This is a genomic window from Massilia norwichensis (assembly GCF_024753245.1).
Taxonomy (GTDB): Bacteria; Pseudomonadota; Gammaproteobacteria; order Burkholderiales; family Burkholderiaceae_D; genus Telluria; species Telluria norwichensis.
Genome location: NZ_JANUGX010000019.1, coordinates 1 through 56745, shown reverse-complemented (window position 1 = coordinate 56745; position 56745 = coordinate 1). Strand labels below are relative to the sequence as shown.

56 protein-coding genes, 1 tRNA gene and 1 pseudogene (1 of these 58 only partly in view) are annotated in these 56745 nt (G+C 61.8%); 29 read left to right on the top strand and 29 right to left on the bottom strand.

The features are described 5' to 3' along the window. The 5 genes from NX782_RS16010 to NX782_RS15990 all read left to right on the top strand — a co-directional run. Positions 1-1654, top strand: the 3' portion of a protein-coding gene (locus tag NX782_RS16010; RefSeq protein ID WP_258846476.1) for a GmrSD restriction endonuclease domain-containing protein. The gene continues 110 nt to the left of window position 1, outside the view; 1654 of the gene's 1764 nt are visible here — the last part of the coding sequence; its start codon lies off the left edge, out of view; the stop codon is at positions 1652-1654. Further along, a complete protein-coding gene (locus NX782_RS16005; protein WP_258846475.1) occupies positions 1651-2370 on the top strand; it encodes an HNH endonuclease in 720 nt (239 codons plus the stop codon). Before NX782_RS16010 ends, NX782_RS16005 begins: the two co-directional genes overlap by 4 nt. Positions 2371-2374: 4 nt before the next feature. Continuing rightward, positions 2375-3184 (top strand): TIGR02391 family protein, encoded by an 810-nt coding sequence (locus NX782_RS16000; protein WP_258846474.1) that lies wholly within the window; start codon positions 2375-2377, stop codon positions 3182-3184. 281 nt (positions 3185-3465) lie between these two features. Beyond that, a complete protein-coding gene (locus NX782_RS15995) occupies positions 3466-3933 on the top strand; it encodes a hypothetical protein (RefSeq protein ID WP_258846473.1) in 468 nt (155 codons plus the stop codon). A 291-nt stretch (positions 3934-4224) separates the two neighbouring features. Continuing rightward, entirely contained in the window at positions 4225-5088 is an 864-nt protein-coding gene (locus tag NX782_RS15990; protein WP_258846472.1) for a DUF5677 domain-containing protein, read from the top strand. Between the two features lie 192 nt (positions 5089-5280). Here NX782_RS15990 and NX782_RS15985 read toward each other — a convergent pair whose 3' ends face one another. From NX782_RS15985 to NX782_RS15970, 4 genes are all read right to left on the bottom strand, one after another. Beyond that, positions 5281-6618, bottom strand: coding sequence for a tyrosine-type recombinase/integrase (locus NX782_RS15985; RefSeq protein ID WP_258846471.1), 1338 nt, complete (start codon positions 6616-6618; stop codon positions 5281-5283). A gap of 74 nt (positions 6619-6692) precedes the next feature. After that, a complete protein-coding gene (locus NX782_RS15980) occupies positions 6693-7241 on the bottom strand; it encodes a hypothetical protein (RefSeq protein ID WP_258846470.1) in 549 nt (182 codons plus the stop codon). After that, a complete protein-coding gene (locus NX782_RS15975; RefSeq protein WP_258846469.1) occupies positions 7234-8907 on the bottom strand; it encodes a site-specific integrase in 1674 nt (557 codons plus the stop codon). Before NX782_RS15975 ends, NX782_RS15980 begins: the two co-directional genes overlap by 8 nt. Before the next feature lie 381 nt (positions 8908-9288). Next, positions 9289-11766, bottom strand: coding sequence for a hypothetical protein (locus tag NX782_RS15970; protein ID WP_258846468.1), 2478 nt, complete (start codon positions 11764-11766; stop codon positions 9289-9291). Between the two features lie 76 nt (positions 11767-11842). Between NX782_RS15970 and NX782_RS15965 the strand changes: the two are divergent. Both NX782_RS15965 and rtcA read left to right on the top strand, forming a co-directional pair. Continuing rightward, positions 11843-12562, top strand: a pseudogene (locus tag NX782_RS15965) (RtcB family protein); the annotation flags it as partial. Between the two features lie 2 nt (positions 12563-12564). After that, complete coding sequence (gene rtcA, locus NX782_RS15960) at positions 12565-13584, top strand: RNA 3'-terminal phosphate cyclase (RefSeq protein ID WP_258846467.1); 1020 nt, start codon at positions 12565-12567, stop codon at positions 13582-13584. A 50-nt stretch (positions 13585-13634) separates the two neighbouring features. Here the strand turns inward: rtcA and NX782_RS15955 are convergent. From NX782_RS15955 to petA, 6 genes are all read right to left on the bottom strand, one after another. After that, positions 13635-13710 (bottom strand) — tRNA-Thr (locus NX782_RS15955). A gap of 21 nt (positions 13711-13731) precedes the next feature. After that, a complete protein-coding gene (locus tag NX782_RS15950) occupies positions 13732-14226 on the bottom strand; it encodes a ClpXP protease specificity-enhancing factor (protein ID WP_258846466.1) in 495 nt (164 codons plus the stop codon). A 114-nt stretch (positions 14227-14340) separates the two neighbouring features. Continuing rightward, a complete protein-coding gene (locus NX782_RS15945; RefSeq protein WP_052234221.1) occupies positions 14341-14952 on the bottom strand; it encodes a glutathione S-transferase N-terminal domain-containing protein in 612 nt (203 codons plus the stop codon). 91 nt (positions 14953-15043) lie between these two features. After that, entirely contained in the window at positions 15044-15805 is a 762-nt protein-coding gene (locus tag NX782_RS15940) for a cytochrome c1 (protein ID WP_258846465.1), read from the bottom strand. Between the two features lie 21 nt (positions 15806-15826). Beyond that, on the bottom strand, positions 15827-17236 hold the full coding sequence (locus NX782_RS15935) for a cytochrome b (protein ID WP_258846464.1): 1410 nt from the start codon (positions 17234-17236) through the stop codon (positions 15827-15829). 1 nt (position 17237) lies between these two features. Beyond that, the gene (gene petA, locus NX782_RS15930) at positions 17238-17852 is read right to left on the bottom strand and encodes a ubiquinol-cytochrome c reductase iron-sulfur subunit (RefSeq protein WP_258846463.1); all 615 of its coding nucleotides are present in this window, start codon (positions 17850-17852) and stop codon (positions 17238-17240) included. A 251-nt stretch (positions 17853-18103) separates the two neighbouring features. On the opposite strand from petA, the gene mscL reads away from it, so the two are divergent. From mscL to NX782_RS15910, 4 genes are read left to right on the top strand one after another with little or no spacing between them, the layout of a single operon-like run. Next, positions 18104-18535, top strand: coding sequence for a large conductance mechanosensitive channel protein MscL (mscL, locus tag NX782_RS15925; RefSeq protein ID WP_258846462.1), 432 nt, complete (start codon positions 18104-18106; stop codon positions 18533-18535). Positions 18536-18543: 8 nt separating this feature from the next. Beyond that, entirely contained in the window at positions 18544-19704 is a 1161-nt protein-coding gene (locus NX782_RS15920; RefSeq protein WP_258846461.1) for a Do family serine endopeptidase, read from the top strand. 28 nt (positions 19705-19732) lie between these two features. After that, complete coding sequence (locus NX782_RS15915) at positions 19733-20428, top strand: DUF2461 domain-containing protein (protein ID WP_258846460.1); 696 nt, start codon at positions 19733-19735, stop codon at positions 20426-20428. Positions 20429-20445: 17 nt separating this feature from the next. Further along, entirely contained in the window at positions 20446-20829 is a 384-nt protein-coding gene (locus NX782_RS15910) for a cupin domain-containing protein (protein WP_258846459.1), read from the top strand. 82 nt (positions 20830-20911) lie between these two features. Here NX782_RS15910 and NX782_RS15905 read toward each other — a convergent pair whose 3' ends face one another. From NX782_RS15905 to NX782_RS15885, 5 genes are all read right to left on the bottom strand, one after another. Continuing rightward, on the bottom strand, positions 20912-21943 hold the full coding sequence (locus NX782_RS15905; protein ID WP_258846458.1) for an NAD(P)H-dependent glycerol-3-phosphate dehydrogenase: 1032 nt from the start codon (positions 21941-21943) through the stop codon (positions 20912-20914). A gap of 13 nt (positions 21944-21956) precedes the next feature. Then, the gene (locus NX782_RS15900; RefSeq protein WP_258846457.1) at positions 21957-22412 is read right to left on the bottom strand and encodes an SH3 domain-containing protein; all 456 of its coding nucleotides are present in this window, start codon (positions 22410-22412) and stop codon (positions 21957-21959) included. Positions 22413-22518: 106 nt separating this feature from the next. After that, positions 22519-22992 carry a protein-export chaperone SecB gene (gene secB, locus NX782_RS15895; RefSeq protein ID WP_258846456.1) on the bottom strand — a complete coding sequence of 158 codons (474 nt, stop codon included), beginning with the start codon at positions 22990-22992 and terminating at the stop codon, positions 22519-22521. Between the two features lie 178 nt (positions 22993-23170). Next, positions 23171-23440 (bottom strand): glutaredoxin 3, encoded by a 270-nt coding sequence (grxC, locus tag NX782_RS15890; RefSeq protein WP_258846455.1) that lies wholly within the window; start codon positions 23438-23440, stop codon positions 23171-23173. 19 nt (positions 23441-23459) lie between these two features. Then, entirely contained in the window at positions 23460-23864 is a 405-nt protein-coding gene (locus NX782_RS15885; protein WP_258846524.1) for a rhodanese-like domain-containing protein, read from the bottom strand. 93 nt (positions 23865-23957) lie between these two features. On the opposite strand from NX782_RS15885, the gene gpmA reads away from it, so the two are divergent. The 16 genes from gpmA to NX782_RS15805 all read left to right on the top strand — a co-directional run bounded on the left by gpmA (position 23958) and on the right by NX782_RS15805 (position 39950). Further along, on the top strand, positions 23958-24704 hold the full coding sequence (gene gpmA, locus NX782_RS15880) for a 2,3-diphosphoglycerate-dependent phosphoglycerate mutase (RefSeq protein ID WP_258846454.1): 747 nt from the start codon (positions 23958-23960) through the stop codon (positions 24702-24704). A 57-nt stretch (positions 24705-24761) separates the two neighbouring features. Continuing rightward, a complete protein-coding gene (locus tag NX782_RS15875) occupies positions 24762-26159 on the top strand; it encodes a murein hydrolase activator EnvC family protein (RefSeq protein ID WP_441295305.1) in 1398 nt (465 codons plus the stop codon). Positions 26160-26167: 8 nt separating this feature from the next. Next, positions 26168-27667 carry a S41 family peptidase gene (locus NX782_RS15870; RefSeq protein ID WP_258846453.1) on the top strand — a complete coding sequence of 500 codons (1500 nt, stop codon included), beginning with the start codon at positions 26168-26170 and terminating at the stop codon, positions 27665-27667. Between the two features lie 3 nt (positions 27668-27670). After that, the gene (locus NX782_RS15865) at positions 27671-28423 is read left to right on the top strand and encodes a HesA/MoeB/ThiF family protein (protein WP_258846452.1); all 753 of its coding nucleotides are present in this window, start codon (positions 27671-27673) and stop codon (positions 28421-28423) included. 134 nt (positions 28424-28557) lie between these two features. Continuing rightward, complete coding sequence (gspG, locus tag NX782_RS15860) at positions 28558-29007, top strand: type II secretion system major pseudopilin GspG (RefSeq protein WP_308632981.1); 450 nt, start codon at positions 28558-28560, stop codon at positions 29005-29007. Positions 29008-29056: 49 nt separating this feature from the next. Next, entirely contained in the window at positions 29057-29530 is a 474-nt protein-coding gene (gene gspH, locus NX782_RS15855; protein ID WP_258846451.1) for a type II secretion system minor pseudopilin GspH, read from the top strand. 8 nt (positions 29531-29538) lie between these two features. After that, complete coding sequence (gene gspI, locus NX782_RS15850; RefSeq protein WP_258846450.1) at positions 29539-29916, top strand: type II secretion system minor pseudopilin GspI; 378 nt, start codon at positions 29539-29541, stop codon at positions 29914-29916. After that, positions 29913-30590, top strand: coding sequence for a PulJ/GspJ family protein (locus NX782_RS15845; RefSeq protein WP_258846449.1), 678 nt, complete (start codon positions 29913-29915; stop codon positions 30588-30590). Before gspI ends, NX782_RS15845 begins: the two co-directional genes overlap by 4 nt. Next, complete coding sequence (gene gspK, locus NX782_RS15840) at positions 30587-31699, top strand: type II secretion system minor pseudopilin GspK (RefSeq protein ID WP_258846448.1); 1113 nt, start codon at positions 30587-30589, stop codon at positions 31697-31699. The genes NX782_RS15845 and gspK overlap by 4 nt, the downstream gene beginning before the upstream one ends. Positions 31700-31718: 19 nt before the next feature. Continuing rightward, positions 31719-32930, top strand: coding sequence for a type II secretion system protein GspL (gspL, locus tag NX782_RS15835; RefSeq protein WP_258846447.1), 1212 nt, complete (start codon positions 31719-31721; stop codon positions 32928-32930). Next, positions 32927-33445: a type II secretion system protein M gene (locus NX782_RS15830; protein ID WP_258846446.1), complete on the top strand. Its 519-nt coding sequence runs from the start codon at positions 32927-32929 to the stop codon at positions 33443-33445. Before gspL ends, NX782_RS15830 begins: the two co-directional genes overlap by 4 nt. After that, positions 33442-34215, top strand: coding sequence for a type II secretion system protein N (gene gspN / locus NX782_RS15825; RefSeq protein ID WP_258846445.1), 774 nt, complete (start codon positions 33442-33444; stop codon positions 34213-34215). Before NX782_RS15830 ends, gspN begins: the two co-directional genes overlap by 4 nt. Next, entirely contained in the window at positions 34212-36572 is a 2361-nt protein-coding gene (gspD, locus tag NX782_RS15820) for a type II secretion system secretin GspD (RefSeq protein ID WP_258846444.1), read from the top strand. The genes gspN and gspD overlap by 4 nt, the downstream gene beginning before the upstream one ends. Positions 36573-36577: 5 nt before the next feature. Further along, a complete protein-coding gene (gene gspE, locus NX782_RS15815; protein ID WP_258846443.1) occupies positions 36578-38005 on the top strand; it encodes a type II secretion system ATPase GspE in 1428 nt (475 codons plus the stop codon). Continuing rightward, positions 38005-39225, top strand: coding sequence for a type II secretion system inner membrane protein GspF (gene gspF, locus NX782_RS15810; protein ID WP_258846442.1), 1221 nt, complete (start codon positions 38005-38007; stop codon positions 39223-39225). Before gspE ends, gspF begins: the two co-directional genes overlap by 1 nt. Before the next feature lie 11 nt (positions 39226-39236). Further along, positions 39237-39950 (top strand): type II secretion system protein N, encoded by a 714-nt coding sequence (locus NX782_RS15805; protein ID WP_258846441.1) that lies wholly within the window; start codon positions 39237-39239, stop codon positions 39948-39950. 19 nt (positions 39951-39969) lie between these two features. Here the strand turns inward: NX782_RS15805 and NX782_RS15800 are convergent, their stop codons facing one another. The 11 genes from NX782_RS15800 to NX782_RS15750 all read right to left on the bottom strand — a co-directional run bounded on the left by NX782_RS15800 (position 39970) and on the right by NX782_RS15750 (position 50664). After that, positions 39970-40701, bottom strand: coding sequence for a helix-turn-helix domain-containing protein (locus NX782_RS15800; protein ID WP_258846440.1), 732 nt, complete (start codon positions 40699-40701; stop codon positions 39970-39972). A 34-nt stretch (positions 40702-40735) separates the two neighbouring features. After that, positions 40736-40930, bottom strand: a complete 195-nt coding sequence (locus NX782_RS15795) for a hypothetical protein (protein WP_258846439.1) — start codon at positions 40928-40930, stop codon at positions 40736-40738. Between the two features lie 34 nt (positions 40931-40964). Beyond that, on the bottom strand, positions 40965-42299 hold the full coding sequence (hslU, locus tag NX782_RS15790) for an ATP-dependent protease ATPase subunit HslU (protein ID WP_258846521.1): 1335 nt from the start codon (positions 42297-42299) through the stop codon (positions 40965-40967). Between the two features lie 23 nt (positions 42300-42322). Beyond that, positions 42323-42856 carry an ATP-dependent protease subunit HslV gene (hslV, locus tag NX782_RS15785; RefSeq protein WP_258846438.1) on the bottom strand — a complete coding sequence of 178 codons (534 nt, stop codon included), beginning with the start codon at positions 42854-42856 and terminating at the stop codon, positions 42323-42325. Positions 42857-42946: 90 nt separating this feature from the next. Beyond that, positions 42947-44365: an STAS domain-containing protein gene (locus NX782_RS15780; RefSeq protein WP_258846437.1), complete on the bottom strand. Its 1419-nt coding sequence runs from the start codon at positions 44363-44365 to the stop codon at positions 42947-42949. Between the two features lie 202 nt (positions 44366-44567). After that, entirely contained in the window at positions 44568-45020 is a 453-nt protein-coding gene (gene dksA / locus NX782_RS15775) for an RNA polymerase-binding protein DksA (RefSeq protein ID WP_258846436.1), read from the bottom strand. Between the two features lie 157 nt (positions 45021-45177). Further along, positions 45178-46227, bottom strand: a complete 1050-nt coding sequence (locus NX782_RS15770) for a CobW family GTP-binding protein (RefSeq protein WP_258846435.1) — start codon at positions 46225-46227, stop codon at positions 45178-45180. A gap of 128 nt (positions 46228-46355) precedes the next feature. Beyond that, the gene (gene xerC / locus NX782_RS15765; protein WP_258846434.1) at positions 46356-47306 is read right to left on the bottom strand and encodes a tyrosine recombinase XerC; all 951 of its coding nucleotides are present in this window, start codon (positions 47304-47306) and stop codon (positions 46356-46358) included. A gap of 16 nt (positions 47307-47322) precedes the next feature. Then, positions 47323-47997 carry a DUF484 family protein gene (locus NX782_RS15760; RefSeq protein ID WP_258846433.1) on the bottom strand — a complete coding sequence of 225 codons (675 nt, stop codon included), beginning with the start codon at positions 47995-47997 and terminating at the stop codon, positions 47323-47325. Positions 47998-48108: 111 nt separating this feature from the next. Further along, positions 48109-49380 carry a porin gene (locus NX782_RS15755; RefSeq protein ID WP_258846432.1) on the bottom strand — a complete coding sequence of 424 codons (1272 nt, stop codon included), beginning with the start codon at positions 49378-49380 and terminating at the stop codon, positions 48109-48111. 219 nt (positions 49381-49599) lie between these two features. Further along, positions 49600-50664: a porin gene (locus tag NX782_RS15750; RefSeq protein WP_258846431.1), complete on the bottom strand. Its 1065-nt coding sequence runs from the start codon at positions 50662-50664 to the stop codon at positions 49600-49602. 452 nt (positions 50665-51116) lie between these two features. Here NX782_RS15750 and NX782_RS15745 point away from each other — a divergent pair, with 452 nt between their 5' ends. After that, entirely contained in the window at positions 51117-52766 is a 1650-nt protein-coding gene (locus NX782_RS15745; protein WP_258846430.1) for a tetratricopeptide repeat protein, read from the top strand. Between the two features lie 20 nt (positions 52767-52786). On the opposite strand, the gene dapF is transcribed toward NX782_RS15745, so the two are convergent. Genes dapF through NX782_RS15730 form a run of 3 tightly spaced genes read right to left on the bottom strand, consistent with a single transcriptional unit; the run spans position 52787 to position 55370 of the window. Further along, complete coding sequence (gene dapF, locus NX782_RS15740) at positions 52787-53650, bottom strand: diaminopimelate epimerase (protein ID WP_258846429.1); 864 nt, start codon at positions 53648-53650, stop codon at positions 52787-52789. A 2-nt stretch (positions 53651-53652) separates the two neighbouring features. Next, the gene (locus NX782_RS15735) at positions 53653-54522 is read right to left on the bottom strand and encodes a lysophospholipid acyltransferase family protein (RefSeq protein ID WP_258846428.1); all 870 of its coding nucleotides are present in this window, start codon (positions 54520-54522) and stop codon (positions 53653-53655) included. After that, complete coding sequence (locus NX782_RS15730; RefSeq protein ID WP_258846427.1) at positions 54519-55370, bottom strand: lysophospholipid acyltransferase family protein; 852 nt, start codon at positions 55368-55370, stop codon at positions 54519-54521. The genes NX782_RS15735 and NX782_RS15730 overlap by 4 nt, the downstream gene beginning before the upstream one ends. A 182-nt stretch (positions 55371-55552) precedes the next feature. Here NX782_RS15730 and metK point away from each other — a divergent pair, with 182 nt between their 5' ends. Next, positions 55553-56722, top strand: coding sequence for a methionine adenosyltransferase (gene metK / locus NX782_RS15725; protein ID WP_258846426.1), 1170 nt, complete (start codon positions 55553-55555; stop codon positions 56720-56722). Positions 56723-56745: the final 23 nt, after the last annotated feature.

The window sequence follows — 56745 nt, the reverse complement described above, 5'->3', positions numbered from 1 at the left end:
AAATGCTAAAGTACGAGACCTGTTTGACTCGATGTACCGCGGCTACCCGGTCGGCTATTTCCTGTTCTGGCAAACTGGAGCGGAGGGCGCCGATACCAAAGTCATCGGCGATTCGAACAAGCAAAAAACGCCTTCGCTACTTATCGTAGATGGACAGCAGCGTCTAACGTCTTTGTATGCTGTTATCAGGCGTGAAGCTGTACTGCGAGAGAGCTTTGAGCGTGAGCATATCCGTATTGCTTTCCGACCACAGAGCGGCACCTTCGCCGTACCTGATGCAACCACTGAGCGGGACCCCGAGTATATCGTCGATATTTCCGAAGTGTTCAACCGCCCTACGCATAAAACTATCGCCGAATATCTAAAGCGTTTATCGGCAGCACGCGAGGTTTCCGATGTCGAGGAAGAGAAGATTGCCGATGCGATTGGGCGTTTGGCTGGCCTAACGAACTTCCCCTTTATTGCGCTGGAGCTCTCGCAACAATGCACCGAGGAGCAGGTAGCGGATGTTTTCGTTCGCATCAACAGCGAGGGCAAGAAGCTAAATCAGTCGGACTTTATCCTGACCCTGATGTCTGTCTTTTGGGACGATGGTCGTTCGGAGCTGGAGCAGTTCTGTCGCGCCGCGCGCCAGCCCGCTCCTGCGGGGCAGCCCAGCCCGTTCAATCAAATCTTTCAACCAGACCCCGACCATCTGCTGCGTGTAGACGTCGGAGTGGCGTTTCGGCGTGCCCGGCTCGAAAATGTGTATTCACTACTACGTGGCAAAGATTTAGCGACCGGCGAGGCTAGTCCTGGTCTACGCGACAGTCAGTTCAGTAAGCTGCGGGGTGCCCAGGCCCGTGTGTTGAATCTCACCTATTGGGCTGACTTCCTCAACATTGTGCGAGCAGCGGGCTACCGTAGCGAGAAAACCATTAGTTCGGTCAATGCGTTAGTGTTTGCCTACCAACTTTACTTACTTGGACGAACAGAATATGGCGTGGAGGGATTTCAACTCAAGAATGCTATTGCGCGCTGGCTATACATGTCGCTTCTGACCGGTCGTTTCACTGCATCGCCGGAGTCGCGGATGGAGCAGGACTTAGCCGCGCTTCGCGAACTCAAGTCCGGCGACCAGTTCCTGACACGCTTAGCTGCAGTGGAAATCGCTACGCTCACTGACGACTACTGGACCAAGACGCTCCCTATGGACCTTGCGACCTCTGCGGGACGCAGTCCGGCGCTGTTCGGTTTTTACGCGGCACAAACGCTGTTGGGCGCGCGTGCATTGTTTTCGAAAAGCCCGGTGGCTGACCTGTTAGACCCGCCGGCGCATGGACAGAAGAAGGCATTGGAGCGTCACCACCTGTTCCCTAAACATTACTTGAAGAAGCAGGGCATCGACAGCATTCGCGACATTAATCAGATAGCGAACTTCGCGCTGCTAGAGTGGGATGACAACATCGCTATCTCCGATGGACCACCAGCTAGCTATTGGCCCCAATATGCGGCGCGCTTTTCGACCGATGAATTGGCTCGGATGTGTGAGTGGCACGCGTTGCCTGAGGGTTGGTGGAGCATGGCCTACGACGAGTTCCTGGCCGCGCGACGGCCGCTTATTGCCCGGGTTATTCGCGCAGGCTTCGAGAAGCTGGCGGACAGTACGGCATGACCCCGCTGGAGCGTCTTCGTCTGGAGAAGGCCGCCGCAGATTGCGGCTTTGAGCGTACACCATTGTTGCTAGATGATGGCGGGCTAGAGCTACGCTCGGCCCAGTTCCCCGAAGTGGTTCTTGTGCACGCCAGCGGTGGCGGATTTTGTGTCTCAGCTTCTGCACCGGCACTGCTAGATGGCGCTGACGGTGGTGTCCTCCTCGTGGCCGACCTAGACAACCTCTATGCCACGCTTCAACGTGCCTCAGCCGTCGCTAGAACTATGCCCAATCGTGTAGCAGACCAGTTCAGACGTGGGGCCCTATACCTGTCGCAAACGACTGAAGCGGAGCGCCTAGTAGTACAGCGTGTAGGCCAAGACCTATTTCGAAATGCGCTGATGGATTACTGGCAGGGGCGTTGTTGCGTCACCGGCCTCGCCGTGCCTGCCTTGCTGCGAGCTTCGCACATCAAACCCTGGGCTAAATGCCTGAGCGACGATGAGAGGCTGGACGTTTTCAATGGGCTTCTGCTCGCTCCCCACATTGATGCGCTATTCGATGGCGGCTGGATTTCATTCTCGGACCAGGGCGGCTTACTTGTGTCCGCAGCCTTGCCGGCGGCGGCTAAGGCACAGCTGGGGGTGTCGACGGAATGGACCATTCGCCATCTGAAGCAGGCCCATTTGCCATATCTAGCATTTCACCGAACTTGTGAGCTTCGCAAAGCAGCTTAAACTCATGGATACTATCGCGCCATTTTCGTCCCAACATATTGAAGCTGTTGCGCGCGTGTTGGGTGACACGAATGACGGCCTGACTGGTTTTGAGATTGCCTTCATTCTGGGAGACGCCGGAATTCCAGACGTAGACACGTCCAATACAAAGTGGAAGCGCCTTTATAACGCCTTAGCGAGCGTTCAGAACGAGAAGCGGGTAGGCAACCACCTGCTGATGGTCATCACCCGGGCCATGAACCCTGTCCGATATACGGAAAACCAGACAGTGTTTCATCAGCGTCGGCAAAAGCTGAATGCGGTCCTCTCATTGACCGGCTACGAGTTACGCGAGGATGGACATATTCGACGCGTCCAAGCAGCGAAATCTGTCGACGAAGCGGTACGGCGAGCTAGCCGACTGTCTGCGGCTTTGACCTCTCGAAACGTACACCCGCATGTACTGCAGTTCTGCCGAGCCGAGCTGCTCGACCAAAACTACTTCCATGCGGTTTTCGAAGCGACGAAGAGCATTGCCGCGAAAGTTCGAGCTCTCTCTGGTTTAGATGGAGATGGTGCCGACCTGGTCCAACGTGCTTTTGGTTTGAGCAAAGACGGGGCGCCACCACTCGCCATCAACTCCCTGCAGACCGAAACCGAACGAGGGGAGCAACGTGGATTTGTGAACCTCGTTGTCGGGCTGTTCGGTACCGTTCGGAATCCGCTAGCTCATAACCCAAAGGTCGAGTGGCCGATTTCGGAGCAGGATGCGCTCGATATATTGACACTTGCATCGTTGGTTCATCGGAAGCTGGACCGCGCCGAGAAATGCTAACCTTAGAGAGACCCGCACAGCGCACTATGTACGCATTCGCAATACTCCATAAGCTTCACTCTGGCCACCGAAAGCGTTGCTGAGCGCATTGCCAAGTGTTCAAATTCCTCCGCCGAGCCCCTGCCTTGAGGCTGGTTACGCGCTGTCAGAAGTATTTGGTCTGCTCCTGCGAGATGAGTTGAGGCGCTCCGACAGAACTGGACAACGCCGGCATAATGACCTGCCGTGCAACAGAATCAAAGCTTGTTCTCAAAGGTCATTTGTCGTGAAGGAGCTTATAGATGGAAAACGAACCGAGCCAGGATGAAGCCACTGCAGCGGCGCCTGAAGTCCTGAATGTTACTCCGGCCCCGACAACTGCCGACCCGGACCCGCCGGCGCCCGCGAACCTGGATGATGTTATTGAGCAAGAGAACCGACTCGATGGACTCAGTGCACTCCTAGGCCAGGTCGATAGCCATGTGTCGGCTGCGTACGACAAACTCCTCGGCGCGTCCGACGACGATACCGATGCACCATACACGTCTGCCCTGGCGGAAAGTAAGGTCGAGATAGACCAAGCTTATGAACTCGAAGCCCAAGCGAACAAGATTGTGCAAAAGGAACAGCTGACCAACGAGGACTTGGAGACTCTCGAGAGCATCATCGACGACTTGGATGCGAAAATCGACTCGGCAACGCCACTCACCTTTGACCCCAACGAAGGTTCCGACGATAGCCTTCTCCAACTAGATACCTTGGCGCATTAGTGCGTCCCAGACAGGCTCTACCAACTAAGGCTGGATGGTGCTGAAAGCGAGCTCGTTGTCATTTGCCGGCAAACATCCAAGCTGAAGAATACTAGCAATTACAAGCCAAGTGCAGCGGGCAGCGCTTTAGAACGCGAAAAGTTGTTAATGATTCCCATGGGCCTCGTTATGGGTAATGACAGAGCATAACAGAGTGGCATAGCGGCCAATGCCACACATTGACATCGGTCTTTTGTGGTAATTTCCGGATTGATGGACCATGGTTACAGATAAAAATAACTAGGAGCAGATATGCCTTTAACGATTGAGGAATTCACGAGGTACACCAATGAGATACAAAATCACGAGGTGCCTTCGATAATGTTTTCAATGCTTTCTAAAGTGCATGGGCACTTGGAGAAAGCAATGTCGAAAATGTCAGAAATCGAAGTAAGCCACTACGGAATGTTTAAAGTTTTCTTTAAACAGTATAATACTATTCTTTCGATAACGCGCGGACTTAATTATTTATACAGCCCGGAGTACTCGTATATTGATATCAAGTCGACTTACGTTCTTATTCGTTCCTGCCATGAGCTTTATCTTACTTTTAACTACCTTGTTACTCATGGTGTACTGACCGAAAATGATGCCGGCGAAATAGAATTCAAATTTAAGTGTTACTCTCTATCTGGAATATTTGATAACGAGCGAACTTTTGAGTTGACGAAAAACTTTGAGGGGCAGAAAAGCATATATCTGCAGGAAATTGCTCAAGTCCGCGAGAAGAAAAGAAATTTGTTATCTGAAATAGAGGCGAGTCCTATTTATGCTACGTTAAGCGATGAAAGTAAGAGGTTGATAGGGAATGGTCGATGGCGGGTCGGTGTCAATGGCGAGCTAAGTTGGAATGATTTACTGCAGTTTACTCCACTTGCCAAAAAATATGGGCAACTAGAGTATCACCTCCTGAGTATGTACGCCCATTCAAGTCATAACTCTTTGTTGCTGGAGGCTCAACATGACTACAATATAGAGGGTATTCTTTTTCATCTATATATATTGAGCGCTCTATTTATGGAAGCCATTTTGAGAGCGCACGGCTTGGATTTTGGCTTCTTTCCTAAAAGGGAAGAGGCTTTGATTACTGAGTTCTATGTATTTCATAAGAAATGAAGAAGGTAATAGTCGGCGTAGTTGAAGTGTAACCAGGATATAAAATGCCGTGGCGAAATTTACGAATTGTTTTTTGATTATAGCCGGCATGAGCAACGTGGTGGCTTGCTTGTGTCCGCAGTCTTGCCTCTTCCGTACTACGCTGAGTATCATGGTCTAGCGGTCTCCCTTCCTGATATGTAGTAGCTAGCGTCAGACAGTCCCGGCTTCTTTGGCCTTTTGTGAGCCGAACAGTTTGAATAATTCCTGCTCGGCCGCCGCGACTACATTTCCAAACTCTTGGAACAGCTTGGGCGTCCAGCCGTTAGCTTGCGCCTGACTTCGATAGTCTTTGATGATGAAATGCAATGACTCGACTACTTTGCTAGCCTGAAGAATATCCAACGAATCCTTGAAGTTCGTTTCAACCTCAAATGCAAGGTGGATATACCGCTCTAAGGATTCTAGGCTAGAGTGCCCTGTCCACTCCATGACTTGTTGCTTTAACGTCTCCATTGAAAGCAAAGCTTTTTTCAGGTCACTTAAATTTTCACATCGATGAGTGCGAATAAGTTCGCGAAATATATTGGTTATATAGCGGTGGCGGAAAGCGTGTAGGCACGCTTCTTCATCATCGATTCCGGCGAGTTTCCGTATCGCATATAACTCCGCGGTAAGTGTATCTACTTGCAAATGCTTGCCGTTGTCAACACTAACAAACAAATAGCCATGGTCATTCGCTACGCCGATGGTTTTTCTTATAATTAATGTTCGGTAGTGTTTAACAAAAGACAGGACTTCCTTTAAATCAGCTTTCGTAACCGGCACAAACCGCTCTGCCTCATCGTCTTGCTGTTTTGCCGAAAAAATGCGGAGCTTCCCAGTATATTCCGCCTCTAACAAATCTTTCACCTTAACTAGAGAGGCTTCAACGCGACGACCTCCAGTTAGCTCAAAAAGCCGCAACATTATGAAGCGTCGACGCATAACATATGAAGAAACGGCTGAAGCATTATTCGCGTCGTAAAGCTTGTCGACCGCTTTGGTTGAAATAGGCTGACGTCTTCTACTCGGTTTACCCCTGGGAAGGCACTCATGCGTCCAAGCTTTGCGATTAACCTTCTTTCCTCGTTTTGTAATTTCTACGGCTTTGAGCGTTGCGGTAACCTTACCCTCTGGCCCAATCAGATTGAGCCCAGGCATGATAGAGTCGATAAAAGCTAGGAAATTCATAACGGTCCCAGCGATGGTTCTAACTTGCCCAGAACCACGGGCCTTCTTGTGTGGCGCGCTCGCCATGGTCTCATCTTTGATGTGCGACACAAATGCAACAAAATCCAAATCTTCGAGGTCGAAGAAATCACATTCATGCGCATAGCACCACCTGATAAATGGAGTCAAATTTTTCGCCCACGTGAGCAAGGTTCCGCCTCCGTTTCTTCTTGACTTGCCTTCTCTGAAACCCTTTAGCAGGTAAAGGTTAGCGAGCCAGCATACTGAACCATCGGGCCAAAATAGCTGTGGAATGTCATTTCCAGGTCTGAAATTCACTTTTCCTTTCCAAATCGACCAAGGATATTGGAACTCATCCGAGGTAAGGCTATATAGCTTCGTAGAATTTGCCATTATTTCGACCGAGCCGGAAATTTTCTTAATAGGTCGCTCTGCAGGGCTAGAAATTCTTCCGACTTGTTAGCCTTTACCGCGAGTTTGCGCGCGTACTCGAGGACGCCGTTGAGCCGCCCAGTGAGTAGATTTATCTCATTAATCAAAGCGTCATTTTCTGCATTCTTTCTCTGGTACTCTGTCTTGTACCATTCGATTGTGCCGCGGGTAGTCCGCGATGAGACTATAAGGCGTTGTTTGAGCCTGTCCAGAGCAGCCTTACGGTAAGAGTCCAACGTCTTGAACCCTCCGACAATGACGTCTCCTGCAGCGCACTTTTGCGTATTCAAGGACATGCTGACAATGCCTCGCTCTCTCCACTCAAGGGCTGCCAGTCCCCCTTGGCTCTTGAGCTTATCCAACAGCAAATTACGTAATTGTTCCTCTACACTCGATGAGTCAGAGCAGCAGTCCTTGAGCAAAAGAAGCTCAGCTAGAACCGAGTTTCGTGCCGGCGAGTTAAGCTCAGCACCAAATACCACTTCAACCGCGCGCGCTCCGTTAGACATTGTTCTCTCCTGCTGGTGAACTGACGGCACGAATCTTATACAGAATTTTGTACTCCTCTCCGTTGGGGCCATCAATGAATTCAGGCTCAATTTCGGCCTCTTTTGAACTAAGAAGGTCCTCGACATAAGCTATGACATCTAGCTCAGGTAGTATGTGCAGGTCATCCATGGTGATGCCATGACGCTTGCAGATGAACTCAGCCAGGGACTCCGTAGCGGGGCTATCAGACTTGATGAGTCCGGCAGCAACCGTAGCCTTGACCTGGCGTAAGACAGCTCCCTTCATTGACTCTGTCACATATCGATAAGTCATCGAGGGTTTGTGATGACCAAGGAAGTATCGTAGCACCTCGAGACCACCAAAATTTCCCTGCCAGAAAAAGAGCATCGCGAAGTTGCGTCTCAGTTGGTGGCTCCGAACATAATACCTATGGCCATGAACATCCGACGGAATTTGGACGTAATCACAGAACCGGTCAAGGCATAACCTTATCCACTCAGTTTCACCCTTTGTCGTACCGTATGGGATGAAATTCGCCTTTTTCCCAAGCTTGAAACGCTGAAATAGGGTCGGTGACGATTCATATCCGAGTCCCTTGAGTCGCTCACCTAATCGCGCCAATAGACCTAGCGCCTCCGCGCCGATGGCGGGAAGAGGGCGCAGTGCTGTTTTTCGCACCTCTCCAAGGTTAGCCTTACCCAAGTCAAATGCGAGAAAAAAGTAAAAGCCATCTTTTACGATGCTAGCTCGCGTGAGGCCTCGCAATTCAGCCGCACGCCTCGCCATTAAAGTGTTAACGAGGACAATAACCGCGCCGAGCAAGACTTGCAGCATCTGATACAAGCTTGTACCGTTCCGAAGCTCTCTAAAGAAGCTTTTAGCTACAACTTCTGTGTTTTTGAACTTCCTAACGCCGAGCTTTTGAAGCGATTTCGGTACATCCAAGAGTACCTCATCCTGGCAATTTCGCTCTGCTAAAGTTAAGTAGTAGCTGATTAGGTCCTCACCATAATCAAGATAGAACTCAATAGCGCTCTTGAAGCTTCGGTTGGCAACTTCAAACGGCAAAGTAGCGAACCGGCCCTTCGGTTTCAATCGACCATGCTTAAGCGCCTCTTTCTCGTCCAAAGCTGTCAGAGCATCCTCTGACACTAAGCAGTAGTCTGAAAGGGCGTCGATTTTCATCACGTTCAGTGTCTGGATGTAGCTTTGCACGTACTCAGTGGATGCCCGCTCATCCTCTCCACCTGGCTGAACGGGTATTGCGTGCAATTCGCGTACAAAGCCTTCGCGTGGCTCAAAGTCCAAATAGTCAAGCTCCATATTGTCGAACTTGAGATTTGAAAGTACTTTTTTTCCGATAAGGAATTTGAGTAGCCGAGTCGCCGATAAGGAGTATTTGAAGACTTCATTATGTGCTCCAGACGAGTAAAAGTCCCTAGTGTAGAGCCAAAGACGCGCAATCCAGACCTGCTCTTCACTAACTCCATCCGGGAGTTCACATGCGCTAGTGTCGAAAATCGCCGGCGTCCGTACCCTAGCCAGCTCCAACTCATCGGACGTAACCTTCAACGTTCGAATGAAGTCGGCTATCCTCTGCTCAGGTTCGTAGATGTTCGTCTTTATTGAGCGTCTGGCAGACAGCGTGTCGATAAAGTTGTGCACCTCGTCCTTCGATAGTTGCTGAAATTCTGAATTACGGCCGCAAACAAAGCTCCCCTTGAGAAGGAAATGGTCCACAATGTGAAGTGCTCTTTGGAGTAACGCTTTTCCAGTGCTGTCAGCCAGAACTGCAACTCCCACAACTGTTGGATGGGTCTGCGCACAGAGGTAGCGCTTTATCGCATCAAGAAGGGGCGCATTGGAGCTATGCGTCAGGAGTGAACCGTCTGCTAATGTAATCTCGAATCTATTGATATGTTATATTTTCCGAAACGGCACTGCCATACCTTATCTTCGAACGCGTTTGCTAGCCACCCTACTTTAACGGGATTGGTATCCTCCAACAAATATTCGTTGATAAAAGAAAGCTCGTCAGATAATAGATTAGGCACGGATAACTTTTACGTAGTTGTCGGGGCATATTTCGGCAGCTGCAGCTTTGAGAAGCTTCTTGATGCCTCGGTCTGGGAAAGCATCGCTCTCGATATGGTTTTGCAGACGTTTCGCAAATTCATACCAATAAAGCGCTTTGGCATTAACCTCATCGCCTACATCAAGAGCGCGTTTCACAGCATCTTTAACGGAGAGCAGCGCAGCGAAAATCGGCTGACTTGCAGCGACCATGATTTCCTGAACCTTAGGCGCCGACGAGGAAGCAGCATCGCTAATGCTGCTCCTTTTCTCAGACGACACGTCGCTTTCTGCTTCCTCTGCTGGAATCAGCGGGTTAAGCGCATGAGTTCTAAGGAACTCATCAAGTTCGGTAGCGTTATCAAACGTAAAGGTTTTTTCCATATACGGCGTACCCCTGGTGGCTTCCACAATAAGCAAATTTTGGAATATACGAATCCAACGAACAGTAAAGTAGTCCCAAATTGCATCCGGAAGGTAATGGCGCATCGCAGTGTCTTCGTCGTTACCCAACTCTCGCGCCATAGCTCTAACATCGAACTTTTCGAGAAAAATGATGATGCCTCTCTGCGCGCGAATACGCGGGATTGTGACAGTGTCAGTAAGTTCGCCTAGTGCCATAAAATTGCGCTGTGCGAATGCTCGAAATGCAGAGTTTATGTTGCTTGTTCGTGTAAAAAACGTTGGCTTTCCCAGCGGCTTACTCGCGTAGATAAAGAGGTTGTGCGAACCGTCAATTTTGTTAGCGTCCATATAAGCTCGTAAGGGCGCAGTTAGCTCTAACCAACGTTGCACATGGTCGTAAGCTCTTCCAGAAATGACGACGTCATGCCAGCCGGCGCTGCCTGCACGGTCCTTATATACGCTGAGGGTTAACGTGTTGTTTTCGGTATTGACAGCATTAATTCGATTGCCTTTCCGGTCGTGGAGCTCAGCTGTCGCCAGTGCTGATTCTGAGAATCTCCCATCTACGGAGGCCAAATAACCGATTAGGGCCATCGCGTCTTCGCGATTAGGCACCCCAAGGAGTGGAGCAAGTTGACTCTTGCTTATACCACCACGAGCAACTCGGTCTGGGTATGCATCGGTAGCGACGCGATTTGTATCTGCGTACCCGCCATGCTGACGCTTAAAGTATCGAAGTGCTTCAATTAGCGCATTTGAATTCTTCTTTGGATTAAGTAAGTCAACAAGTTTCCTCTCCTTATCGATAACATGAGATTCTGAGCCGGCTAGCGCCAAGCCGCGCTGATAAAGCTGCCACATTTTCTCGAGATGATTGTCGAGCCAACTTTGAATGGTTTCGAAGTCTTTGGTTATTTGTTTAAAGATGAGGCGCGTCGTCGCTTCGTCACTCAGATGCAGAGGTACAGGTGTTAGTAGTTTGTGCGTAACACTCTCCAACTCGGACTTAAACTCGCAGTTTGATTCAGCTTTGGATTCTGTCTCGGATGGAGAGTCGGCCTTGCGTCTCTTACGTTGATGTCGAACGTCTTTCACGTTTACGAGGCTCGGCTTACCTTTCGGAAATCCGCGTAGCGGCGCCGCGACTATCCCTGCTTTCACTAAGTTGGGCCAATAGAGTTCATATCGAGACCATAGCTTTTGCAGGCTAGCCATTGTCCCTTCCTGGCCGCTATTCTCCATGCTGTATTTTTTCTTGAAATGATATGTCATTAATTCCACGAGTATTCTGTAGACGACCTCGCGGTCTTTAAGCTTAGCTTCAGTTACTGGAAATTCTGTCGAAGACTGGGCTGCTACATATCTTGAGAAAGTGGTTCCGAAGTCGCGGAGCGCAGTGTCTTTAGCTTTCGCTACAGCGATAGCACGAAGTACGGTATGGAATCGCGTCGTAAAATTTTGGCCTAAATGGGGAACCATAGGTTTTAAGAGAACGTTATAGTCCTCCCCAGCTTTATCAGTTAAAAGGTAGGGCTTCAAATCTACAACCTCGTCGTTGTTCAGAACGATGTTATCGAATAAGTTAGCAAGCTCTACGGGTAAATTTTTGTTTGAATTCGGTGTGAAAGTTGCAATACGAATTTCAAATTTGTGTTGTAAGGCGAGAAAAAATTTGTAGAACGCGCGGGCGAAGGAGATGCGTGACGATGTGGATAACGCATTAAATTTATCCGACGCTAGAGCACCGTAAAAAATTTCTTGAAGCTCCTCGAACCTCTTGGTTCCCAGCTCGAGCACTGAACTGATTGCAGGCTCGTCGATGACACGAAGCATGCAGTCGAACATCAGCAAAGACCGTTGACGAAAGTAGAGTGCAGCTTTTGCCTTTGGGTTGTTCAGTTCAGCAACGATTTCCGCTAGTGCCGCCCCGCGTATACGTTTGAAAAGATGAGTGGGCTCAAGCCACTCCTTAGTGGACGCCCGCAGAAGGCTGTGGCTGACAATTGTCAATCCATTAATCTGACGGGAGTCGGTGGCATATATCATGTAGGTCGTTGATTTCTATAGTGAATTTTCTTCATTGTTGGGGTTTGACAACCATATGTCAATCAGGGAAAGCGGGGGCAACCACTTCATCGAGATCTGCCTGGACGAGCAGGGCTTCGTGTGGTTCATGCTGCACTCCGGCTCGCGCGGCGTCGGTAATGCGATCGGCAGTCACTTCATCGAAGTGGCCAAGCAGGACATGCGCACCCACTTCGCGAACCTGCCGGACCAGGACCTCGCCTACCTGAAGGAAGGCACGCAGCACTACGACGATTACGTCGAGGCAGTCGGCTGGGCCCAGAAGTTCGCGCGCATGAACCGCGAGGTGATGATGCAGAACCTGATCGCGGCGGTGCGTACGGTGATCAGCAAGCCTTTCGAGACCCACGTCGAAGCGGTGAACTGCCACCACAACTACGTGCAGAAGGAGCAGCACTTCGGCAAGGACGTGCTGGTGACGCGCAAGGGCGCGGTGTCGGCGCGCGCCGGCGAGCTTGGCATCATTCCGGGCTCGATGGGCGCCAAGAGCTATATTGTGCGGGGCAAGGGCAATCCGGAGAGTTTCAACAGCTGCAGCCACGGCGCCGGCCGCACCATGAGCCGTACCGAAGCCAAGCGCCGCTACTCGATCGAAGACCAGGTCAAGGCCACCGAAGGCGTCGAATGCCGCAAGGACGAAGGCGTGATCGACGAGATCCCGATGGCCTACAAGGATATCGACGCGGTGATGCAGGCGCAGAGCGACCTGGTCGAAGTGGTACACACGCTCAAGCAGATCGTCTGCGTGAAAGGATGAACATGATCGAACTTGATGGCGCGGCCGGCGAAGGCGGCGGCCAGATCCTGCGTTCCTCGCTGACGCTGGCAATGATCACGGGGCGGCCCTTCCGTATCCGGCAGATCCGCGCGCGCCGCGCCAAGCCCGGCCTGATGCGCCAGCACCTGGTGGCGGTGCAGGCCGCCAGCCAGATCTGCGGTGCAGAGGTGAATGGCGCGACGGTCGGCAGCCAGGAGCTCGAGTTCGTGCCCGGACCGATCCGGGGCGGCGACTACCGCTTCGCGATCGGCACGGCCGGCAGCTGCACGCTGGTGCTGCAGACCGTGCTGCCGGCGCTGCTCACCGCCGACCGCCCGTCGACGTTGCACCTGTCGGGCGGCACCCATAATCCGATGGCGCCGCCGGTACAGTTCCTGCAGCGCGCCTTCTGCCGCCTGCTGGCCGAGATGGGCGCGCAGGTCGACGTGCACCTGGAGCGCTTCGGCTTTTATCCGGCCGGCGGCGGCGAAGTGGTCGCCACCGTCCGCCCCTGCGCCCAGCTGCAGCCGCGCAGCTGGATGGAACGCGGCGAGCGCAAGGCGGCGTACGCCGAATGCTTCATCGCCGGCATCCCGCCGCGGGTCGCGCAGCGCGAACTCGAGTGCGTCGGCAAGGCCATGAACTGGGGCGAAGAGCAGTTGCTGGCCCGGCGCCTGCCGGACAACCAGGGCCCCGGCAACGCGCTGATGCTGACCCTCGAATATGCGCACACGACCGAGGTGTTCACGGCCTTCGGCGAAAAATCGGTCACGGCCGAGAACGTCGCGCGCCAGGCGGTGCAACGCGCCCGCAAGTACCTGTGTACGAAGGCGGCCGTCAGCGAATACCTGGGCGACCAGCTGATGCTGCCGCTGGCGCTGGCCGGCGGCGGCGGTTTCACCGTGGACGAGGTGTCGATGCATGCGCGCACCAATGCCGAAGTGATCGAGCGCTTTTTGCCGGTGCGCTTCGAGTTCGGCAACATGGAGGGCGTCGACGCGATTACGGTGCACGCCCGCTGAGCAGAAAGCAAAAAGCCCAACCAAAAGGCTGGGCTAGATGCGTGATACTTTGGTGCCGGCTGCAGGACTCGAACCCGCCACCTGATGATTACAAATCAACTGCTCTACCTGATGAGCTAAGCCGGCAATGTGGCCAGAATTATACCTCTATTTGATCCTGGTCAACGTCGGACGACCACCTTTTTTGGGCGGCTCGTCATTGTCGTCGGGTAGATGCGACACCTCTGCCGTCACGCCATTCGTTTTACCTGGCACGGCAGCCAGACTCGGGGCGGGGGCGCTTGCCGGCTCGATCGGCGGCGCCGGCGGCGGGGCCATGTCGGCCGCGGTGGTGCTGACGTCGAAGGCCATGCCCTGGCCGTTTTCGTTGGCGTAGATCGCCAGCACGTTTTGCACCGGAATGTACAGCTCGCGCGAAACGCCATTGAAACGCGCGCGGAAGGTGATCGCGTCGTTGTCCATCTTCAGCCCGGAGGTGGCGCCGTAGCTGATGTTGAGGATGATCTCGCCCTTCTTCACGTATTCCATCGGAACCGTGGTCGCGGCGTCGACCTTGACCGCCAGGTAAGGCGTGTAGCCGCTGTCCGTGCACCATTCGTAAATGGCGCGCAGCAGGTAGGGCTTGGTGGAGATGTCTGGCATGTTCAGGATCAGAGTGCTTACAAGTTGTTACACGCCAGTGTAATCCGATTCGCCGGAGGGCGTCGGAAACTGGCGTGCAACGGTGCGGCTGGACTGCGCGGCTTAAAGCGGCGCTTAGCGGCGCATGACCTTTTCCGAAGGCGTCAGCGCTTCGATGTAGGCCGGACGCGAGAAGATGCGCTCGGCGTACTTCATCAGCGGCGCGGCGGTCTTCGACAGTTCGATGCCGTAGTGATCCAGGCGCCACAGCAGCGGTGCGATGGCGACGTCCAGCATCGAGAACTCGTCGCCCAGCATGTACTTGTTCTTCAGGAACAGCGGGGCCAGCGTGGTCAGGCGGTCGCGGATTTCGGCGCGTGCCTTGTCGTGGCTCTTGTCGCCGACCTTGCTGCGTTCGTTCTCGAGCGTGTTCACGTGCACGAACAGCTCTTTCTCGAAGTTGAACAGCATCAGGCGGGCGCGGGCGCGCATCAGCGGGTCGGCCGGCATCAGCTGCGGATGCGGGAAGCGCTCGTCGATGTACTCGTTGATGATGTTCGATTCGTACAGGATCAGCTCGCGCTCAACCAGGATCGGCACCTGGCCGTACGGGTTCATCGTCGAGATGTCTTCGGGCTTATTGAACAGGTCCACGTCGCGCACTTCGAAGTCCATGCCCTTTTCGAACAGGACCAGGCGGCAGCGCTGGGAGAACGGGCACGTGGTGCCGGAGTAGAGAACCATCATGGTTTATAGTTCCTTCAAGAAACAAAGGGGTGAAGCGCCAAGCGGCTCACCCCAGGATAATAATTGCCCGCATTATAACCGGGCAATCAAATCACTTTACGTCTTTCCAATAAGAAGCGTTCAAACGCCACGCAAGGAAAGAGAAACAAGCAAGGAACAGCAACACGATCGCACCGAGGCGCTTGCGCAGGTCCTGGGCCGGCTCCGCCATCCAGCTCATGTAGGCGACCAGGTCGGCCACCTGGGCGTCGAACTCTTGCGGGCTCAATTCGCCTTTGCTGACTTCCTCGAAACCGGCGAACTTGTGCACTTTCTTGCCGGGCTCGTGCGGATCGTCTTCCTCGACCATCTTGGCAGTGCGCACGCCTTGCTGCTGCCACAGCACGTGCGGCATGGCGACGTTCGGCACCACCATGTTGTTCCAACCGGTCGGGCGGGCATCGTCCTTGTAGAAAGTACGCAGGTAAGTGTACAGGTAGTCCGCACCGGAACCGGCGCCGGATGCGCGCGCGCGCGCAATCACCGACAGGTCCGGCGGCACCGCGCCGAACCAGGCTTTCGCGTCCGCAGGGCGCATCGCGATGGTCATCATGTCGCCCACCTTCTCGCCGGAGAACAACAGGTTGTTCTTGATCTGGTCCTCGGACAGGCCCAGGTCACGCAGGCGATTGTAGCGCATCGCCGACGCCGAATGGCAGTTCAGGCAGTAGTTGACGAACAGCTTGGCGCCGTTTTGCAGCGATGCAATATCGTTGCGTTCCGGCGCGCGGTCCAGCGGGAACGTGCCTTCGTTCGCAAACACGAAGCCCGGCAGCAGGGCAAGGACCGCGAGTATCTTCTTCGAAAAATTCATGGTTGTCCTTTTCCGTGGCGGTCAGTGAGGAGTGAAGGTCACGCGGTTCGGTACCGGCTTGAACCGGCCCGAGGCGCTCCACCACGGCATCAGGAGGAAGAAGCTGAAGTAGATCAGGGTGCAGGCCTGGGCGATCAGCGTGTAGGCCGGGGTCGGCAGCTGGGTACCGAGGTAGCCCAGCGCGATGAAGACGATGCCGAACAGGATGAACACATACTTGTGCCAGTCCGGACGGTAGCGGATCGACTTCACGGGCGAGTGGTCCAGCCACGGCAGCAGGGCCAGGATCACGACCGACGAGCCGAACAGCACCACGCCCCACACCTTCGCATCCAGGAACAGCATGCCGATCTCCAGCACCACGGCGATGGCGGTGATGACGAGCTTGGTCTTGTAGGACAGGCGCGAACGCAGCCAGATGAACACGACATAGGCGGCAACGCCGGCCATTACCACCCACATGAAGTCGGAGGTGGTGGCGCGCAGCACCGAGTAGAACGGCGTGAAGTACCAGGTCGGCGCGATGTGCGGCGGGGTCTTCATCGAGTCGGCCGGGATGAAGTTGTTGTACTCCAGGAAGTAGCCGCCCATCTCGGGCGCGAAGAAGATCACCGCGCTGTAGATGAACAGGAACATCGAGACGCCGAACAGGTCCTTGGTGGTGTAGTACGGGTGCGACGGGATCATGTCGATGCCGTGGCCGTCCGGACCGAGGTTTTCCTTCACTTCGATGCCGTCCGGATTGTTCGAGCCGACTTCGTGCAGCGCGATCAGGTGCGCGGCCACCAGGCCCAGCAGGACCAGCGGGATCGCGATCACGTGGAAGGCGAAGAAGCGGTTCAGGGTCGCATCCGACACCACGTAGTCGCCGCGGATCCACAGCGACAGGTCCGGGCCGATCAGCGGAATCGCGCTGAACAGGTTGACGATCACCTGCGCGCCCCAGTACGACATCTGGCCCCACGGCAGCAGATAGCCGAAGAAGGCTTCCGCCATCAGGCACAGGAAGATGGCGAAGCCGAACAGCCAGATCAGCTCGCGCGGCTTGCGGTAGGAACCGTACAGCAGCGCACGGGTCATGTGCAGGTAGACCACGATGAAGAACATCGAGGCGCCGGTCGAGTGCATGTAGCGCACCAGCCAGCCCCACGGGACTTCACGCATGATGTATTCGACCGAACCGAAGGCCAGGTTGGCGTCCGGCTTGTAGTGCATGGTCAGGAAGATGCCGGTGACGATCTGCAGCACCAGCACCAGCATGGCCAGCGAACCGAAGAGGTACCAGATGTTGAAGTTCTTCGGGGCATAGTATTTGCCCCACTGGTCGTTCCACAGCTTCGACAACGGGAAACGGTCGTCGACCCAGGCCAGGGCTTTCTGGCTCTTCGGGGCATTCGCCGGGAGTTTGGTTTCCTTGAACGCTGCGCCCATGTTATGCCTCGCCTTTCTCGTCTTTGCCGATCACGATCTTGTTATCGGACAGGTACATGTACGGAGGGACGTCAAGGTTGGCCGGCGCCGGCTTGTTCTTGAAGACGCGGCCGGCCAGATCGAAGGTCGATCCGTGGCAAGGGCACAGGAAGCCGCCGTGCCAGTCGTCCGGCAGGTTCGGCTGCGGACCTTCGGCAAAGCGGGAAGAGGGCGAGCAGCCCAGGTGGGAACAGATGCCGACCGCCACCAGCACTTCCTTGTGCTCGGCGCGCGAACGGGTCTCGTTCTTTGCGTAATCAGGCGTCTCCATCTGATACGGCTTTTCGGATTTCGGATCGGCGACCAGATTGTCGTTCTTGGGTAGGCTCGCCAGCATTTCAGGGGTGCGGCGCAGGACCCAGACCGGCTTGCCACGCCATTCCACCACTTTCATTTCGCCAGGCTTGACGTCGGAGATGTCCACCTCGACCGGTGCGCCCGCTGCCTTCGCTCGCTCCGAAGGCTGGAAAGTACTTACCAGAACTCCGGCCGTTGAAACACCAACAACGCCGCCCGCCGCGCATGTAGCCACGAGCAAGCCTCGCCGGCCTGTATCGACCTGCTTCTCATTACTCATACCAACTCCATTCGTCAAATGCGAAATGCTGCAATGCAAGATATTGCAATTGGGTAAAAACCTTTATTGCAACAGTCGATTATATGTGAACAGTTTTGCAAATTAAAGAAAAAACGTTCTTATGGTTACCATGCCTTCCAAACGTGCATTCCGGTTCTTCCTTGCGCCTGTGTTGGATTGCACTCGCGGCAGGGCAAAATCGGCTTTCAGGTATCATTCCCACAGGTGCAAAAACGATAAGGAGAATCAGGATGGCCATGCTGGAAGAATTCAAGAAGTTTGCGATGCGGGGCAATGTCATGGATCTCGCGGTCGGCGTGATCATCGGCGGGGCCTTCGGGCGCATCGTCGATTCCCTGGTCAAGGACGTGATCATGCCGCCGGTCGGCATGTTGTTCGGTAACCTGAACTTCGCTGATTACTATATTCCGCTGGCGCACCAGCCGTATGGATTGCCGCTGGCCGAAGCCCAGAAGGCCGGCGCGGTGCTGGCCTACGGCAATTTCCTGACGATCTTGCTGAACTTCTTGATCCTCGCCTTCGTCATCTTCCAGATGGTGCGTTTGATGAACCGCGTGCGTAACGGGTTCCATCACAAGGAAGAACAGAAGGCAGCCATGGCGCCGCCGCCGGAAGACATCGTGCTGCTGCGCGAAATCCGCGACGCGCTGAAAAACAAATAATTCGCACCATGCGGCGCTACTGGCTCCTGTTCGCGCAGACCGTCACGATCGTCCTCGGCATCTATGCCGTGATCGCGGCCCTGCGCCCGGAGCTGTTGGGCCGTTCGCCGGTCCAGGTCGGCATCGGCGGGCCCGGCCGTGGCGTCCCCGTGCTGCAGGCACCGGGCACCGGTCCGGCAGCAGCCGCGCCGGGCAGCTACCGCGAGGCCGCCGGCCGCGCGATGCCGGCCGTGGTCAACATCCTGACCAGCAAAGCACTGCGCGAAACCCATCCGCTGCTCAAGGATCCATTCTTCAAGCGCTTCTTCGGCGACAAGATGCCGCCGCAGGAACAGATGGCCAGCCTGGGTTCGGGCGTGATCGTGAGCGGCGACGGCTACATCCTGACCAACTTCCACGTGGTCGAGGGCGCCGACGAAATCGAAGTGGGCCTGGCCGATGGCCGCAAAGCCGCCGCCACCATCGTTGGTACCGATCCCGAAACGGACCTCGCCGTGATCCGCATCAAGGCGGATAAGCTGCCGGTGATCGTGCTGGGCGACCCGAACGCCGCGCGGGTGGGCGACGTGGTGCTGGCGATCGGCAACCCCTTCGGCGTCGGCCAGACTGTCACCCTCGGCATCATCTCCGCCCTGGGGCGCAACAACCTGCACATCAACCACTTCGAGAATTTTATTCAGACCGACGCTGCGATCAACTTCGGCAACTCGGGCGGCGCACTGGTCGATACCCGCGGCAACCTGCTCGGCATTAACTCGGCGATCTATTCGCAGACCGGCGGCTCGGTCGGCATCGGTTTCGCGATTCCCGTCTCGACGGCGAAGACCGTGCTCGATTCCATCATCAAGCATGGCCAGGTGGTGCGCGGCTGGATCGGCATCGAATCCCAGGACATCACGCCGGAGCTGGCCGACAGTTTTGGCCTCGCGCGCGACAGCGGCGCCATCATCGCCGGCGTGGTGCGCGGCGGTCCGGCCGACCGCGCCGGCATGCGCCCGGGCGACATCCTGCTGGCGGTGAACGGCAAGAAGGTCTCCAGCACCAATGACATGCTGAACCTGATCGCCGACCTGCCGCCCGGCGAAAAATCGCAGATGACGGTCATGCGCAAGAACCGCCAGGCCACGCTGGCCGTCACGGTCGGCCGCCGCCCGCGCCAGACACCCTGATTTTCACTTTCATGAATAAGAAAAACTTATGCATCTGCGCGACCTGACGCAATTCCTCACCGAACTCAAGGACAACAACACCCGACCCTGGTTTTTATGGAACAAGCCGCGCTACGACATCTTGCGCGCCGAATTCCTGGAAACGGTGGCGGAACTGATCAAGGAAATCGCGAAATTCGACCGCCAGGTCGCCGCCTGCGATCCGAAGAAGGCGGTGTTCCGCTTCCAGCGCGATACCCGCTTCTCGCACGACAAGACGCCCTATAAAACGCATTTCTCGGCAGGCATCGCGCCGGGCGACAAGCGCCGTCCCAGCGCGGCCGGCGGCCCGACCTATTACTTCCACATCGAAGCCAACGGTACCCTGCTGTTCGGCGCCGGCGAATACCTGCCGCCGGCACCGCGCCTGAAAGCGATCCGCGAGCACGTAGTCAACGATGCGACAGGCTTCGCCAAAATGTTGAAGAATAAACATCTGCGCGCGACCTACGGCGACCTGAATCCGGAAGACAAATTGCAGCGTCCGCCGAAAGGCTTCGATGCGAATCATCCGCTGGTCGAGTACCTCAAGCTGAAGAGTTATTTCGTCTGGATCGAACAGCCGGTCGACATCAACGCCCCGGAAAAACTGGTGCCCCAGCTCGCGCAAGGATTCAAGGACGCTACTGCGCTGGTCGACTGGCTGCGCGGAGTGCCGCAGACATTTGAAGAAGAGCAGGCGTAATTTAAGGAGAGAACACCATGGCCTTGCAGCATGCGAGATCCGGCGAATGCATCGCGCTCCAGCGCGGCGAAGATGACATCGCGAACTTCACATCGATCGCACTGATCAAGACCGACCACATGGAGCTGATCCGGCTGGTGTTGCCGAAGGAAAAGCCGATGCCCGAGCACTGGGTCGAGGGCGAAATGACTTTATTGTGCCTGGAAGGGGAGATTGCGTTCGAAGCCCACGGCCGCACCACGATCCTGCGTCCGAACGAGCTGGTCTACCTGGCCGGCGGCGAACCGCACGCGATCCGCGCCAACCAGGATGCGGTGGCCCTGATGACCATCCTGCTGCATCCCGGCGACAACAGCGGTGGCCCGACGCGCCGCGACACGCAGGACGCGCCGGCCAAATGAAGGTAGCGTGGGCACGCCGTGCCCACGCAAGCGCCGGCATAACGCATGCATGCGCGTGGGCGAAGGTCGCCCAGCCTACGTTTTAAGCCAGCTCGTTACGCGGATCCCGCGCCAGCAAACGGTCCACGGTTTCCTGCACCGACTCCCCGTCGAACAGCACCCCGGCCACGGCATTCGTGATCGGCATGTCGACGCCGAGTTTCGCCGCCAGTTCGCGCACGGCTTTCGCGCACGGCACGCCTTCGGCCACGTGGCCGAGTTCGTTGACGATGGCATCGAGCTGCTTGCCCTGGGCCAGCGCCAGGCCGACGCGGCGGTTGCGCGACAGGTCGCCGGTGCAAGTCAGGATCAGGTCGCCCATGCCGGTCAGCCCCATGAAGGTGCTGGGCTGGGCGCCGAGCGTGACGCCCAGGCGGGTGATCTCGGCCAGGCCGCGCGTGATCAGGGCCGCGCGCGCATTCAGGCCCAGTCCCAGGCCATCGGCCGCGCCGGTGGCGATTGCCAGGATGTTCTTGACGGCACCGCCGACTTCCACGCCGACCATGTCGTCGCAGGCATACACGCGCACGCTGCCGCCGTGCACCAGCGACACCACGCGCTCGCGCAGTTCGGCATCGTTCGAGGCCACGGTCAGGCCGCAAGGCAGGCCGCGCGCCACTTCCTGGGCAAACGAGGGGCCGGACAGCGCCGCGCCGGCAACCGTGTCGCCGAGCACCTCGCGCACCACCTGGTGCGGCAGCAGGCCGGTACCGTATTCGAAACCTTTGCAGAGCCAGACGATGTTCGGGATGTTGCGGCCCTTGAGCTGCTCGAGCAGCGGACGCAGGCCGGCCACCGGGCAGGCCGCGATCAGCAGCGGCGTGGTGCCGGGCGCGGCTTGCGCGACGTGGGCGATGGCCGCCTCGAAGTCGGCCGACACCTGCAAAGCGGGCGGCAGCGGATGGCCAGGCAGGTAAGTGACGTTGTCGCGCGCCGCTTCGGTGGCAGCCATCTGTTCGGGATTACGGCCCCACAGCAGGACCTCATGGCGGGCGGCCAGCGCGATCGCGACCGCCGTGCCCCAGGCGCCGGCGCCGAGGACAGTGATGGGTTGGTTTGTTTGGGTTTCGTGCATGGGATAGGGGGCCTCAAATGCCCCAGACTTCGGACGCTCTGATATAGCCGCTGATGCCGTCGCGGTGGCGCACGCGCACCCACGGGCCGGCTTCCGGATCGACCAGCTCAAGCAGGACGTTCTTATCGGCCGTCATCAGGACGGCGGCATTGTCTTCCGGTGCGGCGCGCACCCTGGCACCGGCCACGCGCACGATCACATTGCGTTTCGCCGATAGGCCGCGTGCTTCGGCCCAGGCCATGTCGCCGCTGGCGTCGCGCACTTTGACCCATTCGCCGTAGCTGAGCACAACCTCGACCGGCATGCCGCTGGGGGCGATGAACAGCTTGCCACCCTTGGCGGACGGGGCGTCGTACAGGACCACGGAGCGCGGGCCCACCGTCTTGAAGTCGAATGCGAAGGCCGGGCAGGATGCCAGCATCAGGATGCTGCCTGCGAGGAGACCGTGACGGAAAGGGGCGGAAAACATGCGAGGCCTTTGGGAAAACGACAGACGCCGAAAGGCAGGAAAGGAAGGAGGTTCGGCCGGCCTGCTGGAGGCGGGCCGAAGCTCCCGTTGTTACATTGCTACAGTATTACTGGTTGCCGGCCGGGGTGCCAGCGGTAGCAGCCTGCTCGGCCAGTGCCTGGCGGCGCTGCTGGTAGAACACTTCGAAGTTGATCTCAGCCAGGTGCACAGGCGGGAAGCCGGCACGGGTGATCAGGTCGGCGATGTTCGCGCGCAGGTACGGGTAGATGATGTTCGGGCAGCCGATGCCCAGCAGCGGATCCATCTGGTCAGCCGGGATGTTGCGGGCTTCGAAGATGCCGCCTTGCTTGCCTTCGACCAGGAAAGCGACCTTGTCCTTGACCTTGGCGGTCACGGTGATGGTCACGGTCGATTCGTAGATGCCATCGGCGATGCCTTCGGCGCCGACGTCCAGCGAAACCTCGATGGTCGGGGCTTCCTGCTCGAGGAAAATTGCCGGGGAATTCGGTTGTTCCAGCGACATATCTTTCAGGTAGATACGCTGGATTTGGAACACGGGTTGCAGGTTTTCGTCAGCCATGGAACGCTTTCAGTGTGTATAGAGGGGACAGCTTAAGGCTGCCGCATGCTTGAATGTCAAGGCGTCGGCAATTGTATCAAAACCAATTCGGTTGCAATAGCATTGCCGACGACCCTGCGATTTACTGGCGTTTCCGTAGCATTCAAGCCCGGTTTCAGGCGGAAATTAAGGCCGAAATTCAGGCCGCTTCGCCCTTCAGCAGCGGCTCCAGGCGGCCGGCCTGGTCCAGCGCGTACAGGTCGTCGAAGCCGCCGACGTGGGTCTCGCCCACGTAGATTTGCGGCACGGTGCGGCGGCCGGTGCGCTGCATCATGATCGCGCGCTGTTCCGGGTCGAGGTCGACGCGGATGCGTTCGATGTCGGTCACGCCCTTGGCTTCCAGCAGGCGCTCGGCGCGGACGCAGTAAGGGCAGCTGGCGGTGTGATAGAGAACGACGTGGGCAGTCATAAGCAATCCTTTCTTACGATTATTTGGTCACGGGCAGGCCGGCAGCCGTCCAGGCCGCAATGCCGCCCTCCAGTGCGTAGACATCTTCGAAGCCGGCAGCCTTGATCTGGCGCACGGCCTTGTCGGCGCGAGCGCCGCTCTGGCAGACCACGATCACGGTCTTGGTTTTCGACTTGTCCAACTCGCCAATGCGATTGCCCAAGTCTGCCAGCGGAATGTTTTTTGCGTCGCGCAGGTGGCCTGCAGCGTACTCGTCATTGCCACGCACGTCGATCACGGCGGTGGCTTTGCCGCGGTTCATCATCTGGGTCGCCTGGAGCGGGGAAGCGCGGCGGCCACGCGGCGCGAACGCCGGCCACAGCAGGGCGCCGCCGGAAATCACGGCGATCGCAACAACAAAGATATGGTCTAGGATGAATTTCACGAAGTTTCCGTCGGTTGAACTGAATTGAATCGTCGCATTATAAAATAGAAGCTGAATCTGTATTCCTTCCCACTTATCCGATCCGAAGAGCTTATGTACAAAATCGTATTCATGCGCCACGGCGAGTCCACCTGGAACCTCGAAAACCGCTTCACCGGCTGGACCGACGTCGACCTGACCGAAAAGGGTGTCAAGGAAGCCAAGACCGCCGGCCGTCTGCTGCGCGAAGCCGGCTTTACCTTCGACCTCGCCTACACCTCGGTCCTGAAACGTGCGATCCGCACCCTGTGGCTGGCCATGGACGAGATGGACATGATGTGGCTGCCGGTCAAGAACGACTGGCGCCTGAACGAGCGCCACTACGGCGCCCTGCAGGGCCTGGACAAGGGCGAGACCGCCGCCAAGTTCGGCGACGAGCAAGTGCTGGTCTGGCGCCGCAGCTACGACACCCCGCCGCCGGCACTGGAAGAAAACGATCCGCGCACGTCCTTCAGCGACCCGCGCTACGCCGGCCTCGACAAGGCTCAGATTCCGCTGACCGAGTGCCTGAAGGACACCGTGGCGCGCGTGATGCCGGCCTGGGACGAGGAAATCGCCCCGGCCATCCGCGCCGGCAAGAAGATCCTGATCTCGGCCCATGGCAACAGCCTGCGCGCCGTGATCAAGATGCTCGACAACATCAGCGACACCGACATCGTCGGCCTCAACATCCCGAACGGCACCCCGCTGGTCTACGAACTGGACGAGAACCTGAAGCCGATCCGCCATTACTACCTGGGCGACCAGGAAGCGATCGCGGCTGCGATGGCCGCCGTGGCCAACCAAGGGAAAGCGAAGTAAACCTTGCTACTCCCGTTTGTGAAACCTGCCGGCGCCAAGGCCGTCGGCAGCAAGCTGCTGTGCGGCCTGCTGGCTTGCACACTCGCCGTGGGGGCCGCACAGGCAGCGCCGCGCCAGACCGAGCGCAGCAAGCAGAAGGCGCAAGCCGAAGCCCAGCGCGCCGGCATCCAGCAAAAGCTGAACGCGCTGAAGAAGGACATCAGCCGTACCGAGAGCGAAAAGGAAGACGCGGCCGACGAACTGGCCGAGTCGGAAGAGGCGATCTCGAACGCCAACCGCTCCTTGCGCGAGCTGGCCGACGAGCAGGCGGCGACCAATGCCAAGCTGCAGGATCTCGGCACCCAGCAGGCGCGCCTGGCGCAGACCATCGCCGCGCAAAAGCAGCAGTTGGCCAAGCTGTTGCGCGAACAATACGTGGCGGGCAATGAAGACCGCATCAAACTGCTGCTGTCGGGCGACAACCCGAACCGCATCAACCGCGACCTGCAGCTGATGGCCTACGTGTCGCAGGCCCAGGCCAAGCTGCTGGACTCGCTGCGCACGAACCTGGCGGCAGTCGAGGCGAACCAGGCCGAGACCCAGAACGCCAAGGACGAACTCGAAGAAATCGCCCAGGAACAGCGCGACCAGAAGGCCGTGCTGGAGAAGGAAAAAGCGAAACACGCGGCGCTGGTGGCCAATTTGTCGAGCAAGCTGGTGAGCCAGCGCAAGGAAGCCAACAAGCTGGAGCAGGACGCCCAGCGCATGAGCGGCCTGGTCGATCGCCTGACACGCCTGATCCGCGAGCAGGAAATCGCTGCTGAGAAAGAGCGCAAGCGCCAACAGGAATTGGCCGCCGCCCGCGCCAAGGCCGCTCTAGAGGCGAAGGCGCGCGCACTGGCCCGTGCCAAGGCGCAGCAGGCCGAGCGCGAACGCCTGGCGCGCGAAGCGGCCAAGGCCGGCAAACCCTACAAACCGCCGCCCCCGGTCAAGGAAGAAGAACCGCGCGTGGCCGAGCAGCCGGCCGAGACGAAACCGGCGCGTTCCGCCGACACCGCGCTGGCCGCCGACCTGCCGAGCGGCACCTTCGAGAGCCTGCGCGGCCGCCTGATGGCGCCGATCTCCGGCACCGTCGCCGCCCGCTTCGGCGCCAAGCGCGCCGACGGCCCGGCGTGGAAAGGCATGTTCATCAAGGCGCCGGAGGGCACCGACGTGCGCGCGATCGGCCCGGGCCGGATCGTGCACGCGGCATGGATGCGCGGCTGGGGCAATATGATCATCGTCAACCACGGCGGCGAATACCTGTCGATCTACGGTTTTAACGAAACCCTGCTGAAACACGTGGGCGATTCGGTCAAGGCCGGCGAGGTGATCGCGAGTGCGGGCAGCACCGGCGGTAACGGAGAATCGGGTCTATACTTCGAACTCAGGCATCTGGGCAAACCGATCGATCCGGCCGGCTGGGTCAAATTCTAGGAACAGCAATGGGCAACAAACTCAAGAACCTCGGCCTGGTCGGCATCGGCATGGTGGCCGGCGTGGCTGCCTCGGTCCAGTTTTCGGCGATGGCGCAGAAGGGCACGGAAGCGCCGCTGCCGCTGGACGAGCTGCGCCAGCTGGCCGACGTCTACGGCCTGATCAAGAGCGACTACGTGGAGCCGGTGGCGGACAAGAAGCTGCTGTCGGACGCGATCGCCGGCATGGTCGCCTCGCTCGATCCGCACTCGGTCTACCTCGACGAAAAGGACTTCGCCGAGATGCAGGAAACGGTGCAGGGTAAATTCGTCGGCGTCGGCGTCGAAGTCGCGATGGAAGACGGTTACGTGAAAATCGTCTCGCCGATCGAGGACACGCCCGCCTTCCGCGCCGGCATCAAGGCCGGCGACCTGATCACCCGCATCGACAACGTGCCGGTCAAGGGCCTGAGCCTGGACGAAGCCATTTCCCGCATGCGCGGCGAACCGCACAGCAAGGTGATGCTGACCATCGCCCGCCGCGGCGCCGACACGCCCTGGGTGGTGCCGGTCGAGCGCGAAGAAATCCGCATGGCCAGCGTCAAGGCCAAGCTGGTCGAGCCTGGTTACGCCTGGCTGCGGATCAGCCAGTTCCAGGAAGAGACCGTCGACGAGCTGGCTACCAAGCTCAAGGAACTGTACGCCCAGAGCCCCAACATCAAGGGCCTGGTGCTCGACCTGCGCAACGATCCGGGCGGCCTGCTGCCCAGCGCGATCGGCGTCTCGAGCGCCTTCCTGCCGCAGAACGAGGTGATCGTCTCCACCAAGGGCCAGTTGCCCGAATCGAACACGACCTTCTATGGCCGCCGCGATTTCTATGCGCGCCCGGGCACCGATCCGCTGGCCAAGCTGCCGGCGGCGCTGAAGACGGTGCCGATGGTGGTGCTGGTCAACACCGGCTCGGCCTCGGCCTCGGAAATCGTGGCCGGCGCCCTGCAGGACTACAAGCGCGCCATCGTGATGGGCAGCCAGACCTTCGGTAAAGGCTCGGTGCAGACCTTGCGACAATTGACCGAGAACACGGCCGTCAAACTGACCACGGCGCGCTATTACACCCCGAAAGGGCGCTCGATCCAGGCACTGGGCATCATTCCCGACCTGAAAGTCGACGAGACCCCGGAAGGCGACGGCCTGAACGCGCTGCGCGTGCGCGAAGCCGACCTCGACCATCACCTGTCGAACGAAGGCGAAGCCAAGCCGGTGGGCCTGAACGGCACGGTCAGCGCAAAACGGGATCAAAAGCGCGACGAGCTGGAAGAAGAGCAGCGCGCACTGGCCTTGCTGAAAAGCGGCAAGGCGCCGGATTTCGGCAGCAAGGACGACTTCCAGCTGGCCCAGGCCATCAACCATTTCAAGGGCTTGCCGGTGAAACTGGCCAAGGCCGACCCGCTCGACGATGCGCCGGCACCTGCCAAACTGCCCGGCACCGAGCAGAAGCCGCCCGAGGTCAAGGCCGGCGCCAGCAAGTAATCGATGGACGATCGCCAACTGCTGCGCTACTCGCGCCATATCCTGCTCGACGAGGTCGGCATCGAAGGACAGCAAAGGGTGCTGGGCGCCCGGGTCCTGATCGTCGGCGCCGGCGGCCTCGGCTCGCCCGCGGCCCTGTACCTGGCCGCCAGCGGCGCCGGCCATATCACCCTGGTCGACGACGACGAGGTCGACCTGACGAACCTGCAGCGCCAGGTCATGCACACCACGGCGCGGATCGGCCAGCCCAAGGTCGAGTCCGGCCGTGAGGCATTGATGCAGATTAATCCCGACATCGAGGTGCTCGCCCTGCGCGAACGCGTGGCCGGTGCGCGCCTGCTGGAACTGGTCAGCGCCAGCGATGTCGTACTCGACTGCAGCGACAATTTCGCCACCCGCCAGGCCGTCAACCGCGCCTGCGTGGCGGCGCGCGTGCCGCTGGTGGCCGGCGCCGTGATCCGCTTCGACGGCCAGGTCTCGGTGTTCGACGTGCGCGACCCGGAGTCGCCCTGCTACGCCTGCCTGTTCCCCGAGGACAGCCGCTTCGAGGATGTTGCCTGCAGCACCATGGGCGTGTTCGCGCCGCTGGTGGGCGTGATCGGCGCCGTGCAGGCGGCCGAGGCCCTGAAACTGCTGGTGGGATGCGGCGAGCCGCTGGTAGGGCAGTTGCTGATGCTCGACGGCCGCGCGATGGCATGGACCGCCATGCAGATCGGACGGAATCACGCCTGTCCGGTATGCGCCGGCCGCGGCTAGTCATTCCAGCAAGCATTTCGGCAGCCTCGCCGGTGGCTTACAATTGGAAAGTCTTCCGCGTGCCGGATTTACGGCATTCGGCCTTATACTAGTTCGATTCATTCGACTCTTTGACCACCAAACGTCATTATTTTATGCAGAACATTTCGCATCGCATGCAGCGGCGCCGCCAGCGCGGTTTCACTCTCGTCGAGATCATGGTCGTCGTGGTCATCATCGGCATCCTCGGCATGCTGGTCGTGCCCAAGCTGCTCGGCCGTACCGGCGAAGCGCGCGTGACCGCCGCCAAGACCGACATCGCGACCCTGATGCAGGCGCTCAAGCTTTATAAACTGGACAACCAGCGCTATCCGACCACCGAGCAGGGCCTGCAGGCGCTGGTGCAGAAGCCGACCACCGGCCCGGCCGCCAACGGCTGGAAAGAGGGCGGTTACGTCGAGAAGCTGCCGAAGGACCCGTGGGGCAACAATTACCAGTACCTGCAGCCGGGCCTGCATGGCGAGATCGACGTGTTCTCGCTGGGCGCGGACGGCCAGCCGGGCGGCGCCGGCGAGGATGCCGACGTCGGCTCCTGGGATAAATAAGCCAAGCGAATCCATCGCCGGGCCAGCCGCCTGAGGAGATCCCAGCCCGATGAGCAAGCACGTGCGCACACGCGGCTTCACGCTCGTGGAGATCATGGTCGTGATGGTCATCATCGGCGTCACGCTGGGGCTGGCCTCGCTCAACGCGATCCCCAGCCCGCGCCAGGACTTGCAAAAGGAGGCCCAGCGCCTGACCCTGCTGCTGCAACTGGCGCGCGACGAGGCCATCGTGCGCAACCGCCCGGTCACCTTCGAAGCCACGCCCGAGCACTATCGCTTCCTGGTCCGCAACGAAACGCGCTGGGAGCCGATCGGCAGCGGCGACGACCTGCTGCGCGAGCGCGATTTCAAGAACGCGCCGCTGACCCTGCTGCTGGACCCGGCCAGCGCCGGCACCGTGAATCCGCTGCGCATCACCTTCGGCCGCGAACCGGTCGACAAACCCTTCGTGCTGATCCTGGCCGCCGGCGGCAACCGCGTCGGCATCCGGGCCGATGGGGTCGGCCATTTCACCGTCGAATGAAGATCCGCATGAACAAACTGCGCTCAGCCGGATTCACGCTGCTCGAGGTGCTGGTGGCCCTGGTCATCGTCGGCACCGCGCTCGGTGCCGGCCTGCGCGCGGTCGGCAGCCTGACCGCCAACAGCAGCGGCCTGCGGACCTCGATGATGGCGACCTGGTCGGCCGAGAACCGGCTCGTGCAGATCCGCCTGGGCAAGGAATTCCCGGAAATCGGCAAGCGCGGCTTCGACTGCCCGCAAGGCGATTTGCACCTGGTCTGCCAGGAAGAAGTGTTCTCCAGTCCGAATCCGCGTTTGCGCCGCGTCGAAGTTTCGGTATTCGACATCGAAAATCCGAACCGGCGCATCGTCAAACTTGTCCAACTCGTGCTGAGGCCGCGTCTATGAGCACGGCATCGAGGCGGCAGCGCGGTTTCACCCTGGTGGAATTGCTGGTGGCGATCAGCATCCTCGCGATCGTCGCCGTGCTCGGCTGGCGTGGGCTGGACGGCATCATCCGCGCGCGCGTGGCGCTGACGAACCAGATGGAAACCACGCGCGGCATGCAGCTGGCCTTTGCGCAGATGCAGAGCGACTGCGAACACATCGCCGGACGCGACGTGCTCGACCGCCGCCCCTATCTGCTGACCGGTACCGACCGTTTCACGATGGTGCGCGAGGTGTTCAACGAAAACCAGCCCTCGCGCCTGCAGGTGGTGGCCTACCGCATCGTCAACGGCACCCTGGTGCGGCGCGAGTCGCCGGGCGTGCGCGACCTGGTCCAGCTCGACGGCCTGTGGCAGGCCGCGGTCAGCGACACCGATACCAGCGGCGCCGTTGCGCTGCAGGATGGGGTGACCGGCATGCAGGTGATGACCTGGGAAAACCGCGCCTGGCGCCAGTCGACCAGTGCGGCCACGGCCGGCAGTGCCGCCGCCGCCGCGACAGCCGCGGGCGGCGGGCAGACCGCCCAGCCCGACCCGAATACCGTGCCGCTGCCGCCAACCGGCATGCAGGTGGCGCTGCAGGTGCAGGGGCAGCAAGTACCGATGACCAAGTCTTTCCTGCTGGGGGAACCATGAGACGGCCACGCATGCGCGGCCTGCGCCAACGCGGCGTCGCCGTGATCACCGCGCTGCTGCTGACCACGCTGGCGATTTCGATCGTTGCCAGCCTGTTCTGGCAGCAGCAGGTGCAGGTGCGCTCGATGGAAAACCAGCGCTTGCACCTGCAGACCAAGTGGATCCTGCGCGGCGCCCTCGACTGGGCCAGTCTGGTGCTGTTCCAGGACGGTCTCGACCACCGCGACTACACCGCGCTCGACCACGTCTGGGCCACGCCGCTGGCCGAAACCCGGCTCGACCAGTACATCGAGCGCGAACGGGTCGAAGGCGAAAATTTCGACGCGACCTTGTCGGGTAACATTATCGACGCCTGCTCGCGTTACAATTTACGCAATCTCGCGAACAATGGCCAAGTCGACGAGGGCCAGACGGAAGTGTTCGGCCGCCTGCTGCGCAATCTGCAGATGGACCAGCAGCTGGCGGGGCGGGTCGCGGCCTTCGTGGCCGCCGGCCAGCCGATCGAGGCGCCGACGCCGGAGGGCGGGGCGCCGGCTGGGGGCGACCAGGCTGGGGCAGGCGCGGGCGCCGGAGCCGGGGCGGGCACTGGTGCCGGTGCGGGTGCGGGTGCGGGTGCCGAGGCTGGCGCAGGCGGGGGCACGCCCACACCGACCACGATCCAGCGCGCCGCCCGCAGCAGCGTGGCCGGCACGCCGATGAAATTCCTGGCGGTGGACGACCTGCTGACGGTGCCGGGCTTCACGCCGGCCATGGTCGAGCGCCTGCGGCCCTTCGTGATCGTGCTGCCGGAAGCGACGCTGGTGAACGTGAACACGGCGCCGGCCGAGGTGCTGGCGGCGCTGGTGCCGAACATGTCGGTGTCGGAAGCGAATTCGCTGGTCGTGCGGCGGCAGCGCGCGGCCTGGCGGGACATGCAGTATTTTTCGTCGGAGATCGGGCAGAGCCGGCCGCTCACGCCCGGCGCGGCGGATGTGAAAAGCAGCTGGTTCCTGGTGAACAGCCGCATCCGCCTGGACCGCGCCGCGCTGGATGCCGAGGCGCTGATCCACCGCTTTCCGACCTTGATTGCCGGTGGCGGCACGCAGGTGGTCTGGATCCGCCAGTACTAAAAACAAAGAGAGAGACGGTTTGACTACACTGTATATTCGGCATCCCGCCCGCGCGGAAGGCGACCATGCGCTGAGCCGCTTCGCCCTCGTCAACGACGGCGGCGTCATCGAGCAGCAGGGTGAAGGTCCGCTGCGCAATCTGGGCGACCTGGTCGGTACCAGCCGCCGCGTCGTGCTGCTGCTGGCCGGCGCCGACGTCAACCTGCTGTCGGTAACGGCGCCGCCCCTGACCGGTGCGCGCCTGAAGGCTGCGCTGCCCGGCCTGGTCGAGGAACACATCCTCGGCGACCCGCTCGATCACGTGCTGGTGGCCGCGCCCCAGCAGCCGGACGACAGCCGCCCGATCGCCGTGGTCGACCGCGACTGGCTGGAGGGCATCGTGCGCAGTCTGCTGGCGCAGGGCGCGCGCTCGGTAGCCGCCGTGCCTGCCCAGCTGTGTCTGCCGCTGCAGCCGGGCAGCGTCTCGGCCGCCATCCAGGGCGCCGAACTGACCCTGCGCCAGGGCTTGTTCCAGGGCTTCGGCCTGGCGCTCGACGCCGCCCCGGCGGTGGTGCTGCAGACCGCGCGCGCCTTCAGTGGCGATGCGCCGCTGGTGCTGTACGTGCCGCCCGGCCAGCTGGGCGAATACCAGGCGCTGGCGCTGGACGCCGGCCCCGGTATCACGCTGGAGGCCGACGACTGGGCGCACTGGATCGCCGGTTCCAGGAGCACCGCGCTCGATCTGGTCAGCGGCCTGGGCGCCGCCGGCAGCCAGCCGCGCGACTGGCGTCGCTGGCGCTGGCCGATCCGCCTGGCGCTGCTGGCGCTAGCCGTCAACCTGATCGGCCTGAACGTCGAATGGCTGCGCCTGAAGCGCGAAGCCGAGACCGTGCGCCAGTCGATGACCCAGACCTTCCGCTCGGTGTATCCGAACCAGACCACGATCCTCGATCCGGTCGCCCAGATGCGCCAGAACATTGCGCGCGCCCGCGCCAGCATCGGCGAAGTGGCGCCCGACGAATTCACTTACCTGGCAGCGGCTTTCGGCGAAGCTACGCGTTCGCTCGGACGTCAACCCGGCATTGCGTCAATCGAATACCGCGAACGCGCGCTGTCCGTCAAAGTCAAACCCGAAACCGTCGACCCCGGTTTAACGGGCCAGCTGCGCACGGCGCTTGCCGCGCGCAACATGAGTCTCGATGAAGCCGCGCCGGGCAGCTGGGTGATCCGCAGCACAGGAGCCAAGCAATGAGTCTTGCCACCACCGTCGCCCAATACCGCGAGCGCGCCACCGCGCTCTGGCTTGCCCGCACCGAGCAGGAACGGCGTTTCCTCGGCGTCGGCGGCGCCGTCGTGCTGCTGGCGCTGCTGTACCTGATCCTGGTCGACCCGGCCGTCGAGGGCCGCGCCCAGCTGCGCCGCACGCTGCCGCAGCTGCGCCAGCAGGCCGCCGAGCTGCAAGCCATGGCCCAGGAAGCGGGCCGGCTGTCGGCCGCGCCGAGCACCCAGGTCACGCCACTGACCCGCGAAACCGTCAGCACCAGCCTCAGCGGACGCGGCTTGACGCCGCAATCGCTGTCGATGACGGGCGAGTACATCAAGCTGCAACTGAATAACGTGTCCTTCGCCAACCTCACCACCTGGCTCGACGAGCAGCGCCGCGCCAACCGCGTGCTGGTGCAGGACGCCGTCGTTACCGCCTTGCCGGCGGCCGGCCAGGTCGACGCCAGCATGACGCTGCGTCAGAACACCGGCGCGGCCCAATGAAGCGTGCCTTGTTGTGGATCGGGCTGACGGTCCTGGCGGTTGCCGTCACGGTACTGCTGTTCCTGCCGGCTGCCTGGCTGGGGCCGATGGTCGAGCGCCAGACCGGCGGACGTTTGACTCTGGGAGATGCGCAAGGTACGCTCTGGCGCGGCTCAGCCTTTGTGGGCGGGGCGCCGGGCGAGGGCGGGTCGGTGACACCGCTGCTGCCGGGCCGCTTCAGCTGGCGTTTGTCGCCGCTGGTGCTGTTCGGCCAGGTGAGCATGGATCTGGCCAACGACAAGGCGCTGGCGCAGCCGGTGCGCATCAGCGGCAGCTGGTCGCAATGGCAGGTCAGCGCCGGCGAACTGCTGCTGCCGGCCGAAGGTCTGGCCGGGCTCGGCGCGCCGCTGAACACGCTGGCGCCATCGGGCGTGATCAAGCTGTCCTGGAATCTGCTGGACATCGCACGCCAGGGCCAGACGGTGGCCGTGCAGGGCAGGACCGTGCTGTCGCTGACCGACATGGGTTCGCGTATGAGCCCGGTCAAACCGCTGGGCAGTTATGAGGTGGCGATGGACTGGCGCGGCCAGCGGGCCGATCTGGCGCTGCGTACCGTCCGCGGCGCGCTGCTGCTATCGGGAAGTGGTACTCTGGAAAATGGCCGTCTGCGCTTTTCGGGACAGGCGCAAGCGGCCGAAGGATACGAAGACACGCTGGGCAACCTGCTCAACCTGCTGGGCCAGCGCCGAATGGTGAACGGCAAGAACATAATCGCATTAGAGTTCAGATGATGAAAACAACCCAGCAAACTCCGGCCCTGCGCCGCATCGCCGCCAACGTCATGCTGTGCTGCGCGGTCCTCGGCGCAGTCCCGGCCGCGCCCGCGTTCGCCCAGGAGGGCAACGGCGCCGCGCTCAACTTCGTCAACGCCGACATGGAATCGGTGATCAAGGCGGTCGGCCACTACACCGGCATGACCTTCATCATCGACCCGCGCGTGAAGGGGACGCTGACCCTGGTGTCGGAACGCACGCTGAGCAAGGCCCAGGCTTTCGCCCTGCTGACCTCGGCACTGCGCCTGCAGGGCTATGCGGTGGTCACCGGCGACGGCTATGCGAAGGTGGTGCCGGAAGCCGAAGCCAAGCTGCAGGCCTCGCCGACCCAGGTCGGTACCGGCGGTTCCAGGGTGCGCGGCGACCAGGTCGCGACCCAGGTCTACCGCCTGCAGCATGAGTCGGCGGCGAATCTCACCGCCGTGCTGCGTCCGCTGATCTCGCCGAACAATTCCATCATGGCCGACCCGGGTAACAACAGCCTGGTCATCACCGATTACGCCGACAACCTGCGCCGCCTGTCGAAGATCATCGCCGCGCTCGACGCGCCCTCGACCGGCGACCTCGACGTCGTACCGATTCGCAACGGCATCGCCAGCGACGTCGCGACCCTGGTCACGCGCCTGATGGAGCCAAGCCCGGGCGGCGACGCCGGCCGCGTCAGCGTGCTGGCCGATCCGCGCACCAATTCGGTCGTCGTGCGCGCGCCCTCGGCCGCCCGCGCGAACATGGCCAAGAGCCTGATCGCCAAGCTCGACCAGCCGACCACCGAACTCGGCAACATCCACGTGGTCTACCTGAAGAATGCCGACGCCAGCCGCGTTGCCCAGACCTTGCGCGCGGTGGTGTCGCAGGATGCCTCGGCGGTGCCGGTGCAGCAGCAGGGCACCTCGGGCGGCTCGATCCAGGCCGGCAGCAACACCGGCACCGGTGCCGGCGGTTCGCTCGGCGGCCAGCAAGGCCAGCAGAGCAGCGTCGGCATGGGCGGCACCGGCAATACCTTCGGCCAGCAGAGCCAAGCCACGGCCGGCGGCGCCGGCGGCGGCCAGGGCTCCGGCTTCATCCAGGCCGACGCCTCGACCAACAGCCTGATCATCACCGCGCCCGACGCGGTCTACCGCAACCTGCGCGCCGTCATCGACCAGCTCGACGTGCGCCGCGCCCAGGTTTACATCGAAGCCCTGGTGGTCGAAGTCACCTCGAACAAGGCGTCGGAATTCGGCGTGCAGTGGGTCGGCATCTCCGGCGACGACAGCAGCCGCTACCGCGTGGGCGGCCTGCAATCCTTCAACAGCGGCGGCAGCAACAACATCATCAACCTGGCCGCCGCTGCTGCGACCGGGCTGGGCGGCGGCACCGGCACCACCGGCGGCACCGGCAGCAGCCTGCCCGCGCTGAGCGGCCTGTCGATCGGCATCTTCCGCCAGATCAATGGCCAGCTGGGCCTGGGGGCGATCGCGAGCGCCCTTGAAAACGGCGGTAACGCCAACATCTTGTCCACGCCGAACATGATCACGCTCGATAACGAGCTGGCAACGATCAAGGTCGGCCAGAACATCCCGATCATCACCGGTTCGTTCACGACCGGGGCGAGCGGGGCGAGCAACCCGTTCCAGACGGTCGACCGCAAGGACGTGGGCCTGCTGCTGAAAGTGCGCCCGCAGATTTCGGAAGGCGGTACGATCAAGCTGGCGATCTACCACGAGAACTCGGGGATCGACTCGACCAACAATGCGGCAGGGATCATCACCACCGTCCGCGCGATCGAAAGCAATGTGCTGGCCGACGATGGCCAGATCATCGTGCTGGGTGGCCTGATCTCCGACGACGAATCCGACAACGAAGAAAAAGTGCGCGGCCTGGGCGACATCCCGGTGCTCGGCAACCTGTTCAAGTACAAGTCGCGCACCCGTAACAAACGCAACCTGATGGTCTTCCTGCGCCCCGTGGTGGTGCGCAGCAAGGAACAGAACACCAGTATCTCGATGGACCGTTACGAGCTCATGCGGGCAGCCGGCGCCAACAGCCAGCCGGTCGACGATTCGATCCTGATACGCAACCTCGGCGCGCCGATGCTGCCGCCTTTGAACAACAATGGCCAGCCGCCTGCGGGCGGTGCAATGGCCACGATGCCGCCGCCGGCGCCTGTCGCGCCGCGTCCGGGTGCGGCCACCGGTCCGGGTACGAACCAGCCGGCCCAGCGAGGCCAGCAGCAGAGTGCCCAGCCCGAGTTCCGCCCGGTGCAGCCGCCGCAAGCGCCCCAGTCGGGCGCGCAGTCAGGTGAATACCGGCCGGCATCGCCGACCCAGAACTGAACATCATGAATAACCTGTTGCCCTACGCATTCGCACGCGACTACGGCGTGCTGGCGCGTTCCAACGGCGACCCGTCGCAAGCCGTCGAAGTCCTGGTGTCGAATGCCACGAAACCGGCCGCGATCGCGGAAGTCTCGCGCCGCTTCGGCCGCATCGTCCTGCACCGCATGGACCGTGCCGAGCTGGAAGCGGCGATCGCCAGCGCCTACGCCAATGCCGGCGGCGACGCGTCCCAGGTGGCCGACGAATTCGACGCCGACCTCGACCTGACCAAGCTGCTGCAGGACGTGCCGGCCATCGAAGACCTGCTGGAATCGTCCGACGATGCGCCGGTCATCCGCATGATCAACGCGCTGCTGACCCAGTCGCTGCGCGAAGGCGCGTCCGATATCCACATCGAACCGTTCGAGCAAACCTCGGTGGTGCGCTTCCGCATCGACGGCGCGCTGCGCGACATCGTGCGTCCGCGCAAGGCGATCCACGCGTCGCTGATCTCGCGTATCAAGATCATGAGCCAGCTGGACATTGCCGAGAAGCGCTTGCCGCAGGATGGCCGCATCACCCTGCGCGTCGGCGGCAAGCCGGTCGACGTGCGTGTCTCGACCCTGCCGACCGGGCACGGCGAGCGCGCGGTGCTGCGTCTGCTCGACAAGGAAGCGGGTCGCCTCGACCTCAGCCACCTCGGCATGAGCGAACACCTGCTGCCGCAGTTCGACAAGATGATCAACCAGCCGCACGGCATCGTGCTGGTGACGGGCCCGACCGGCTCCGGCAAAACCACCACCTTGTACGCCGCGCTGTCGCGCCTGAATGCTTCGACCACCAACATCATGACGGTGGAAGACCCGATCGAATACGACCTGAACGGTGTCGGCCAGACCCAGGTCAACGCCCGCATCGACATGACCTTCGGCAAGGCCCTGCGCGCGATCCTGCGCCAGGACCCGGACGTGATCATGATCGGCGAGATCCGCGACCTGGAAACCGCGCAGATCGCGGTGCAGGCTTCGCTGACCGGCCACCTGGTGCTGGCGACCCTGCACACCAATGACGCCGCGTCGGCCGTGACCCGTCTGCTTGACATGGGCATCGAGCCCTTCCTGTTGTCCTCGTCCCTGCTGGGCGTGATGGCGCAGCGCCTGGTCCGTAAGCTCTGTTCCTATTGCAAGGTGCAGGAAGGTCCGGGCCAGTGGCGTGCGGTCGGCTGCGAACGCTGCGGCCATACCGGCTACCACGGCCGGGTCGGCGTCTACGAACTGCTGGAAACGAACGAGCAGATCCGCGCGCAGATCCACAACCAGGTGTCCGAAGCCGAGATCCGCGACGCCGCGCTGCGCTCCGGCATGCGCACCATGCACGACGACGGCGAACGCTGGGTACGCGAAGGCGTCACCACCGAAGCCGAGCTGTTGCGCGTGACGAAGGCCGCCTGATGCCGGCCTTTCGCTACGAAGCCGTCGATACCGGCGGCGTGACCCGCAAGGGCGTGCTGAATGCCGACAGCCCGCGTGCCGCGCGCGCCGACCTGCGCCTGCAGGGCCTGACGCCGCTCGCGGTCGAGGCCATCGCGGCCCAGGTCGACGAAAGCGGCACGGCGCGCTCGCGCGGTTTCGGCGAGCGTCTGTCGCAGGTCGAGCTGGCCCTGTTTACGCGCCAGCTGGCCAGTTTGCTGGAAGCGGGATTACCGCTCGAGCAGGCCTTCACGGCGCTGCTGGAGCAGGCCGAGCGCGCCTACATGCGCGACCTGATCGCCTCGATCCGTTCCGAAGTGATGGGCGGCGCGTCCTTCTCCAGCGCACTGTCGCGGCATCCGCGCGACTTCGCCGAAATCTACCGCGCGCTGGTATCGTCCGGCGAACAGATCGGCCAGCTGGCACGCGTGCTGGCGCGCCTGGCCGACTATATCGAGCGCCGCAACGCGCTGGTGCAGCGGGTGCGCCTGGCCTTCACGTATCCGGCGATCGTCACCGTGGTCGCGTTCGCCATCGTGATCTTCCTGCTCACCTACGTGGTGCCGCAGATCGTCTCGGTGTTCGCCAACACCAAGCAGAAGCTGCCTTTCCTGACCATCATGATGCTGGGCGTGTCGAACTTTACGCGCGCTTATGGCATCTATGTGGGACTGGCGCTGATCGGCGCCTGGCTCATGTGGCGCCGCGCGCTGCGCAATCCCGCGCTCAAGCTGCGCTGGCATGCCTGGCTGCTCGATGCCCCGGTCTACGGCCGTTTCGAGCGCAGCCTGAACACGGCGCGCTTCGCCAGCACACTGGCGATCACCACCGGTTCCGGCGTGCCGATCCTGCGCGCGCTCGAGACCAGCCGCGACACGCTGTCGAACGTGGCCATGAAGGGACTGGTCGAGGACGCGACCGCCAGTGTGCGCGAGGGCGTGAGCCTGGCGCGCGCCTTGTCGGTCCAAAAATACTTCCCGCCGATGCTGGTGCACATGATCCGCGCCGGCGAGATCACCGGCGAGCTGCCGGCCATGCTGGAGCGCGCCGCCGATTCGCAGCAGGCGGATCTGGAACGCCGCGCGCTGACCATCGCCGGCCTGCTCGAGCCGGTGCTGATCCTGGCCATGGGCCTGGTCGTGCTGCTGATCGTGCTGGCGGTGCTGATGCCGATTATTGAAATCAACCAGTTGGTGCGCTGACAAGGACACTGATGAACAAGCGTTTGCCCCTCCTTTTGAGCCTGCTCGGCGTGATCCTGCTGGCGGCCTCGCTCGCCTACTGGATCCTGCAGTTGTACCAGCCGCCGCAGCGGCCGATCGCCGCGGTGCCGCATACCAGCATGCCGGACCCGTCGATCGATGCCGCGGCGACGCTGTTCGGCGGCCAGATCGCCACCGCAAGCGCGACCAATTACCAGCTGACCGGCATCGTCTCGGCCGGCCGCGAGAGCGTGGCCATCATCGTGGCCGAGGGTTCGCCGCCGAAAGCGGTCAGGATGGGCAAGGAACTGGTGCCGGGGATCACCCTGGCGGAAGTACACCCGCGCTATGTGATGCTGTCCGACGGCGGCGTCATGAAACGGCTGGATCTGGCGGCGGACAACAAGCCGGCCGCGGCAATGGGCGGTGCCGGTGGGGCCGTCAACCCGGCCGGCGCCATGCCCGCCACTCTCGCGCCGGGCGCGACGGTGCCGGAGCCGCCGATGTCGCCGGGCGCCGTCTCGCAGCAGCAGCCGCAGAACCAGGAATATGCCGCGCCGGGCGACGTCGGCCAGCACGACGAGCCGCCGCCATCCAACCCGAACAGCGCGCCTGCCAACCAGAACAACCCGAATAACCAGAATGCGAACAACCCGGCCCCCGCGCCGGTGCAGATGCCGCCGCCGACGCGACCGGCCAACAACGGCCAGCCTTCGACCCAGTAAGCGTCAGGCGCTCTCTCGATTAACGGCGCAATGCCGTAAATGCAGAAAACTCCCACGAGCGGAAGCCGACCAGCAAGGTAAAACCATCGCGGTCGTTTGGCGCCAGGCGCCGGTCGTTGCGGTGCAGCCGGGCCAGTTCGCCGGCCAGTTGATAGATTTTTTCCGTGAGTTCGCCGGCGCTCGCCAGCGACAGCCGCGCAGGCAGGCACATCAGCGCTTCACCCGGCCCGTCGAAGCGGCCGTCGAAATAATCCCCCACCACGTGTTCACGGAAGTAGCGCTGCACCGGGCCGTCCGGCAGCCAGCGGAAGGCGTTCGAGACGCGCAAGGTGTAGCGGTTCAGGGGTTTCAGTTCGATCAGGCCCAGCCGGTCCAGCTCGGCCAGCAGGCCGATGCATTCCGGTTCGGTCAGGCGGTAGGTCTCGATGATCTGTTCCAGGCTCCAGTGCCCGAGACAGCAGATCGCCATCAGCAGCAGGCGCGGGTTGGCGATCAGCGAGGTTTCCTGGGTCAGCGTGAGGGTGTCGGCCTGGGGCCGGGCATCGGCTGCGCGGCGCAGCACGTCTTCCAGGTGGATGTTGGCGGCCTGGCAGATTTGCGCCAGGCGCGACAGCGTCATGTCCTTCTGGCCGAACATACGCTTGATGCTCGACTCGCTCATCGCGATGCGATCGGCCAGCATCTTGTAGGTGATGCCGGCAGCGCGCAGTTCGGCGCGCAGGACGTCCAGAACCATGTCAGGGGAGCTCATGGGTTCTGTACTGTACAGAAGAAGGGCGCTGCTGTCACTCCTCGTCGGGCGTCAGCTTGACCTTCTTGAGCGCGCGCTTGGCGGCCTGCCGTTCGCTCGACAGCGGCTTGGCATGCGAGCCGGCCGCGCGCTGCTTGGCGAAGCCGGCAAACGGATTGCGCGGTTTGACCGGCACCGGATCGACGCGCAGCATCATCCTCTGCCGGGTTGCAAGCGCCTTGTTCGCCATCTTCGCCTCCTTCTCTCCGATTACAGTACCTCAGTTACAACACATAGCGCGACAGGTCTTCGTTGACCGCCAGCGCATCCAGCCGCTCGTTGACGTAGGCCGCGTCGATGACCAGGGTCTGGCCCGACTTGTCGGTCGCCGAGAACGAGATCTCTTCGAGCAGCTTTTCCATCACCGTGTACAGCCGGCGCGCGCCGATGTTCTCGGTCCGCTCGTTGACGGAATAAGCGATCTCGGCCAGGCGATGGATGCCTTCCGGTGCGAATTCCAGCTTCACGCCCTCGGTCTCCAGCAAGGCCTCGTACTGCTTGGTGAGACTCGCGTCGGTCGAGGTCAGGATGCTCTTGAAGTCTTCCACCGACAGCGCTTCCAGCTCGACGCGGATCGGGAAGCGGCCCTGCAGCTCCGGAATCAGGTCGGACGGTTTCGACAGGTGGAACGCACCCGAGGCGATGAACAGGATGTGGTCGGTCTTGATCATGCCATATTTCGTGTTGACGGTCGTGCCCTCGACCAGCGGCAGCAGGTCGCGCTGCACGCCGGCGCGCGAGACGTCGGCCCCGCCATGTTCCGAGCGCGAGGCGATCTTGTCGACCTCGTCCAGGAACACGATGCCGTTCTGCTCGACGTTCTGGATCGCCTTCTGCTTCAGCTCTTCCTCGTTGACGAGCTTGGCGGCTTCCTCTTCGATCAGGATCTTCATCGCGTCCTTGATCTTCAGCTTGCGTGCCTTCTTGCGGGCCGCGCCGACGCCGGCGAACATCGACTTGATCTGCTCCGTCATCTCTTCCATTCCCGGCGGCGCCATGATGTCGACCTGCGGGGCGGCGTCGGCCACCTCGATTTCGATTTCCTTGTCGTCGAGGGCGCCTTCGCGCAGACGCTTGCGGAAGGTCTGGCGGGTAACGTCGCCGTCCTTGGATTCCTGGCTGGCGACGTTGAAGCCGAAGTCGCGCGCCGGCGGCACCAGGATGTCGATCACGCGGTCTTCGGCCGCGTCTTCGGCGCGCTGGCGGTTCTTCTTGACCTCGGCGGCACGGGTCTGCTTGACGCCGATGTCGATCAGGTCGCGGATGATGGTGTCGACGTCGCGGCCGACATAGCCGACCTCGGTGAACTTGGTCGCCTCGACCTTGATGAAAGGCGCGTCGGCCAGCTTGGCCAGGCGGCGCGCGATCTCGGTCTTGCCGACGCCGGTCGGGCCGATCATGAGGATGTTCTTCGGCGTGATCTCGTGGCGCAGGGGTTCGCCCACCTGCTGGCGGCGCCAGCGGTTACGCAGGGCGATCGCCACCGCGCGCTTGGCCTTGCCCTGGCCGACGACGTGCTTGTCGAGTTCCGAAACGATTTCGGACGGGGTCATGTTCATGTGCTTATTTAGGTGATTGCTCATTACAGCGTCTCGACGATGTGGGACATGTTCGTGTAAATGCACAGCTCGCCGGCGATGGTGAGCGCCTTCTTGACCACGTCGGCCGGGGCCAGGTCCGTGTTTTCCTGCAGGGCCTTGGCAGCCGACTGCGCGTACACGCCGCCCGAGCCGATCGCGCCGATACCGTCTTCGGGTTCGAGCACGTCGCCATTGCCGGTGATGATCAGGGTCTTCTCGCGGTCGGCCACCAGCAGCATCGCCTCCAGGCGGCGCAGCACGCGGTCGGTGCGCCAATCCTTGGCCAGTTCGACCGAAGCGCGCAGCAGGTTACCCTGGTGCTTTTCCAGTTTGGCTTCGAAGCGGTCGAGCAGGGTGAAAGCGTCCGCGGTGCCGCCGGCGAAGCCGCACAGCACCTTGCCCTGGTAGAGCTTGCGCACTTTGCGCGCCGAGCCCTTCATGACGACGTTGCCCAGAGTGACCTGGCCGTCGCCGCCGAGCGCGACCTGTTCGCCGCGCCGCACGCTCAGAATGGTCGTGCCGTGAAATTGTTCCATAGTTGCCTCGTGGTTGATTGCTCACCGAACGTGGGGACCATTCACGATATTGCAAGAAGAAACTGTCGCGTTCGCAGGGCGACCGCCTGTTCAATACTTGTGCGCGTACAGACGGGCGACATCGCCGGCACCCAGCAGGCGCAGCAGGGCGGCCACAAGGTGGTTCAGGTCGCGCAGTTCGATGCGGCGCTTGCCGTTATTGCCGCCGTTGTCATCGTTGCCATCTTTGCCATCGCTGCCGGGATGGTCGGCGAGCTGGCGCAGGCGGGTGGCGAGGGCGTTCGCCGCCGCGTAGTCGATGCGCGCCAGGCGCGAACAGTCCAGCACCAGCGCCGCACGCTCACCGGCATACGCCGTAATCGCGTCCAGCAGCGCCGCGCTGGCGCCTTCGACCAGGCCCGGCAACAGGAAATGGTCGCCGGCGGCGGCCGGACCGCCCTTGCCCGGACCTCTGCTGGCGCCCAGGCTGACGGCGGCCCGCGCCGGCGCCTCGAAGGAGGGCGGCGAGACCTCGAAAGTGACGCAATAGTCCATCGCCGTTTCTTCGAAATCCTTTTCGCGGTTCATCAGGAGCAGCAGTTCGAGCAGCAGCAGCCAGGGCGCTTCGCCGGGTGTGCGGTCGCCGATTGCCAGCATGGGCCGCAAGACCGCAAGCAGGTGGTCGGCACCGGCCACGACCAGTTCGCGGCCGGCGCGACGCAGGGTCTGCAGGGCCTCGAGCAGGACCGCGCAACCTGCCGGCGTGGCCGCGGCGACCGTGCTGAAATCCAGTCGCACCAGCGGCAGGTTCGATGCCAGCACGTGCGACAGCTGGGCAGCGGCACCGGCGTCGAGCTGGCCCGACAGGGTGGCGGTCGGGGTCACCCCGGCAAAAGCTTGTTGGCCCCGCTGCGCCGCCAGTGGTGCAAGGATGGGCGAATAGGCCGGCGGCGAGGTTTCGAAATGGCTGGCGTAGTCGATTGCGATGCTCTCGAAGGCCGGTTCGCGGCCGCTGGCCTGGTAGAGGTCGAACAGCATCCACCAGGGCTGGCGCTCGCTGCGGCAGGCGCCGTCCAGGCATTCGCGCAGCACCGCTTCGGCAGCCTCCAGCTGGCCGTTGGCATACAAGATCGCCGCTTCCTCGACCGCCGGCGCGCTGGAGGGGGCGACGGCGGTGCTTGGGGAGATTTCCTGCACCAGCAGGTCGGCCGTGTTCAGGTCGAGTAGGGGCGCGCTGGAGGCGCCGGCCGCGACCGCCGGCGCGCGCCGGTTGCCGGCCCAGGCATGGTCGTCGAAGATGTCGGAGGTCATTTCCAGCTCGATCTCGTCGATCTTGGCGGCGGTGGCACGCGCGATCTCGCGCTGGCGCTCGCGTTCGGCTTCGGTGTCGAGCGACATGCGGGTGGTCGGGGCAAACGCGCTGGCGGTGTCCGGCAGTTCGCCAGGATGCAGGGCCATACTGCGCGGGCGTGCGCCGGCCCGCGCCTCAGGCGCATCGTTCTTTTTCTTCAGGAAGGAAAAGAGTCCCACGTCGGTCCTTGTTACCGTTTCACCGGTCGAGACAGTAGCACGGCGACCCGCCGCACGTGGCGCGCACGCCTGAGCTGCGTCAAGCGACAGGTCAGCCGACGTTAGTGTATCCCATGGGAAATATCCATGTAGCTCAAACTGTCGCTCAAATAAAAAAAGCATGCGGGGAACGCATGCTTTTTTCGGCAGAGCTTGTCAGGCTTCAGTCACCGTACAGCTTTTGTTTCAGTTCGCGGCGCTGCTGGGCTTCCAGCGACAGGGTCGCGGTCGGGCGGGCGATCAGGCGCGCAACGCCGATCGGTTCGCCGGTTTCATCGCACCAGCCGTATTCGCCCGATTCGATGGCCGCCAGCGATTGCTGCACCTTCTTGAGCAGCTTGCGTTCGCGGTCACGGGTACGCAGTTCGAGCGCGTGCTCTTCCTCGATCGTGGCGCGGTCGGCCGGATCCGGCACCAGGACGGTTTCGCGCAGGTGCTCAGTCGTCTCGCCGGCGTTCTTCAGCAATTCCTTCTCGAGCTCTTGCAGGCGGTTCTTGAAGAACGCCAGCTGGGCCGGGTTCATGTAGTCGTCGTCGCTCATCGCCCGAATCTCTTCTTCCGTCAGGAGACGTTCTTCGGGCTGCGCCGCGGTGTTCGGTTTCGTTGTTTTAGTCATGACTTCACTTACCTTTGATACGACAGAGTTTCCATTTTATCAGCTTACTCAGCGCCTACTCCTGTTGAGCTGTGCGCTGGTTTGCTGCCGTAACGGCGGGCTTGGACACCCCGCCTTGTCCAGTCGTTCAACTACCGGTTTGCAGAACCGGAGTAGTTTATACCAAACATTGTTCCAATCCGCGGATAAAGACATCTTTTGGTAAATTTTTACCAATAAACACCATTTTGCTGCCGCGGACTTCTTGATCGCCCCACTTTGCACCCAGGTCGCTGCCCATGATTTGATGCACGCCTTGGAATACGACCTTGCGGTCCGCACCGGCCATCAAGAGTACGCCTTTATAGCGCAGCATGTTGGGACCAAACACTTGCACCATGCTGCCGAGGAACTGGTCGAGGCGTTCCGGATCGAAAGCGCGCTCGCTCTTGAAGACGAAGGCGGCGATGTCGTCGCTGTGGTGGCCGTGATGGTGGTCGTGGCTGTGGTCGCAGGCTTCGGTGTGCACGTGGTCATGATCGTGATCGTGGCCGTGCTCGTGGGCCTCGTCGGCGGTCAGGAAAGCCGGGTCGAGTTCCAGCTTGTCGTTCAGATTGAAGCCGCGCAGGTCGAGCACTTCCTGGATCGGCGCGCGGCCGAAGTCCGAGGTGCTGATCGGCGCGCGCGGGTTGATGCGGCGGATGCGCGCCTTGAGTTCCTCGAGCGCGGCGGCATCGACCAGGTCGGTTTTCGACAGCAGGATCTTGTCCGCGAAGCCGACCTGGCGCTGGGCTTCCTCGTGGCGGTCCAGCTGGTCCATGCCGTGGCGGGCATCGACCACGGTGACCACGGCGTCGAGCAGATAGTGTGCACCCACTTCCTCGTCGACGAAGAAGGTCTGCGCCACCGGGCCGGGATTAGCCAGGCCGGTGGTTTCGATGACCACGCGGTCGAACTGCAGCTCGCCGGCATCGCGCTTGCGTGCCAGATTGCCCAGCGCAACGATCAGGTCGCCGCGCACGGTGCAGCAGATGCAGCCGTTGTTCATTTCGACGATCTGTTCGCCCGAATCCTGCACCAGGATCTCGTTGTCGATGTTTTCCTGGCCGAACTCGTTCTCGATCACGGCGATGCGCAGACCATGGTTTTCCTGCAGGATGCGGTTGAGCAGCGTGGTTTTGCCGGCGCCGAGAAAGCCGGTCAGAATGGTGCTGGGGATTAATTCCATATTTCGCTATCCGATCTAAATAGGCCGTCTGGCGGCCGAGAATCGGGGGATTATGCCGGAATTTGCGGAATGTCACCACCGGCGGCGGTCTTGTGCGCTGCCGACCTTTGATCTATTCGAGCCAGGCTTTATTTCGCCTTGGCGCGCGGATGGGCCTTGTCGTAGACAGCAGCCAGGTGCTGGAAATCGAGCGAGGTATAGATCTGGGTCGAGGTGATGCTGGCGTGGCCCAGCAGTTCCTGGACCGCGCGCAGGTCGCCCGAGGATTGCAGCAGGTGCGAGGCGAAGGAATGGCGCAGCACGTGCGGGTGCACGTGGACCGGCAGGCCGGCCTTGATCGCGTGGTTCTTGAGGCGGTGCTGGACCACGCGCGGGCTGACACGGGCACCACGTGCCGACAGGAACAGCGCATTGCTGCCGTCGCTGGCCGGCGGACGCACCGCCAGCCAGGTCGCGATCGCCTCACGCGCCGGGCCGCCGACCGGCACCCGCCGCATTTTATTGCCCTTGCCGGTGACCACGACTTCCTGGGCGGCCAAGTCCAGCCAGCCGAGCGAGGCGGGCAGACCGTCCCTGGCCGGCACGAAGCCGACATCCAGGCCGGCCAGTTCCGACACCCGCAGACCACTCGAATACAGGAGCTCGAACATCGCGCGGTCGCACAGCTCGCTTGGCTCGGGATGGCCGCCGCGGTGCGCCTCCATCAGGCGCACGGCATCGTCGACAGGCAGGGCTTTCGGCAGGCGCTTGGCACGGCGCGGGGCGCGCACGCCCTCGACCGGGTTGGCGGGCAGCGGCGTATGGCGCGCCAGCCAGTTGAAGAAGCCGCGCCAGCCGGACAGCTTGCGCGCGATCGAGGTCGGACTCTGGCCGTCGGCGTGCAGCTTGGCGGCAAAGCGGCGGATGTCGAAGTGGGTCAGCCTGGCCCAGTCGGTGTGGCCGGCCAGTTTGGCGCTGAATGCGCCGAGCTCGGCCAGGTCGCGCGCATAGGCGGCAATCGTGTGGCTGGAGAGCTTGCGCTGGGTGCGCAGCTCGTCCAGGTAGCGGCCGGTCCAGTCGTCGGCGGCCGTGGTGTCCATGCAGGGTCTCGCTGCCTCAGGCGCGCAGCGGCAGCAACGCGGCGCTGGCGGTTTCGCCGATGTGGACCAGGAAGTCGGTCCCCATGCTGGCGCTGAAGCGCTCCGGATCCGGCGAGCCGAGCACCAGCAGGCCGAAGGCCGTCGTGCCGGCGCGCAGCGGCACCAGCACCGTCGAACGCACCTCGGCACTGTCGTCGAGCCAGTGCACGGCTTCGAAATCGCGGTTCGGGCCGCAGTAAGGCGCACGCAGGCCACTCGCGAACAGGCGCACATCATCGGAGACGTCGCTGGCATACCAGGCGGACGCGTGCTCCGGGCCCAGGTTCCACAGGCGCAGGGTTGCCTGCGGCACCATGAAGTGCTGGATCAGGCCGTCAACCACGGCGCGCGGCATTGCCGCCGGCGCCTCGTCGGGCGCACCGGCTTCCAGCAGTTGCCGGGTCCAGCCGTGGAAGCGGTTGGCGATCGCCGCGTTTTCCTCGGCATGGCGCATCAACTCGGCCATGCGCAACTCGAGTGCCTTGTACTTGTCGCGCATGACTTCCATCTGCCGTTCCTGCAGCGAGACGGCACGGCCGGTCAATGGGCTCGACAGTTTCACCTCGCCCAGCAGGCCGGCGTGTTCTTCAAAAAACTGCGGGTGGTCGACCAGGTATTGGGCGATGGCAGCGGAATCCAGTGTTACGGTCATTGCGCGGTTTTGCGAAAGAGGTAGACCGCTAATTTTACCTGACTGCAACCGCCTCCAGCAGATAAACATGCCATTCCGCTGCCGCCTCGACGCACCGCCGTGGCGCCGACGTCAGAAGCGGTGCCTTACCCCCAGCTGGAAGGCGCGCCCATCCTCGCCGGGTGTTTTGGTGAAGCCGCCCGGCGCCCCCGCCGTCGCCGGACTGTACTGCGCCTCATTGTCGTTCTTGATGAAGGACGCGACAGCGTAGATGTCGGTACGCTTCGACAGGAAGTAGTTGTAGCCGAGCGCGAACAGGGTTGCATCGCTGTCGGATGGGGTGCGGTCGTTCTGGCGCGCCACCGAGGCCAGGATGCGGTTGGCGCCAATGCGGTACTGCGCCCCAAGCTGATAGCTGACCGCATCCTGCTGGCTGTTGATGCTGATGTTGTTGACGAACACCGCACGCAGGGCGGCAGCGGTGGCTGGGCCCAGTGCCGCAAGCTGGGGTGCGATCTGGGCATCCCAGCCGGCGATGTAGGTCGGCAGCAGGGTCGAATGCCGGTTTCGCTGGTCGTGCCAGCCGGCGAAGAACTTCCAGTCGTTCCAGGCGTAGGAGCCACCGGCGGTGGTGGTGCGCAGGCTGGGTGCCCCCGAAGGATCGTAGCCATGGTTGTGGCCGACGCCGACGTCCCAGCCGCGCGCTTTATACGTGATGGCAGCGCCCCAGAACTTGTTGTACAGCCCGTAGTAGCCGGAGCCGCGGCCGGCGATCATCACCGAACCGCCGAGCCCGGAAGGCAGGGCGATCCGGTATTGCAGGGCGCGCTGGGAACGGATGTCGGCGCCCAGCGCCTGGAAGCCGGCGGTGCCGCCGGTCACGCTGCCCCAGGTACCGCCGGTGCCGACCTCGAAGGTGTCGGCGGCCGCGAACACTTCATAGCCCGGTGTGTACATGCGCCCCAGCAGGATCGCACCCAGCGGCGTTATCAGGCCGACCATGCTGGTGCGGTCGAATAGGGCGTTTTCCGGATTGACGGCCGGACCACCGCGCGGCTGCAGTGCACTGCGTACAGCTGCCAGCAGGTTGGGCGGCAGGGCTTCCATGCCGCGTGTCAGGTAATAGCCCTGATTCTCGTTGATCAGGGTCGGCTGCTGCCTGCCGGTGTCGAGCTCGACCCGCGCCTCGAGATTGAACACGGCTTTCATCCCGCGGCCCAGGTCTTCCTGGCCCTTGATGCCGAAACGCGAGCCATCCTCCCCGCCGCTGATGAGCTTGGGGGACGAGCCGCGCTGCCACATCAGGCCGGCGTCCGCGATACCGTAGAGCTGAACGCTGGTCTGGGCCAGCGCGAGGGTCGGAATACAGGCGCCGGCGAGCGCACCCAGCACGATCTTCTTCATCACACCTCCCATGAATACTCGTGTTCGACAATGTGCCCAGCAATTAAGTCGTGTTCGACGCGCGGGTTCAGATGCCCATCAATTCGCGTTGGGTGATACAACTCAGCCACACAAGCGTTGCGCGAATCGCACAAGGCCCGGATGCAACAAGGGCGGACCTGGTTGCCCAGGCCCGCCCTTGCGGACTTCCAGCTGAGGGGGCGAACCCCCTTAATCAGCTTAGAACGAGTGGTTCACGCCCACGTCGTAGTGGTTGACAGTCGGGGTGCCAGCCAGGTTGCCGGTGGTGGCGTTGACGATGTCTTTCTTACGCGATGCGTCCACGTACAGGTAGGTACGCTTCGACAGGTTGTACTCATAGCCCAGCGAGTACTGCTTGGTCGACGCGGTGTTGTCGATGTGCTTGCGGCCATAGCCAGCCAGCATCTTGCCCGGACCGACGGCGTAGGTTGCGCCCAGCAGCCATGCCTTGGTCTTCGGACGCAGGGTGTTGGTGTGCTCCTGATCCTGACGGGTGTAGGTGGTCATCAGCTTCAGTTCCGGGGTCGCGGCGATCGAGCCAGCGATCGACCAGACCTTGCTTTCGACAGCGTTACGCTCGTAAGCCAGCATTGCAGCGGCCGGGCCGTTGTTGTAGGTGGCAGCGACCGAGAACGGGTTAGCCGAAGCTTCCGAGTTGGCAGCGTACGAAGTCGCGCCAGCGCCGATACCGGCAACTGCGCCACCGGTGGCTTCCTTGCTGGCCCACGAAGCGTTCACCTGGAAGCCATTGGCGACCGGCGAGTTGTAGAAGATCGCGTTCGAGATGCGGTTGTTGTTCGGCGAACCGCCGCTGGTGTTGGTGTCCAGCGGAGCCGAGTTGAAGCCTGCGACCGAGATGTCGGTGTAGAAGCCGGCCGGGGTCGGCAGACCGTGCCACGGTTCGAACGAACCGACGACTTCCTGGAACGGGGTCAGGCCACGGCCCAGACGGACCATACCGAAATCACCCTGCAGGCCGACGCGGCTCTGGCCCTGGAACAGCGGACGGCCGTTGTTCTCGGTGGTGCCGGTGTCCGGCTCGTAACGGATTTCGATCTGGAACAGTGCCTTCAGGCCATTGCCCAGGTCTTCGGTACCCTTGAAGCCCAGAGTGTTCGCAGCGCGCTTGCCGATGTTCAGGGTCTGGTCGGTACGCTTGACCATGCCAGCATCGATGTTGCCGTAGATTTGGACGGCGGTTTGCGCTTGCGCCACACCGGCGAATGCGCCCAGCAGAGCGACTGCCAAGAGTGATTTTTTCATCTATTTGTATCCTTATAAAGTGAAACGCAGGAATCCAGAGAGTATTGAGACTTTTTATTGTTGCTGAACACTCGGATGTGTAAACCTTAAATGCTCATTGCATCAAGGTTGTCGGATTAGTCAATTATGACGGGTCCAATTGGTGGAAAGCCAATAAATCCAATCGTGCTGTTGTATTTTCGAAACGGCTGAGCTCGCTCAACAGTAAATCCTTAAGCATTGATTAAGTTTCCGTGCGTCATCATACCAGCCCTGCGAGACAGGTGACATTTGTGCAGCCTCAAATGCACATGGAATCGCAAACGAATCGCCCCTGAGCCGGCGATAGACTCTGGCCCATTCGATCACCGCATACCGGGTCCGGCGCGCTTGGCGACCTGATCCTTCACGTATTCAACGTGATTTGCCTGCATCTGCACGCATTTGCGGCGTCTCCATTACTGATAAGAACAATGGCAAACCGTGAAGAGTTAGCAATCATCCGTGGCGCACGCGCCGGCCGGGCCGAAGCCCAGCTCGAGCTCGGGCGGCTTTATTTGTTCGGCAGCGCCGGTCTGCCGAAAAGCCTGCCTACGGCCCTGCACTGGCTTGACCGTGCGGCAAAGCAAAACTGTGCCGAGGCATGGCAGCTGATCGGCAACCATATCCCGCTCGACCTGGCGCGCCAGAGCCCCCAACCCGTGACCTGCTGGTACGAGCGTGCCTACGATGGCGGTCTGGCACGTGCCGGCCTGGTCTACGCGCAGTTGGTACTGGGCGCCGAGCGGGTGCCGCCGGGGCAGCGCGCCAAGGCCTTGCGCGCCCTCGAGGATGCGGGGCGCGGCGGTTTTCCCGAAGCGCAGTGGCTGCTGGCGCGCGAGCACGGCGTGACGGCGCCGCGCGCCGGCATCCCGGCCGGCGAAGCATCCAGCGCGATGCCGGCCACCGGCGAGATGGCCGCGCGCTTGCCGGACACCCGTCCGCCGGATAGCCGTACCCTGCGCCCCGGTACGCCCGATCGCGCGGGCCAGCGCTGGCTGCGCCGCGCCGCCGACAATGGCGTGACGCCGGCCCAGTTCGTCCTGCTGGAACAGGAATGGGACGCGGGCAAGCACCAGGCTTATCTCGAACGTGCGCTGCCGCTGGCACGTGCGCTTGCGCGCTCGGAGGTGGCGCAAGGCAGGACCAGTGCGCGCCTCGCGCCGGACGAGGTCACCCTGCTGTCGCGCTGCGCCCGGCTGGTCGACGAGGGCTCGGTCGCGCACGACGTCGAGCCTGACGAACTGCATGCGTTCTGGGAACTGGCTGCTGCCGAGCAGGACCGCCATGCCCAGTTCGCCCTGGGGCTGTGGTGCGCGCGCATGCGCATCGACGGCCGCCGCATCGCCGGCGACGGTGCCGGCAACGGCGGCGCTGCCAACTTCAAAAAGGCGGTGCGCTGGCTGCAGCAGGCCGGCGAGCAGGGGCTGGCCGAGGCCTGGTACGCGCTGTCGCGCATTTATGTCAAACCAGAATTTTCGCAGCGGAATGTGATCGAGGCCCAGAAGTACCTCGAGCGTGCGGCCGAGATGGGGTACCGGGATGCCCAGCTCGAATGCGGCAATGCAGCCTGGCGGGCGCGCCGCGAGAACGAAGGCAATGATGTGCGCGCCGTGTTCTGGCTGCAGAAGGCGGCAGCACAAGGCTGTGCGAAGGCGGCGGCCATGCTGAACAAGATCGCCCCGCGCGATGCCGGCGGCTGGCGCGAGCTGGCGGCGCTGCTGGCCGGGCGCGAGCTGTCCGAGTATCCCTTGCTGGCGGCGCGGCTCGAACTGGCCCTGGCGTTTGGCTTGAGCCGTGCTGAAACGTTGTTACTGGATATTAAGCATGCGGACCGCGGTCACTGCCTGGTGGTCGACATCCGTGCCAGCTATGGGCGCAGTCGCCGCCGCCTGGTGCCGGTCGAGACGGCGCAGGAGCGCCAGTTGCTCGACCGCGTCATGCGTCTGTTCGAGAGCGTCGATTGCGGTCCGGGCGGGCCGGAAGGGAATTACCGGCAGCGCCTGTACCGTCTGCGCACCTTGTTACCCGAAACGGGCGGCCCGGATGCGCCGCTGGACCAGGACCTGGACCTGGCGGCCTGAGCGGGCGCCAGCTTGCGGGCTCAGAGCGTGATCTCGCCCTCGAACACGGTCTCGGCCGGACCGCTCAGATAGACCGGCTGACCTTCGCCGGCCCAGGCGATGCTCAAGCGGCCGCCACGTGCCTGGACCTGTACCGGCGAGTCCAGCAGACCGCGCCGAATGCCTGCCACCACGGCCGCGCAGGCGCCGGTGCCGCAGGCCAAGGTTTCGCCGGCGCCGCGCTCGAACACGCGCAGCTTCACTTGGCCGCGGTCGAGCACCTGCAGGTAGCCGGCGTTGACCCGTTTCGGGAAGCGTGGGTGGTTTTCGATCTGCGGACCGGTTTCAAGCACGGGTGCGATGTCGACGTCGTCGACCACCTGCACGGCGTGCGGGTTGCCCATCGAGACGACCGACACCAGGACCGTCTGCTCGGCGCCGCGTGCACGGACCGTGAGCGGCCACAGGGTGTCGCGTCCTTGCGCCACGCCTTCCAGGCCCTGGCTGTCGAAGGGTACGAGCTCTGGTTCGAGTCGCGGGGCGCCCATGTCGACGGTGACGCTGCCATCGTCTTCCAGGCGTGGGGTGATGATGCCGGCCATGGTCTGCACGCGAATGCTGCGCTTGCTCGTCAAGCCCTTGTCGCTGACGAAGCGCACGAAGGCGCGCGAGCCGTTGCCGCACTGTTCGACTTCGCCACCGTCGTTATTGAAGATGCGGTAGCGGAAATCGCAGTTTTCCTCGGTCGGATGTTCGACGATCAGGATCTGGTCGGCGCCGATGCCGAAACGGCGGTCGGCCAGGCGGGCCCACTGCTCGGGGCCCAGCTCGACCTGCTGGTTAATCGCGTCGATGACGATGAAGTCGTTGCCGGCGCCGTGCATCTTGGTGAATTTGAGTTTCATTGCTAGTCCTTGTCGTAGAACGAGGGTTCGCCATTCGGCCGGGTCTTGAAACGCTTGTGCGTCCAGAAGTACTCGGCCGGGCTCTCGCGTACCCGTTCCTCGATGAATTCGTTCATGCGGCGCGTGGCGGCGATCATGTCGTCGCCGGGGTAGTTCTCCCAGGCGGGATAGAACACCACGCGGTAACCTTTGTAGTCGGGCAGGAAGGTCGCGATCACCGGGATCACCTTCGCCTTGGTGGCCGCCGCCAGACGCGGCAGGGCAGTCAGTGTTGCCGCCGGGACGCCGAAGAAGGGCACGAAAGTCGCGTCCTTTTCGCCGAAATCCATGTCCGGCAGCATGAAATAAGGCAGGCCGTCGCGCAGCGCGCGCAGAATCGGCTTGATGCCTTCTTCGCGGGTGAACAGACGCACCGGACCGAAGCGTTCGCGGCCGTAGCGCAGCAGGCGGTCGAAGGCCTGGTTCTTCTGCGGCGAATAGATCGTCGAGACCGGGATCACGCGCGCCGCGACACCCGCCACGTCGAGGCAGACGAAGTGCGGGCACAGCAGGATGGTCGGGCCGCTTTCCATCTCAGCCTGGGGCACCGCCGGCTCGATGTGGATCAGCTTGCGCAGGCGCGGGATCGGCGCCCACCAGATCAGCGAGCGCTCCAGGATGCTGCGCGAATAGGCCTGGAAGTGCTGCATGACGATATCTGCGCGTTCCGCTTCGCTCAGCTCGGGCATGGCCAGGCGCAAATTGGTCATGGCGATCTTGCGGCGTTTCGGAATCGCGTAATACATCAGGCTGCCCACGGCTTTGCCGATGCGGCCCAGGATCGGCAGCGGCAACCAATGCAGCAGCCATAACAAGGCAATCAGGACCCTCATGCGACCGCCTCGGCTTCCGGGGCTGCCACGCCTTGCGGACGCTTGTAGCGGTTGTAACTCCAGAAATACTGGGACGGACAAAGCGCGATCAATTGCTCCATCGCGCGATTGATGCTGGCCGCCTGCTCGGCCGCGGTGCCGGACAGGTCGCCGTCGAAGGGCACGAAGCGGATCACGTAGCCGCGCCCATGCGGCAGGCGCTCGGCATAGGTCAGCAGGATGTCGGCCTTGCCCAGTTGGGCCAGCTTGGCCGGCAGCGTCATCGTATAGGCCTGGCGGCCGAAGAAGGGCGCCCACACGCCTTCGCCTTCTTGCGGAACCTGGTCCGGCAGCACGCCGACCGGCTGTCCGCCCTTCAGCGCCTTGACCAGCATGCGCACGCCGGACAGGTTGGCCGGGGCCAGGTGCATCTTCAGGCGCGCGCGGGCGCCCTCGACCAGGGGTTTCAGCGCGCTCTTGCGCGGCGGACGGTACATGACCGTCAATTCCTGGCGCAGCGACACTTGCTGGGCAGTCAGTTCGAAACAGCCCAGGTGTGGCGTCAGGAATACAATTCCCTTGCCACTGTCGAGCTGGCGCTGGACCAGTTCCCAGTTCTCCATCGTGACGTGGCGGGTGACGCGTTCTTGCGGCGCGCACCATACAAAAGGCAGTTCGACGATCGCCTTGCCGGATTCGGCGATGGCGGCACGGCGCTGGGTGCCATAGCCGGCCAGCTCGAGATTGCCGCGCAGGCGACGGCGGTAGGAGGGAGAAAGCAGGTAGACCAGCCAGCCGAGCGCCGTACCCAATGCGTGTAGCACAGGTAGGGGGAACACCGACAGGAAGCGGAACAAAAGAACAAGCATCTATTGATTCAGGGTAGAGGAGAAGCGGCTTGCTTCACCAAAATTTTTTAAGGAGCGTAAAATACCACTTTGAAGCAGGATCCGCGGAGTTAATGACAACTTGCGAAGCGGAATATAAATATCGCTAAAGCGTCGCAGGCAATGGTACTGCGGCATTTATCTCAACAGTATCAGGAGCCTAGATGTCTTCCAATGACTACCTCTTTACTTCCGAATCCGTTTCGGAAGGCCACCCGGACAAAGTCGCCGACCAGATTTCCGACGCCATTCTCGACGCCATCCTCGAGCAGGATCCGACCGCGCGCGTAGCCGCCGAAACCCTTTGCAACACCGGTCTGGTGGTGCTGGCCGGGGAGATCACGACGCACGCCAACGTCGATTATATTCAAGTTGCGCGCAACACCATCAAACGCATCGGTTACGACAACACGGATTACGGCATCGACTACAAGGGTTGCGCCGTGCTGGTCGCCTATGACAAGCAGTCGCCGGACATCGCCCAGGGCGTCGACGAAGGCGCCGGTATCGACCTCGACCAGGGCGCCGGCGACCAGGGCCTGATGTTCGGCTACGCCTGCGACGAAACCCCGGAACTGATGCCGGCCGCGATCTACTACGCACACCGCCTGGTCGAGCGCCAGTCGCAACTGCGCAAGGACGGCCGCCTGCCGTGGCTGCGTCCGGATGCGAAATCCCAGGTCACGCTGCGCTACCTGAACGGCCGCCCGGTGTCGGTCAACACCGTGGTGCTGTCGACCCAGCACGCGCCGGAAGTCAGCCACAGCCAGATCGAGGAAGCGGTGATCGAAGAGATCATCAAGCCGGTGCTGCCGAAAGAATGGCTGCAGGACACCCGCTACCTGGTCAACCCGACCGGCCGCTTCGTCATCGGCGGTCCGCAGGGCGACTGCGGCCTGACCGGCCGCAAGATCATCGTCGACACCTACGGCGGCGCTGCGCCGCACGGCGGTGGCGCGTTCTCGGGCAAGGACCCGTCCAAGGTCGACCGCTCGGCCGCCTACGCCGCCCGCTACGTGGCGAAGAACGTGGTCGCCGCCGGCCTGGCGCGCCAGTGCCAGGTGCAGGTCAGCTACGCGATCGGCGTGGCCAAGCCGATCAACATCACCGTCTATACCGAAGGCACCGGCGTGATCTCGGATGAGAAGATCGCCGAACTGGTGATGGAACACTTCGACCTGCGCCCGAAAGGCATCGTGCAGATGCTGGACCTGCTGCGTCCGATCTACCAGAAGTCGGCCGCCTACGGCCACTTCGGCCGCGAAGAGCCGGAGTTCAGCTGGGAGCGCACCGACAAGGCTGCGCTGCTGCGCGCCGAAGCCGGTCTGGCCTGATCCGGGTCACGCGCGTGGGCACA

Bases quoted from the DNA above. Each gene is read 5' to 3' on its own strand.
- NX782_RS16005 (WP_258846475.1), top strand. From the start codon at position 1,651: ATGACCCCGCTGGAGCGTCTTCGTCTGGAGAAGGCCGCCGCAGATTGC.
- NX782_RS16000 (WP_258846474.1), top strand. From the start codon at position 2,375: ATGGATACTATCGCGCCATTTTCGTCCCAACATATTGAAGCTGTTGCG.
- NX782_RS15995 (WP_258846473.1), top strand. From the start codon at position 3,466: ATGGAAAACGAACCGAGCCAGGATGAAGCCACTGCAGCGGCGCCTGAA.
- NX782_RS15990 (WP_258846472.1), top strand. From the start codon at position 4,225: ATGCCTTTAACGATTGAGGAATTCACGAGGTACACCAATGAGATACAA.
- NX782_RS15980 (WP_258846470.1), bottom strand. From the start codon at position 7,241: ATGTCTAACGGAGCGCGCGCGGTTGAAGTGGTATTTGGTGCTGAGCTT.
- NX782_RS15970 (WP_258846468.1), bottom strand. From the start codon at position 11,766: ATGATATATGCCACCGACTCCCGTCAGATTAATGGATTGACAATTGTC.
- rtcA (WP_258846467.1), top strand. From the start codon at position 12,565: ATGATCGAACTTGATGGCGCGGCCGGCGAAGGCGGCGGCCAGATCCTG.
- NX782_RS15950 (WP_258846466.1), bottom strand. From the start codon at position 14,226: ATGCCAGACATCTCCACCAAGCCCTACCTGCTGCGCGCCATTTACGAA.
- NX782_RS15945 (WP_052234221.1), bottom strand. From the start codon at position 14,952: ATGATGGTTCTCTACTCCGGCACCACGTGCCCGTTCTCCCAGCGCTGC.
- NX782_RS15940 (WP_258846465.1), bottom strand. From the start codon at position 15,805: ATGAATTTTTCGAAGAAGATACTCGCGGTCCTTGCCCTGCTGCCGGGC.
- NX782_RS15935 (WP_258846464.1), bottom strand. From the start codon at position 17,236: ATGGGCGCAGCGTTCAAGGAAACCAAACTCCCGGCGAATGCCCCGAAG.
- petA (WP_258846463.1), bottom strand. From the start codon at position 17,852: ATGAGTAATGAGAAGCAGGTCGATACAGGCCGGCGAGGCTTGCTCGTG.
- mscL (WP_258846462.1), top strand. From the start codon at position 18,104: ATGGCCATGCTGGAAGAATTCAAGAAGTTTGCGATGCGGGGCAATGTC.
- NX782_RS15920 (WP_258846461.1), top strand. From the start codon at position 18,544: ATGCGGCGCTACTGGCTCCTGTTCGCGCAGACCGTCACGATCGTCCTC.
- NX782_RS15915 (WP_258846460.1), top strand. From the start codon at position 19,733: ATGCATCTGCGCGACCTGACGCAATTCCTCACCGAACTCAAGGACAAC.
- NX782_RS15910 (WP_258846459.1), top strand. From the start codon at position 20,446: ATGGCCTTGCAGCATGCGAGATCCGGCGAATGCATCGCGCTCCAGCGC.
- NX782_RS15905 (WP_258846458.1), bottom strand. From the start codon at position 21,943: ATGCACGAAACCCAAACAAACCAACCCATCACTGTCCTCGGCGCCGGC.
- NX782_RS15900 (WP_258846457.1), bottom strand. From the start codon at position 22,412: ATGTTTTCCGCCCCTTTCCGTCACGGTCTCCTCGCAGGCAGCATCCTG.
- secB (WP_258846456.1), bottom strand. From the start codon at position 22,992: ATGGCTGACGAAAACCTGCAACCCGTGTTCCAAATCCAGCGTATCTAC.
- grxC (WP_258846455.1), bottom strand. From the start codon at position 23,440: ATGACTGCCCACGTCGTTCTCTATCACACCGCCAGCTGCCCTTACTGC.
- gpmA (WP_258846454.1), top strand. From the start codon at position 23,958: ATGTACAAAATCGTATTCATGCGCCACGGCGAGTCCACCTGGAACCTC.
- NX782_RS15870 (WP_258846453.1), top strand. From the start codon at position 26,168: ATGGGCAACAAACTCAAGAACCTCGGCCTGGTCGGCATCGGCATGGTG.
- NX782_RS15865 (WP_258846452.1), top strand. From the start codon at position 27,671: ATGGACGATCGCCAACTGCTGCGCTACTCGCGCCATATCCTGCTCGAC.
- gspG (WP_308632981.1), top strand. From the start codon at position 28,558: ATGCAGAACATTTCGCATCGCATGCAGCGGCGCCGCCAGCGCGGTTTC.
- gspH (WP_258846451.1), top strand. From the start codon at position 29,057: ATGAGCAAGCACGTGCGCACACGCGGCTTCACGCTCGTGGAGATCATG.
- gspI (WP_258846450.1), top strand. From the start codon at position 29,539: ATGAACAAACTGCGCTCAGCCGGATTCACGCTGCTCGAGGTGCTGGTG.
- NX782_RS15845 (WP_258846449.1), top strand. From the start codon at position 29,913: ATGAGCACGGCATCGAGGCGGCAGCGCGGTTTCACCCTGGTGGAATTG.
- gspK (WP_258846448.1), top strand. From the start codon at position 30,587: ATGAGACGGCCACGCATGCGCGGCCTGCGCCAACGCGGCGTCGCCGTG.
- NX782_RS15830 (WP_258846446.1), top strand. From the start codon at position 32,927: ATGAGTCTTGCCACCACCGTCGCCCAATACCGCGAGCGCGCCACCGCG.
- gspN (WP_258846445.1), top strand. From the start codon at position 33,442: ATGAAGCGTGCCTTGTTGTGGATCGGGCTGACGGTCCTGGCGGTTGCC.
- gspD (WP_258846444.1), top strand. From the start codon at position 34,212: ATGATGAAAACAACCCAGCAAACTCCGGCCCTGCGCCGCATCGCCGCC.
- gspE (WP_258846443.1), top strand. From the start codon at position 36,578: ATGAATAACCTGTTGCCCTACGCATTCGCACGCGACTACGGCGTGCTG.
- gspF (WP_258846442.1), top strand. From the start codon at position 38,005: ATGCCGGCCTTTCGCTACGAAGCCGTCGATACCGGCGGCGTGACCCGC.
- NX782_RS15805 (WP_258846441.1), top strand. From the start codon at position 39,237: ATGAACAAGCGTTTGCCCCTCCTTTTGAGCCTGCTCGGCGTGATCCTG.
- NX782_RS15800 (WP_258846440.1), bottom strand. From the start codon at position 40,701: ATGAGCTCCCCTGACATGGTTCTGGACGTCCTGCGCGCCGAACTGCGC.
- NX782_RS15795 (WP_258846439.1), bottom strand. From the start codon at position 40,930: ATGGCGAACAAGGCGCTTGCAACCCGGCAGAGGATGATGCTGCGCGTC.
- hslU (WP_258846521.1), bottom strand. From the start codon at position 42,299: ATGAACATGACCCCGTCCGAAATCGTTTCGGAACTCGACAAGCACGTC.
- hslV (WP_258846438.1), bottom strand. From the start codon at position 42,856: ATGGAACAATTTCACGGCACGACCATTCTGAGCGTGCGGCGCGGCGAA.
- dksA (WP_258846436.1), bottom strand. From the start codon at position 45,020: ATGACTAAAACAACGAAACCGAACACCGCGGCGCAGCCCGAAGAACGT.
- NX782_RS15770 (WP_258846435.1), bottom strand. From the start codon at position 46,227: ATGGAATTAATCCCCAGCACCATTCTGACCGGCTTTCTCGGCGCCGGC.
- xerC (WP_258846434.1), bottom strand. From the start codon at position 47,306: ATGGACACCACGGCCGCCGACGACTGGACCGGCCGCTACCTGGACGAG.
- NX782_RS15760 (WP_258846433.1), bottom strand. From the start codon at position 47,997: ATGACCGTAACACTGGATTCCGCTGCCATCGCCCAATACCTGGTCGAC.
- NX782_RS15755 (WP_258846432.1), bottom strand. From the start codon at position 49,380: ATGAAGAAGATCGTGCTGGGTGCGCTCGCCGGCGCCTGTATTCCGACC.
- NX782_RS15750 (WP_258846431.1), bottom strand. From the start codon at position 50,664: ATGAAAAAATCACTCTTGGCAGTCGCTCTGCTGGGCGCATTCGCCGGT.
- NX782_RS15745 (WP_258846430.1), top strand. From the start codon at position 51,117: ATGGCAAACCGTGAAGAGTTAGCAATCATCCGTGGCGCACGCGCCGGC.
- dapF (WP_258846429.1), bottom strand. From the start codon at position 53,650: ATGAAACTCAAATTCACCAAGATGCACGGCGCCGGCAACGACTTCATC.
- NX782_RS15735 (WP_258846428.1), bottom strand. From the start codon at position 54,522: ATGAGGGTCCTGATTGCCTTGTTATGGCTGCTGCATTGGTTGCCGCTG.
- NX782_RS15730 (WP_258846427.1), bottom strand. From the start codon at position 55,370: ATGCTTGTTCTTTTGTTCCGCTTCCTGTCGGTGTTCCCCCTACCTGTG.
- metK (WP_258846426.1), top strand. From the start codon at position 55,553: ATGTCTTCCAATGACTACCTCTTTACTTCCGAATCCGTTTCGGAAGGC.